At 59.6% G+C, this 48,730-nt stretch carries 52 protein-coding genes and 4 tRNA genes; 34 read left to right on the plus strand and 22 right to left on the minus strand.

What is annotated here, in order from left to right:
* Window positions 1-250 precede the first annotated feature (250 nt).
* Window positions 251-652, plus strand: coding sequence for an ACT domain-containing protein (locus tag ACPYOJ_RS20755; protein ID WP_481417930.1), 402 nt, complete (start codon window positions 251-253; stop codon window positions 650-652).
* 81 nt (window positions 653-733) lie between these two features.
* Window positions 734-1,573, plus strand: a complete 840-nt coding sequence (locus ACPYOJ_RS20760) for an FkbM family methyltransferase (protein WP_481417931.1) — start codon at window positions 734-736, stop codon at window positions 1,571-1,573.
* An 84-nt stretch (window positions 1,574-1,657) separates the two neighbouring features.
* Here the strand turns inward: ACPYOJ_RS20760 and ACPYOJ_RS20765 are convergent, their stop codons facing one another.
* On the minus strand, window positions 1,658-4,525 hold the full coding sequence (locus tag ACPYOJ_RS20765) for an Rne/Rng family ribonuclease (RefSeq protein WP_481417932.1): 2,868 nt from the start codon (window positions 4,523-4,525) through the stop codon (window positions 1,658-1,660).
* Window positions 4,526-5,150: 625 nt separating this feature from the next.
* Between ACPYOJ_RS20765 and ACPYOJ_RS20770 the strand changes: the two genes are divergently transcribed.
* The 6 genes from ACPYOJ_RS20770 (at window position 5,151) to ACPYOJ_RS20795 (ending at window position 13,503) form a co-directional block, all read left to right on the plus strand.
* Complete coding sequence (locus ACPYOJ_RS20770; RefSeq protein WP_481417933.1) at window positions 5,151-6,383, plus strand: N-acetylmuramoyl-L-alanine amidase; 1,233 nt, start codon at window positions 5,151-5,153, stop codon at window positions 6,381-6,383.
* A 254-nt stretch (window positions 6,384-6,637) separates the two neighbouring features.
* The gene (locus ACPYOJ_RS20775; RefSeq protein ID WP_481417934.1) at window positions 6,638-9,100 is read left to right on the plus strand and encodes a penicillin-binding protein 1A; all 2,463 of its coding nucleotides are present in this window, start codon (window positions 6,638-6,640) and stop codon (window positions 9,098-9,100) included.
* Window positions 9,101-9,170: 70 nt separating this feature from the next.
* Window positions 9,171-9,644, plus strand: coding sequence for a DUF1801 domain-containing protein (locus tag ACPYOJ_RS20780; RefSeq protein ID WP_481417935.1), 474 nt, complete (start codon window positions 9,171-9,173; stop codon window positions 9,642-9,644).
* Window positions 9,645-9,776: 132 nt separating this feature from the next.
* Window positions 9,777-10,908, plus strand: a protein-coding gene (gene prfB, locus ACPYOJ_RS20785; RefSeq protein WP_481417936.1) for a peptide chain release factor 2 whose coding sequence is annotated in 2 segments (ribosomal slippage) — window positions 9,777-9,845 and window positions 9,847-10,908 — 1,131 coding nt in all. Because the reading frame shifts where the segments join, the coding sequence is not laid out codon by codon here.
* A gap of 263 nt (window positions 10,909-11,171) precedes the next feature.
* A complete protein-coding gene (locus tag ACPYOJ_RS20790; RefSeq protein ID WP_481417937.1) occupies window positions 11,172-12,485 on the plus strand; it encodes a DUF1254 domain-containing protein in 1,314 nt (437 codons plus the stop codon).
* A gap of 178 nt (window positions 12,486-12,663) precedes the next feature.
* Window positions 12,664-13,503, plus strand: a complete 840-nt coding sequence (locus ACPYOJ_RS20795) for a glycosyl transferase (protein ID WP_481417938.1) — start codon at window positions 12,664-12,666, stop codon at window positions 13,501-13,503.
* Window positions 13,504-13,561: 58 nt separating this feature from the next.
* On the opposite strand, the gene ACPYOJ_RS20800 is transcribed toward ACPYOJ_RS20795, so the two are convergent.
* The 6 genes from ACPYOJ_RS20800 to ACPYOJ_RS20825 form a co-directional block, all read right to left on the minus strand.
* Window positions 13,562-14,071, minus strand: a complete 510-nt coding sequence (locus tag ACPYOJ_RS20800; RefSeq protein ID WP_481417939.1) for a hypothetical protein — start codon at window positions 14,069-14,071, stop codon at window positions 13,562-13,564.
* A 4-nt stretch (window positions 14,072-14,075) separates the two neighbouring features.
* Window positions 14,076-14,849 carry an NAD kinase gene (locus tag ACPYOJ_RS20805; protein ID WP_481417940.1) on the minus strand — a complete coding sequence of 258 codons (774 nt, stop codon included), beginning with the start codon at window positions 14,847-14,849 and terminating at the stop codon, window positions 14,076-14,078.
* Between the two features lie 120 nt (window positions 14,850-14,969).
* On the minus strand, window positions 14,970-15,269 hold the full coding sequence (locus ACPYOJ_RS20810; protein WP_481417941.1) for a hypothetical protein: 300 nt from the start codon (window positions 15,267-15,269) through the stop codon (window positions 14,970-14,972).
* Window positions 15,270-15,347: 78 nt separating this feature from the next.
* On the minus strand, window positions 15,348-15,482 hold the full coding sequence (locus tag ACPYOJ_RS20815; protein ID WP_481417942.1) for a hypothetical protein: 135 nt from the start codon (window positions 15,480-15,482) through the stop codon (window positions 15,348-15,350).
* Between the two features lie 106 nt (window positions 15,483-15,588).
* Complete coding sequence (locus ACPYOJ_RS20820; RefSeq protein ID WP_168829267.1) at window positions 15,589-15,795, minus strand: hypothetical protein; 207 nt, start codon at window positions 15,793-15,795, stop codon at window positions 15,589-15,591.
* An 89-nt stretch (window positions 15,796-15,884) separates the two neighbouring features.
* Window positions 15,885-16,145 carry a hypothetical protein gene (locus tag ACPYOJ_RS20825; protein WP_481417943.1) on the minus strand — a complete coding sequence of 87 codons (261 nt, stop codon included), beginning with the start codon at window positions 16,143-16,145 and terminating at the stop codon, window positions 15,885-15,887.
* Window positions 16,146-16,474: 329 nt separating this feature from the next.
* On the opposite strand from ACPYOJ_RS20825, the gene ACPYOJ_RS20830 reads away from it, so the two are divergent.
* Window positions 16,475-16,699 (plus strand): hypothetical protein, encoded by a 225-nt coding sequence (locus ACPYOJ_RS20830; protein WP_481417944.1) that lies wholly within the window; start codon window positions 16,475-16,477, stop codon window positions 16,697-16,699.
* Between the two features lie 668 nt (window positions 16,700-17,367).
* On the opposite strand, the gene ACPYOJ_RS20835 is transcribed toward ACPYOJ_RS20830, so the two are convergent.
* Complete coding sequence (locus ACPYOJ_RS20835) at window positions 17,368-17,658, minus strand: hypothetical protein (RefSeq protein ID WP_481417945.1); 291 nt, start codon at window positions 17,656-17,658, stop codon at window positions 17,368-17,370.
* 207 nt (window positions 17,659-17,865) lie between these two features.
* On the opposite strand from ACPYOJ_RS20835, the gene ACPYOJ_RS20840 reads away from it, so the two are divergent.
* Window positions 17,866-18,126 carry a DUF982 domain-containing protein gene (locus ACPYOJ_RS20840; protein WP_481417946.1) on the plus strand — a complete coding sequence of 87 codons (261 nt, stop codon included), beginning with the start codon at window positions 17,866-17,868 and terminating at the stop codon, window positions 18,124-18,126.
* A gap of 97 nt (window positions 18,127-18,223) precedes the next feature.
* On the opposite strand, the gene ACPYOJ_RS20845 is transcribed toward ACPYOJ_RS20840, so the two are convergent.
* A complete protein-coding gene (locus ACPYOJ_RS20845; RefSeq protein ID WP_481417947.1) occupies window positions 18,224-18,484 on the minus strand; it encodes a hypothetical protein in 261 nt (86 codons plus the stop codon).
* 250 nt (window positions 18,485-18,734) lie between these two features.
* Window positions 18,735-18,974, minus strand: a complete 240-nt coding sequence (locus ACPYOJ_RS20850; RefSeq protein ID WP_481417948.1) for a DUF6719 family protein — start codon at window positions 18,972-18,974, stop codon at window positions 18,735-18,737.
* Between the two features lie 172 nt (window positions 18,975-19,146).
* Between ACPYOJ_RS20850 and ACPYOJ_RS20855 the strand changes: the two genes are divergently transcribed.
* A complete protein-coding gene (locus ACPYOJ_RS20855) occupies window positions 19,147-19,770 on the plus strand; it encodes a hypothetical protein (RefSeq protein WP_481417949.1) in 624 nt (207 codons plus the stop codon).
* 100 nt (window positions 19,771-19,870) lie between these two features.
* Here ACPYOJ_RS20855 and ACPYOJ_RS20860 read toward each other — a convergent pair whose 3' ends face one another.
* The 5 genes from ACPYOJ_RS20860 to ACPYOJ_RS20880 all read right to left on the minus strand — a co-directional run bounded on the left by ACPYOJ_RS20860 (window position 19,871) and on the right by ACPYOJ_RS20880 (window position 22,129).
* Entirely contained in the window at window positions 19,871-20,107 is a 237-nt protein-coding gene (locus ACPYOJ_RS20860) for a hypothetical protein (RefSeq protein ID WP_481417950.1), read from the minus strand.
* Between the two features lie 104 nt (window positions 20,108-20,211).
* A complete protein-coding gene (locus ACPYOJ_RS20865) occupies window positions 20,212-20,493 on the minus strand; it encodes a hypothetical protein (protein WP_481417951.1) in 282 nt (93 codons plus the stop codon).
* A 102-nt stretch (window positions 20,494-20,595) separates the two neighbouring features.
* Complete coding sequence (locus tag ACPYOJ_RS20870; protein WP_481417952.1) at window positions 20,596-20,754, minus strand: hypothetical protein; 159 nt, start codon at window positions 20,752-20,754, stop codon at window positions 20,596-20,598.
* 53 nt (window positions 20,755-20,807) lie between these two features.
* Window positions 20,808-21,605 (minus strand): DUF1236 domain-containing protein, encoded by a 798-nt coding sequence (locus ACPYOJ_RS20875; RefSeq protein WP_481417953.1) that lies wholly within the window; start codon window positions 21,603-21,605, stop codon window positions 20,808-20,810.
* A gap of 128 nt (window positions 21,606-21,733) precedes the next feature.
* Window positions 21,734-22,129, minus strand: a complete 396-nt coding sequence (locus ACPYOJ_RS20880; protein WP_481417954.1) for a DUF1236 domain-containing protein — start codon at window positions 22,127-22,129, stop codon at window positions 21,734-21,736.
* Between the two features lie 282 nt (window positions 22,130-22,411).
* Here ACPYOJ_RS20880 and ACPYOJ_RS20885 point away from each other — a divergent pair, with 282 nt between their 5' ends.
* The gene (locus ACPYOJ_RS20885; RefSeq protein WP_481417955.1) at window positions 22,412-22,657 is read left to right on the plus strand and encodes a DUF982 domain-containing protein; all 246 of its coding nucleotides are present in this window, start codon (window positions 22,412-22,414) and stop codon (window positions 22,655-22,657) included.
* 62 nt (window positions 22,658-22,719) lie between these two features.
* On the opposite strand, the gene ACPYOJ_RS20890 is transcribed toward ACPYOJ_RS20885, so the two are convergent.
* On the minus strand, window positions 22,720-23,892 hold the full coding sequence (locus ACPYOJ_RS20890; protein ID WP_481417956.1) for an acetate/propionate family kinase: 1,173 nt from the start codon (window positions 23,890-23,892) through the stop codon (window positions 22,720-22,722).
* A 206-nt stretch (window positions 23,893-24,098) separates the two neighbouring features.
* On the opposite strand from ACPYOJ_RS20890, the gene ACPYOJ_RS20895 reads away from it, so the two are divergent.
* A complete protein-coding gene (locus ACPYOJ_RS20895) occupies window positions 24,099-25,082 on the plus strand; it encodes a zinc-dependent alcohol dehydrogenase family protein (protein WP_481417957.1) in 984 nt (327 codons plus the stop codon).
* A 21-nt stretch (window positions 25,083-25,103) separates the two neighbouring features.
* On the opposite strand, the gene ACPYOJ_RS20900 is transcribed toward ACPYOJ_RS20895, so the two are convergent.
* A complete protein-coding gene (locus ACPYOJ_RS20900; RefSeq protein WP_481417958.1) occupies window positions 25,104-25,562 on the minus strand; it encodes a pyridoxamine 5'-phosphate oxidase family protein in 459 nt (152 codons plus the stop codon).
* A gap of 327 nt (window positions 25,563-25,889) precedes the next feature.
* Complete coding sequence (locus ACPYOJ_RS20905) at window positions 25,890-26,816, minus strand: LysR substrate-binding domain-containing protein (protein ID WP_481417959.1); 927 nt, start codon at window positions 26,814-26,816, stop codon at window positions 25,890-25,892.
* 306 nt (window positions 26,817-27,122) lie between these two features.
* Between ACPYOJ_RS20905 and ACPYOJ_RS20910 the strand changes: the two genes are divergently transcribed.
* From ACPYOJ_RS20910 to ACPYOJ_RS20930, 5 genes are all read left to right on the plus strand, one after another.
* Window positions 27,123-27,665 (plus strand): carboxymuconolactone decarboxylase family protein, encoded by a 543-nt coding sequence (locus ACPYOJ_RS20910; RefSeq protein ID WP_481417960.1) that lies wholly within the window; start codon window positions 27,123-27,125, stop codon window positions 27,663-27,665.
* A 454-nt stretch (window positions 27,666-28,119) separates the two neighbouring features.
* Window positions 28,120-28,872, plus strand: a complete 753-nt coding sequence (locus ACPYOJ_RS20915) for a sulfite exporter TauE/SafE family protein (RefSeq protein WP_481417961.1) — start codon at window positions 28,120-28,122, stop codon at window positions 28,870-28,872.
* Window positions 28,873-29,904: 1,032 nt separating this feature from the next.
* Window positions 29,905-30,072 (plus strand): hypothetical protein, encoded by a 168-nt coding sequence (locus ACPYOJ_RS20920; protein ID WP_481417962.1) that lies wholly within the window; start codon window positions 29,905-29,907, stop codon window positions 30,070-30,072.
* A complete protein-coding gene (locus tag ACPYOJ_RS20925; protein ID WP_481417963.1) occupies window positions 30,047-30,226 on the plus strand; it encodes a hypothetical protein in 180 nt (59 codons plus the stop codon). Before ACPYOJ_RS20920 ends, ACPYOJ_RS20925 begins: the two co-directional genes overlap by 26 nt.
* A 106-nt stretch (window positions 30,227-30,332) precedes the next feature.
* On the plus strand, window positions 30,333-30,803 hold the full coding sequence (locus ACPYOJ_RS20930; RefSeq protein WP_481417964.1) for a hypothetical protein: 471 nt from the start codon (window positions 30,333-30,335) through the stop codon (window positions 30,801-30,803).
* A gap of 65 nt (window positions 30,804-30,868) precedes the next feature.
* On the opposite strand, the gene ACPYOJ_RS20935 is transcribed toward ACPYOJ_RS20930, so the two are convergent.
* Window positions 30,869-30,944 (minus strand) — tRNA-Thr (locus ACPYOJ_RS20935).
* A 182-nt stretch (window positions 30,945-31,126) separates the two neighbouring features.
* On the opposite strand from ACPYOJ_RS20935, the gene ACPYOJ_RS20940 reads away from it, so the two are divergent.
* Window positions 31,127-31,429 (plus strand): hypothetical protein, encoded by a 303-nt coding sequence (locus ACPYOJ_RS20940; RefSeq protein WP_481417965.1) that lies wholly within the window; start codon window positions 31,127-31,129, stop codon window positions 31,427-31,429.
* 64 nt (window positions 31,430-31,493) lie between these two features.
* Here the strand turns inward: ACPYOJ_RS20940 and ACPYOJ_RS20945 are convergent, their stop codons facing one another.
* The 3 genes from ACPYOJ_RS20945 to rlmB all read right to left on the minus strand — a co-directional run bounded on the left by ACPYOJ_RS20945 (window position 31,494) and on the right by rlmB (window position 32,807).
* Window positions 31,494-31,631, minus strand: coding sequence for a hypothetical protein (locus ACPYOJ_RS20945; RefSeq protein WP_168829300.1), 138 nt, complete (start codon window positions 31,629-31,631; stop codon window positions 31,494-31,496).
* Between the two features lie 59 nt (window positions 31,632-31,690).
* The gene (locus ACPYOJ_RS20950; protein WP_168829301.1) at window positions 31,691-31,843 is read right to left on the minus strand and encodes a hypothetical protein; all 153 of its coding nucleotides are present in this window, start codon (window positions 31,841-31,843) and stop codon (window positions 31,691-31,693) included.
* 73 nt (window positions 31,844-31,916) lie between these two features.
* A complete protein-coding gene (gene rlmB, locus ACPYOJ_RS20955) occupies window positions 31,917-32,807 on the minus strand; it encodes a 23S rRNA (guanosine(2251)-2'-O)-methyltransferase RlmB (protein ID WP_168829302.1) in 891 nt (296 codons plus the stop codon).
* Window positions 32,808-33,011: 204 nt separating this feature from the next.
* Between rlmB and ACPYOJ_RS20960 the strand changes: the two genes are divergently transcribed.
* The 15 genes from ACPYOJ_RS20960 to rpoC all read left to right on the plus strand — a co-directional run.
* Window positions 33,012-33,096: transfer RNA gene (locus ACPYOJ_RS20960), tRNA-Tyr, on the plus strand.
* Window positions 33,097-33,121: 25 nt separating this feature from the next.
* Window positions 33,122-33,195, plus strand: a tRNA-Gly gene (locus tag ACPYOJ_RS20965).
* Between the two features lie 175 nt (window positions 33,196-33,370).
* On the plus strand, window positions 33,371-33,742 hold the full coding sequence (locus ACPYOJ_RS20970) for a COG4315 family predicted lipoprotein (RefSeq protein ID WP_168829303.1): 372 nt from the start codon (window positions 33,371-33,373) through the stop codon (window positions 33,740-33,742).
* A 345-nt stretch (window positions 33,743-34,087) separates the two neighbouring features.
* Entirely contained in the window at window positions 34,088-34,390 is a 303-nt protein-coding gene (locus ACPYOJ_RS20975; protein WP_168829304.1) for a hypothetical protein, read from the plus strand.
* Between the two features lie 292 nt (window positions 34,391-34,682).
* On the plus strand, window positions 34,683-35,858 hold the full coding sequence (tuf, locus tag ACPYOJ_RS20980) for an elongation factor Tu (RefSeq protein WP_039844630.1): 1,176 nt from the start codon (window positions 34,683-34,685) through the stop codon (window positions 35,856-35,858).
* A gap of 163 nt (window positions 35,859-36,021) precedes the next feature.
* Window positions 36,022-36,915, plus strand: coding sequence for an NAD-dependent epimerase/dehydratase family protein (locus tag ACPYOJ_RS20985; RefSeq protein ID WP_481417966.1), 894 nt, complete (start codon window positions 36,022-36,024; stop codon window positions 36,913-36,915).
* 138 nt (window positions 36,916-37,053) lie between these two features.
* Window positions 37,054-37,129 (plus strand) — tRNA-Trp (locus ACPYOJ_RS20990).
* 187 nt (window positions 37,130-37,316) lie between these two features.
* Window positions 37,317-37,517: a preprotein translocase subunit SecE gene (gene secE / locus ACPYOJ_RS20995; RefSeq protein WP_168829306.1), complete on the plus strand. Its 201-nt coding sequence runs from the start codon at window positions 37,317-37,319 to the stop codon at window positions 37,515-37,517.
* A gap of 17 nt (window positions 37,518-37,534) precedes the next feature.
* Window positions 37,535-38,065, plus strand: coding sequence for a transcription termination/antitermination protein NusG (nusG, locus tag ACPYOJ_RS21000; protein ID WP_168829307.1), 531 nt, complete (start codon window positions 37,535-37,537; stop codon window positions 38,063-38,065).
* Between the two features lie 176 nt (window positions 38,066-38,241).
* Window positions 38,242-38,673: a 50S ribosomal protein L11 gene (gene rplK, locus ACPYOJ_RS21005; protein WP_168829308.1), complete on the plus strand. Its 432-nt coding sequence runs from the start codon at window positions 38,242-38,244 to the stop codon at window positions 38,671-38,673.
* A gap of 1 nt (window position 38,674) precedes the next feature.
* Window positions 38,675-39,373 carry a 50S ribosomal protein L1 gene (rplA, locus tag ACPYOJ_RS21010; RefSeq protein ID WP_481417967.1) on the plus strand — a complete coding sequence of 233 codons (699 nt, stop codon included), beginning with the start codon at window positions 38,675-38,677 and terminating at the stop codon, window positions 39,371-39,373.
* Between the two features lie 331 nt (window positions 39,374-39,704).
* Complete coding sequence (gene rplJ, locus ACPYOJ_RS21015) at window positions 39,705-40,223, plus strand: 50S ribosomal protein L10 (protein ID WP_016553543.1); 519 nt, start codon at window positions 39,705-39,707, stop codon at window positions 40,221-40,223.
* A gap of 58 nt (window positions 40,224-40,281) precedes the next feature.
* Window positions 40,282-40,662 carry a 50S ribosomal protein L7/L12 gene (gene rplL, locus ACPYOJ_RS21020; protein ID WP_168829310.1) on the plus strand — a complete coding sequence of 127 codons (381 nt, stop codon included), beginning with the start codon at window positions 40,282-40,284 and terminating at the stop codon, window positions 40,660-40,662.
* 258 nt (window positions 40,663-40,920) lie between these two features.
* Window positions 40,921-45,063, plus strand: coding sequence for a DNA-directed RNA polymerase subunit beta (rpoB, locus tag ACPYOJ_RS21025; protein WP_481417968.1), 4,143 nt, complete (start codon window positions 40,921-40,923; stop codon window positions 45,061-45,063).
* Between the two features lie 188 nt (window positions 45,064-45,251).
* On the plus strand, window positions 45,252-48,730 hold a 3,479-nt coding region (rpoC, locus tag ACPYOJ_RS21030; RefSeq protein WP_481417969.1), incomplete at its 3' end, for a DNA-directed RNA polymerase subunit beta'.

Below are 48,730 nucleotides of genomic sequence, written 5' to 3' on the forward strand. Positions count from 1 at the left end.
TCCCCCTCACCAACAAAATCTAAGCCTTGGCCGATGGCCAAGGGCAAGATTTTGTATCCTCTCCCCGAGGGGAGAGGGAGGGGGCGGCGAGGATGCCTTCTCCACCCTCATTCCTGTGACAAGCACAGGAATGAGGGAGCTTGGGGTGGGCGGTGGTGGCGGACCGTCCAGCAAACGTTCCGATTCCAAATCCATTTGACGTTACGGAAGAAACTCGCTCAGTCTGGTCGCGCCAACGGAGAACAGGCGAATGTCCGGCGAAACCAGCCTCAACCGGCTTCTGGCGTCGATGCAGCCGAGGCTGCAGGACGCGACCTACGTCTTTGCGACTATGCCGGACGGGGCGGACCTTCCGGCCAGACTTGAGGCGGTGATGACGTTCCGGGAAGCGGAGGGAGTAACCCTGATCCTGGAGGAGAGCGCGGCCCTTCGCGCCGGGCTTGCCGGAACATTCCGCTCGCGGATGATAACGCTGGACATCCATTCTTCGCTGGATGCGGTGGGGTTCCTCGCGGCGATCACGGCCCGCCTGGCGGAAGCCGGAATGGGTGTAAACCCGGTCTCCGCCTTCTATCACGACCATCTCTTCGTGCCCGAGCATCGTGCAGCAGAAGCCATGCAGGTGCTGCAACGGCTATCGCAAGATGGCTGAAAAAGGCGGGAACTGATCCGCTGCGTCAGAGTTTACATAGGTCTTTTCCTATATTCGGTCTTTGAATACGGAGGCTTTGCAATGCCACTGCAAAGGCTAGCCAGATACCGCTTTCTCCGGCGGATTGCACTCTATGTGCTTCGAGTGTTGGGGCCGGGCGATATCGTTGTTCAGCATCATTGGTGGCCTGATGTTTCGCTGAGCCTGCACGCCTATAAGCATCGCGGATATTGGTTCAAAGGAAAGCGGCGCGAGCGGCATGTCATGGAGAGGCTCGCGCAGCTTGTAAAGGCTGGCGATACGGTTATCGAAATCGGTGCCCACATCGGCTATCTTTCGATTCACTTGAGAAAACTCGTCGGTGATGCGGGAAGGGTGGTGGTTTTCGAACCTGGCCCCAACAACCTTCCGTATCTGCAAAAAAATACCGAATCCTTTTCCAATGTAGAGATCATCGAGGCCGCATGCGGCGATCGAGACGGGGTTGTCGACTTTTGGATCGAGTCGCTTTCGGGGCAGAACAACTCCCTGAATAAAGACTACAAGAATTTTCAGCAGAATCGCGCAAATGCTTTCAGTAATGCCATGATGGAACGTGTCCGCGTTGATATGGTTCAGCTCGACACGTTTCTGGCAGCCACGGGCCTTCGTCCGGCTTTGCTTAAGATCGATGTGGAGGGGGCCGAAAGGCTTGTGCTTCAGGGAAGCCTGCGTTGTCTGTCGGAGATACGGCCACTGGTCGTGGTGGAAGTTACAGAAAATGCGGACGAAGTGGTCGAGATTTTCAAGGCGAACGGCTACGCGATCCATGACCGAAGTCATCCCGAATGGATATGTGTCCCGTCCGAGCAATCCGGTTCTGTAAACTCGTCTCCTCGCCGCTCGGAGACGCTTGGCCTGCTGCGAAATACCGGTACATAGGGTCCGCTGAGGACGCCGGCATATAAAAATCCGGCCGCGTCGCCGCGGCCGGATTTTTTGGCATTTGATTGCGGGAAGGGCTTCTTAGAAGAAGCCGCGGCGCTGCCACCAGCCGGCTTTTTTCGGCTTGCCGTCGGTGTCACCCTCGGCCGGTTCCGTGCGGGTGGATTTCACCGTGGGAGCAGCGGACGAGGAGATGTTCGATTCGCGGTTGGCGCGGACCGGCTTCGCTTCTTCCTCTGCCGGTGTCGCGAGATCGGCTGAGGCCTCGACGGTCTCTGCTTCCGCCTCGGCAACGGTCTCTGCTTCTACGATCGGCTCTTCGACGGGAGGGGCGGATGCCTTCCGGCGGCCGCGGCCTCTGGCGGGTTTCACGGCTTCCGCGACGACGGCGTCAGCTTCGATCGCTGCCATTGCGGCATGTGCTTCGCCGGCTTCTTCGGCAACAGCCTCGACAGTTTCGGCCTGCGTTTCAGCTTCGGCGCCATCCTCGATATCGGCGGCGGTTTCATCACCGGCTTCAGCGCCTTCGATGAGCTCGCCACCTTCCTCGCGGCTGCGGCGGCCGCCACGCTTGCCGCGGCGGCGGCGTTTGCGGCGCTGGGACTCTTCGCTATCGGCACGCGCTTCGGTAGCGGCTACTGCCGCCTCATCGCTCTCGCTGCCTTCGTCGTCGCCTTCATCCTCGTCGCCGGTTTCGCCGGAAGCGGTGTCTTGAGCGGAAACCTGCTCGCCGGTGCCGTTGCGGCCACGGCGGCGGCGGCGGCGCTTGCGCTTGCGGCCGTCGCCATCGCTTTCGGCGCGCTGCTGCGGCGCGCGCTCGGCGGCTGCCGGCTTGTCCTCAAGCTCCTCGTCTTCGTCCTCTTCCATCTCGATGACGATATCGTCGTCCTCATCATCAGGGATGGCTGCGAAGTTGAAGAGGCTTTCGATCTTGACCGGGTTTTCGACCGGCTCGCCGCGATCGATCGCGAAATGCTGCGAACCGACGGCGCTGTCGGCATCGATGATGATCGAGACGCCGAAGCGGCTTTCATAATCGACGATCGTCTGGCGCTTGTGGTTGAGCAGATAAAGCGCGATCTCCGGCGTGGTGCGCACGGTGATGTTGTGCGTCGTGTTCTTCAGCAGGTATTCCTCGATACCGCGCAGAACATGCAGCGCGACCGAGGACTGCGAGCGCACGTGGCCGGTGCCGCCGCAATGCGCGCAGACCTGCGTCGTCGATTCGAGCACCGAAGCGCGGATGCGCTGGCGTGACATTTCGAGCAGGCCGAAATGCGAGATGCGGCCGACCTGGATGCGGGCGCGGTCGTTCTTCAGGCACTCCTTCAGCTTCTTCTCGACGGCGCGGTTGTTGCGCTTTTCTTCCATGTCGATGAAGTCGATGACGATGAGGCCTGCAAGGTCGCGCAGGCGAAGCTGGCGGGCGATTTCTTCCGCTGCTTCGAGGTTCGTCTGAAGCGCCGTGTCCTCGATCGAATGCTCGCGGGTCGAACGGCCCGAGTTGACGTCGATCGAAACCAAGGCTTCCGTCTGGTTCATGATCAGGTAGCCGCCGGACTTCAGCGTCACCTGCGGCTGCAGCATGCGGTCGAGCTGCGCCTCGATGCCGGAGCGCGAGAAGATCGGGTGGATGTCGCGATAGGGCTGAACCACTTTGGCATGGCTCGGCATCAGCATCTTCATGAAGTCTTTCGCTTCACGATAGCCTTCCTCGCCGGCAACGATGATCTCGCCGATATCCTTGTTGTAAAGGTCGCGGATCGAGCGCTTGATGAGCGAGCCTTCCTCATAGACGAGGCAGGGGGCGGTCGACGCCAGCGTCAGCGTGCGGACGTTTTCCCACAGGCGCATCAGATATTCGAAGTCGCGCTTGACCTCGACCTTGGTGCGGTTTGCACCGGCCGTGCGCAGGATCACGCCCATGCCCTGCGGCACTTCGAGCATCCGGGCGATTTCCTTCAGGCGCTTGCGGTCCTGCGGATTGGTGATCTTGCGGGAGATGCCGCCGCCGCGCGCCGTGTTCGGCATCAGAACCGAGTAGCGGCCTGCGAGCGAGAGGTAAGTGGTGAGTGCAGCACCCTTGTTGCCGCGCTCTTCCTTGGCGACCTGCACGAGCAGGATCTGGCGGCGCTTGATGACTTCCTGGATGCGGTACTGCTTGCGCGGCTTGCGCTGCACGCGATCGGGAACTTCCTCCATCGCGTCTTCGGCGCCGACGGATTCGATGACTTCCTCTTCCTGGTCGTGATCGTCGTCGTCATCATCGTCGCTGCGGCGGCGGACGTCGACGTCTTCGGAGATCGAGTCCGTCTCGACCATGGCGGCCATGGAACCGCCGGCGGGACCTTCGTCCTCATTGTCGACGACCGAGGCCGAAGGGGCCTCTACGTCGGTGGGGATGGCATCTTCGGTGGGCGTGGCTTCGACGACTGCCTTCTTGCGGCTGCGGCGCGGCTTGGCCTTCTTGGCCGGAGCATCTTCGGCAACAACGGCTGCCTCCGCGGCCGGAGCCTCGACTTCAGCCGTCGCGGCCTCCACGGAGGTATCAGCGCCTTCCGGCTCTTCCGCGGGCACGATGCCGATATCCGGCTGATCCTGCGTCGAGGGGTCGCTCACCGGCGCTGTTTCGACATGTTCGACATCGTCGTCGCGGCGGTGTTCCTCGGCCTCGGCGCGAAGCAGCGCCTGACGGTCGGCAAGCGGGATCTGGTAATAGTCGGGATGGATTTCGGCGAAGGCCAGGAAGCCGTGCCGGTTGCCGCCGTAGTCGACGAAAGCCGCCTGCAGCGAGGGTTCGACCCTCGTCACTTTTGCGAGATAGATATTGCCGCGTATTTGCTTCTTGTGCTGCGACTCGAAGTCAAATTCTTCTATGCGGTTCCCGCGAACGACAACGACGCGCGTCTCTTCCTCGTGAGACGCGTCGATAAGCATTTTGTCTGCCATGTAAGGTGTGCTCCTCGGCGCAGCCGGAGACGCGCATTCTCACCTGGAGGGGTGAGTCGGTCTAGCGTGAGTGCGCCGGATGATGAAAGTCGCGCTTGATTCGGGCCGGACGGCAGCAGCCAGGCGACAGCGGGGAGATTAGCCTTCCCGGGCCTGTAGACTTTGGATGAAACCTGCTGCGAAACCATTATGACCAAGCGAGATCGACAATACTTAAGACCCCTTGGGGTCCGATGAGTTTGCTCCTCAGAGCGTTTAGTGGCTATCCACCGATGAAGTTTCCGCATACGCCGGAAAATTCAGGATCTATGTACCGGGGAGAGAAGCGCGTAAGACGGCGGACGATTGCCGGTTGTGGCGCCAGGTCCTTGGTGGGGTGGCAGCCTTCGCGGCGACTCTATCCCGTCAACACTTCTAACCTGAAAATCGTTGTATGGTTTCTCTGTCACAATAGCAAGGGAAAAGCCAAATGCGCCATAATATTGATGGATTTAAAAACACATAGACAATGGGGACTGAGGGTCTGATTCGGCGGGCGGCCACAGACGCTGAAAAAGCATTGCGCGCATAAACAGAACGATAGATAGGGTGCGGCGGTCGATTGTTTAAGAGAGTACGGCGCGCAATGGCGGAATCCAGCAAGCGGAAGATGAGATTAGTTTACGCGCTCGCGGCTGCGCTTTCGCTCCAGGCCGCCATCGCGGTTGCCGCCGGCCCGAACAAGCCGGAGCCGTTGCTTGCCTATGCCGCGCGCATCGTCGGCGACGACGCCCGAACCCGTGTCGTCATCGATTTCGACCGTCAGCCGAGTTTCTCCGTCCACTACATCGCCAATCCGGAGCGCATCGTCGTCGATCTGCCGGCGACCGCGTTCGGTTTTAAGGCCGACGATCTCGGGGCGAGGGGCCTTTTCAAGGACATCCGCTACGGCACCATGGACGAGAACAGCGCCCGCATCGTGCTGACGGCCATCAAGCCGGTGAAGCTGGCAATCGCCAAGGTGCAGGAGGATGAGGACGGCAAGGGTCATCGCCTCGTCCTCGATGCCGAGAGGGTCAGCAAGGAGGAATTCGCCACGCTCGTCAAGGCGCAGTCCTGGAGCGATCCGGCAACCACGCCGCAGACGGCGAGTGCAAAGCCCGCGCCAGATACCGCAAAGCCCGGCGATTTCATCATCGCCGTCGATGCCGGCCATGGGGGCATCGATACCGGTGCGATCGGCGCCGATACGAAGACGGAAGAAAAGCAGGTCACGCTGGCCTTTGCCAAGGCACTGGCCGACCGGCTGAACCGCGAGGCCGGCATCAAGGCGTTTCTCACCCGCAGCGACGATGAATTCCTGTCGCTTGCCGAGCGCGTGCAGATTGCCAGGGAGAACCATGCGAGCCTTTTCATCTCGCTGCATGCCGATACGCTGAAGCAGAAGGATATTCGCGGCTCGACCGTCTATACGATATCCGACAAGGCCTCGGACAAGCTTGCGGCGGACCTCGCCGACCGCGAAAACCTGTCGGATCAGATCGCCGGCAAGGAGACCGTCGCTGAACCGCCGGCCGTGGCGGATATCCTGCTCGACCTGACGCGGCGTGAGACCCAGGCCTTCTCGATCTCGCTGGCCGAGAGCGTGCTCGGCTCTTTCAAGGACCAGGTCAGCACGATCAACAATCCGCACCGCCATGCCGGTTTCCGCGTCCTGCAGGCGCCCGATGTACCCTCGATCCTGCTCGAACTCGGCTTCCTCTCGAATGTCGAGGACGAAAAGCTGCTGCTCGACGACAAATGGCGCGCGAAGGTGGTGGACCGGCTGACCGATGCGGTAAAGCACTACCGCTCCTCGTTCGTTGCGAACGGCGGCTGAGACCTTGGCTAGCAATGACTAACGTGACTAAGATGTGACACCCGGAGCGAAAGCGGAAGGAAGAATGGGAATAGGGCCTGCAAGCCCTATTTTGCTCACATTCAGGCCCTTACTCACGGCTATGTTTCTGGGACGCGGGGCGGATTTGGCTTGTCGCAATGCTGCTCATGGAGTAAGCCCGCGCAACATGCAGAAATGCTATCCTCCATGCAATGATACCGCCCGCGCCATTTGAAGGTTTGGAATACCGGTAGATGATAAGACTTCTTGGATATTTCTTCGGGATTGCCTGCGTCATGTTTCTTGGCGCCGCGGCTGTCGTTGCCGTCTATCTGGCAAACGTCGCGAAGGATCTTCCCGATTACGAGGTCTTGAGCAGCTATGCGCCGCCGGTCACCACCCGCGTTCATGCCGGAAACGGCGCGCTGATGGCCGAATACGCCAAGGAGAAGCGTCTTTTCCTGCCGATCCAGGCTATCCCGGACCGTGTCAAGGCGGCTTTCCTTTCGGCCGAAGACAAGAACTTCTATAACCATCCGGGCATTGACGTGAGCGGTCTCGGGCGCGCCATCCTTGTCAACCTGCAGAATTTCGGCTCCGGGCGCCGGCCGGTCGGCGCCTCGACGATCACGCAGCAGGTGGCGAAGAACTTCCTCCTGACGTCGGACCAGACCATCGACCGCAAGATCAAGGAGGCGATCCTCTCCTTCCGCATCGAGCAGGCCTACAGCAAGGACAAGATCCTCGAACTCTATCTGAACGAGATCTTTTTCGGCTTGAACTCCTACGGCATCGCCGGTGCAGCGCTCACCTATTTCAACAAGTCGGTCACGGAACTCACTGTTGCGGAAACGGCCTATCTCGCCTCGCTGCCCAAGGGCCCGGCGAACTATCATCCCTTCCGCCATCCCGAGGCCGCGCTGGAGCGCCGCAATTGGGTTATCGACCGCATGGTCGAGAACGGCTATGTCAGCAAGGCTGATGGCGAGGACGCCAAGAAGCAGCCCCTCGGCGTCACGGCCCGCAACAACGGCCCGTCGCTCTTTGCTTCGGATTTCTTCGCGGAAGCCGTTCGCCGTCAGTTGATCGATCAGTATGGCGAGAAGACGCTCTACGAAGGCGGTCTTTCGGTCCGTACCTCATTCGATCCGCAGATGCAGCTTGCGGCGCGCAAGGCGCTGCAGGACGGCCTGACGACTTACGACGAACGTCGCGGCTTCCACGGTGCGCTGAAAAAGATCGACACCACGGCCGACTGGGGCAAGGAGCTCGCGGATATTCCGGCGTTCTCGGACGTGCCGGAATGGCATCTCGCCGTCGTGCTTGCGGTCTCGCCCGAAAGCGTCGATATCGGTCTTCAGCCGGACAAGGACGGCGCCGGCAAGGCTTCCCCCGACCGCGAGCGCGGGACGATCACCGCCAAAGACATGCAGTGGGCCTATCGCTCCTCGACCGGCGAGCGCAAGACGGCCAAGTCGCCGGAAGGCGTGCTTTCTGCTGGCGACGTCGTATATGTCGAGCGGCTGGGCGGCGAAAACTCGACCTCCTACCGTCTGCGCCAGCCGCCGAAGGTTCAGGGCGGTCTCGTCGCCATGGACCCGAAGACCGGCCGCGTTCTCGCCATGGTCGGCGGTTTTTCCTACGGCCAGTCGGAATTCAATCGCGCGACGCAGGCGATGCGCCAGCCCGGCTCCTCGTTCAAGCCGTTCGTCTACGCTGCCGCGATGGACAATGGCTATACGCCGGCTTCGGTCGTCAGCGACGACCCGCTCCAGATCCAGACCGGCAATGGTCAGGTATGGGCGCCGGACAATTATGAAGGCGAGGGCGGTGGCGCCAATACGCTTCGCTTCGCCATCGAGCATTCACGCAACCGCATGACCGTGCGCCTTGCCAACGACCTCGGCATGAACGTCGTTGCCGAATATGCCGATCGCTTCGGTGTCTACGACAAGATGCCGCCGCTGCTCGCCATGTCGCTCGGCTCCGGTGAAACCACCGTGATGCGCATGGTTTCCGCCTATTCCGTCATCGCCAACGGCGGCAAGCAGATCAAACCGACGCTGATCGACCGGATCCAGGACCGCTACGGCAAGACGATCTTCCGGCACGAGGAGCGCGTCTGCGAGGGCTGCAATGCCGGCGAATGGCAGAGCCAGGAAGAGCCTGTCGTCGCCGACAACCGCGAGCAGGTGCTCGATCCGATGACCGCCTATCAGATCACCTCCATGATGCAGGGCGTGATCCAGCGCGGCACCGCCGCCGGCAAGATCGACCTCGGCGGCCGCGACGTCGCGGGCAAGACGGGCACGACCAACGACGAGAAGGACGCCTGGTTCGTCGGCTTCACGCCGGACCTTGTCGCCGGTCTCTACATTGGCTTCGATTCGCCGAGCACGCTCGGCCGGGGCGGTACCGGCGGTGCTCTTGCCGCACCCGTCTTCAACGAATTCATGCAGGTCGCCGTCAAGGATATGCCTGAATCGAAGTTCGTCATCCCGCAGGGCATGAACCTCATCCCGATCGACCGGAAGACCGGCATGGCGGCCATGGAGGGTGACCCGAACACCATCATCGAGGCCTTCAAGCCCGGTACCGGGCCGGCCGACAACCTGTCGGTCATCGGCATGGACAGCACCATGGCGCCGGAGGAAATCCTGAAGACCTCGCCGCAGGCCAATCAGGCCGTGCAATCGGGCGCCGGCGGCCTGTACTAGGGGTTTGCTGAGCAGATCGGCTTCGGGTCCTCTGGATAAGGAGCATCCGGATGAGCGGAGCGAACGCGCAATGACTGACCAGGCGGCCATCAAGTCGAGGAAGCTCGAAGGGAAGGCGGACGCCGAGCGCGCGGCCGCCGCGCCGCCCCTCCGTTCAGGCGGCAACCCTCAGATCGCGAAGGGCTACGGCGATGCACCGGTACAGGCCTATATCGCGGCCATGCCGGGCTGGAAGAGCGACGTCGGACGCCGCCTCGACGCGCTGATCGTGCGCACCGTTCCCAGCGTGCGCAAGGCGGTCAAATGGAACTCGCCTCTCTACGGCGTGGAGGACGATGGCCAAGGCTGGTTTCTCGCCTTTCATTGCTTCACCAAGTACGTCAAGGTGACGTTCTTCCGTGGCGGGTCGCTTCGTCCTCTGCCTGCTGGCCAATCCAAGCACAAGGACGTGCGCTACCTCGACATCTACGAGGGTCAGCTCGACGAAGCTCAGTTTGTCGATTGGGTGAAGCAGGCCAGCCGGCTTCCCGGCGAACGAATGTGAGCGGGAAGTTGCGAAGTACGAAAAGGACGGCGACTAATTGAACCGATCGATTGGCGGGCTGCGGGCTTTACATCCGCGGCTGCCGCAACTATTTGACGGACCAGCTCAAGACCAACGCAAAGAAGCAGGACAATGCGAGCGGAAATCCAGAACGTAGTCGATGAAACCAAGCAGGCTATCACCCTGCTGAGGAGGCATCTTTGACTGGGACCAGGCGATAAGACGGCTGGACTGGTTGAACAACAAGGCAGAGGACCCGAACCTCTGGAACGATGCCCAGGAAGCACAGAAGCTGATGCGCGAGCGCCAGCAGCTCGATGACGGCATCAGCGGCGTGAAGCAGCTGGAGCAGCAGCTGAACGACAATGTCGAGCTCATCGAGATGGGCGAGGAAGAGGGCGACGAGGATGTCGTCAAGGAAGCAGAAGACACTCTGAAGGTCCTGAAGGCCGAAGCCGCGCGCCGCCAGGTAGAAGCCATGCTTTCTGGCGAGGCCGACAGCAACGACACCTATCTCGAAGTGCATTCCGGCGCCGGCGGCACCGAAAGCCAGGACTGGGCGAACATGCTGCTGCGCATGTATACCCGCTGGGCCGAGCGTTCGAAGTTTAAGGTCGAGCTTCTCGAAGTGCACGACGGCGAAGAGGCGGGCATCAAGTCCGCGACGCTGCTCGTCAAGGGCCACAATGCCTATGGCTGGCTAAAGACGGAATCGGGCGTGCACCGGCTCGTGCGCATCTCGCCCTATGACAGCAATGCGCGTCGTCACACGTCCTTCTCCTCGATCTGGGTCTATCCGGTCGTGGACGACTCGATCAACATTGACATCAACGAAAGCGATTGCCGCATCGATACCTACCGCTCGTCGGGTGCGGGCGGCCAGCACGTCAATACGACGGACTCGGCGGTGCGCATCACGCACATTCCGACCGGCATCGTAGTGGCCTGCCAGCAGGAGCGCTCGCAGCACAAGAACCGCGCCAAGGCCTGGGACATGCTGCGCGCTCGTATGTATGAGGCCGAGCTCGAGAAGCGCGAAGCGGCTGCCAACGCCGAAGCTGCCTCCAAGAGCGATATCGGCTGGGGGCATCAGATCCGCTCCTACGTGCTGCAGCCCTACCAGCTCGTCAAGGACCTGCGCACCGGTGTTGCGAGCACCGCGCCGGGCGACGTGCTCGACGGTGAACTCAACGAGTTCATGGAAGCAGCACTCGCGCACCGCATCAGCGGCAAGCCGGACGCTGTCGTCGACGACATCGACTGAGTTTTGCTCGCAGGTTGACCTAACGAAAGCCGCTTGCAGCAGGCCGTTGCAGGCGGCTTTTGCATGCCGCCAGAAGCGGCCGTTTACGCGTCAATTTACCGTTGCGTACTTCCATTTTACGTCGCTGGCATGGCAGCCTCAGATATCAATCTGGAGGGCGCCGAATGCGCAGGTTGGCTTTTCTCACGGCATGGATAGCGCTGGCATTCGCGAGTCATTCGAACGCCGCGGGTCCGTCGCCTCTCAGGCTGAATGAGCGTTTGATGGAACGGCGAGCCGTCGAGGCGGTGGTCTGGGGCATGCCCGCCGTCAACTACGACCTGATGCGCCAGGAGATGCTGACAAAAACCGGGGCGAAGGTCGGAGAGGTCATCTATTGGGGGCGGCCGCTCGATTGGCGAAACCAGACGCTGACGCCCAATCCAGATGCGCTGTACTTCATGGTGTTCTTCAGCACCAAGGACGGGCCTGTTGTTCTCGATCTTCCGGCGGCGGAGGCTAAATCCTCCTTTAACGCCAACATCGTGACAGTGTGGCAGATGCCGCTCGAAGACGCTGGCTTGCTGGGATACGACAAGGGCAAGGGCGGGAAGTTCGTCATTCTGCCGCCCGGCTATAAAGGCAAGGTTCCTGATGGCTTTATCCCTTTGCAGTCGGACACGTACGGCGGATACATGCTATTTCGCTCGAACCTCGTCAGTCACGGTGACGCGGATGTCCAAGCATCGATCGATTACGGTCGAAAACTGAAGGTCTATCCGCTCTCTCAGTCGGCCAATCCTCCCGAAACGACGTTCATCGACGTCAAGGACATCCTGTTCGACTCCACCATCCGATGGGACACCACGTTCTTCGACAACCTCGATCGGATCGTCCAGGAAGAACCCTGGCTGGTTCGCGACAGGATCATGATCGATCAGCTCAAGACACTCGGCATTGAAAGAGGAGAGCCGTTCAGGCCGAGCAATGTGGACAAGACATTGCTGGCGTCAGGCGTAGAAGAGGCGCGAAGCCTTCTTGAGATGCAATATGATGCGGGGTTGCCGCCGTTCTTCTCGGAGAGGAGCCGGTGGACGTTTCCGGCCTTCCCGGACCTCATACAGGCGGGATCGGTGGGTTTTGACGAACCCGATTCCTACCCGGTCGACCATCGTGGCGTGGGCTACAGTTACGCATATATCGGCATCAAACATCTCGGTGCCGGGCAGTTCTACGCAATCTCCATTCGCGACAAGGACGGGGATGCGTTCGAAGGCGGCAAGACCTACAGGCTCCATGTGCCGCCGAATGTTCCGGTGAAGCAATACTGGTCCGTGACCGCTTACGACCGCGAAACGCACGCGTTGATCCGGAACGTCGATCGCGCCAGCCGGTCCTCCCAGATTCCCGAATTGATCAAGAACGCCGATGGCTCCGTCGATCTCTTCCTCGGCCCCAAGCCGCCCGAGGGAAAGGATGACAACTGGATACCGACCGACCCGTCGCGCAAATTCGAGCTGATGTTTCGCGCTTATGGACCCACCGAGGAATTCTTCCAGAAGAAATGGGTTCTGTCCGATGTCGAAAAGATGCAGTGAGGATGGCTCGACCGGCGTCCGCCAGTGCCACCCGCGGGGACGCAAACCGGGGTCCCGCGTTGCCAGCGCCGGTTCCCGCATTCTTTCAGCAGTCAGTTCGTCCCGGCGCAATCCCTGGCTGACTTGATCATTTTGGCAATACCGGATTTAAGGAGGGCGATTTAACGGGCTGGATTCGATGACAAACGTTCTTGCCGCAAGCGGCGGCGTCAAGCAGATCATCTGTATCAACTGGGGCACGAAATATGGCGCCCCATTCATCAATCGCTTGTATGCCATGGTCGCGCGCAACATCACGCCGCCTTTCACGTTCACCTGCTTCACCGACAATCGCGACAATCTCCATCCCGGCATACTCTGCGAGGACCTGCCGCCGCTGGAGGTGGAGAACATGCCGGTCAACACCAAGGGGATCTGGCCGAAGGCGCGCCTTTGGGGGCCAAGGCTCGGCAACCTCAACGGACCGGTGCTGTTTCTCGATCTGGACCTCGTCATTGTCGGCTCGCTCGATTTCTTCTTCGAGATCGGCGACACCGACGACGTGGTCATGGCGCGCAACCAATCGACACCTTTGGAGCGTCTGGGACAGACATCGATCTTCCGCTTTCCCATCGGCAAGCTTATCAGCCTGCAGGAGAAGTTCCGTGCAGATCCTCAGGCGGTCGCCGACCTCTACAGGTTCGAACAGCGCTTTGTCACCCGTAATGCGCCCGGGGGCGTGAAGTTCTTTCCGCGCAAGACGGTCCTGCATTTCCGGCGCGACTGCCGCTGGCCGTTTCCGCTGAACTACTTCCTGGTATCGCGGCTGCCGAAGGGGGCCAGGGTGGTTCTCTTTCCCGGCGGGTTTCATCCCCAGCAAGCGATCGACGGCCGCGCCAAGGCGAACCAGCCGCGCGTCAGCGCCATGGAGTATCTGAGGGGCGCGCTTTCTCTTATACGCAAAGGCCGAAGCCCCTTCAAATATCTGCGGCGCTACATTCTGCCGACACCCTGGGTGGCCGAGCACTGGCGCGAGTGACGCGAGGCGCTTCCGTCGGCCGTTTCAGGCCCAGGAAACGATGAGCTTTACGGTGCGGTCAGTTCGTCGGCTTCTCGATCTTGATCTCGCCGAACTCATCGATGAGCACTGTCCATGTCTCGGAGTAACCGTCCGGATCGGTCTTCAGATAGACCGTAGCGAAGAGCCCCGGCTGCTCGATGATGCCCGTTGAGGTTTCCGGGCGGATGTCGGTGATATAGGGCTTGAGTTGCGTGAACTCGTCCAGCTCGACGCTGGAGACGATCTCCGGGCCACTGCCGGTCTGGGCGATCTGCTGCAGATAGACTTTCGACGTCCTGTCCGGCTGGCGGACGGCAAAGAGCTTGTAATAGCCATGGCGCGGTTCCGGGGCCGCCTTTGCCGGTTCGGTGGCTGCACCGGGCGCATGTTCGATGAGGATATCGGCGGGGCTTTCCTTCCAATAGCCGGTGCTGGTTGCGCAGATCACAGCCGCCGGAAGGGCCACCTCGGCCGGGCTGACCGCCTTTGCGAGATCCGCCGAAGCGCTGACCAGGGTTGCTGTGAGAAGAGCCGCTCCAAGCCTCATTGCTTCAGTCCGCGAATTGTTCGGCAAGGATGCGATCCGACCACGAGCGGTCGGGATCAGACAGGATTCGCGCAGTCATGTGCTCCGACTGTGCGATGCGGATATGCAGCACGGACTTGACCTCCGTATTGTCGGCCACCGCATTCACGGGCCGCTTTGCGGCTTCGAGAATATGGATGTCGACCGTAACCTTGTTCGGCAGCAACGCACCGCGCCAGCGCCGCGGCCGGAAGGCGCTGACCGGGGTCATGGCGAGCAGGGGCGCTTCGAGCGGCAGGATCGGCCCGTGGGCAGAAAGATTATAGGCCGTGGAGCCCGCGGGCGTTGCCACCATCAGCCCGTCGCAGATCAATTCCTCGAGCCGCACATGTCCGTCGACTTCGACGCGCAGCTTGGCGGCCTGATAGGACTGGCGGAACAGCGACACCTCGTTGATGGCAAGCGCCGTGGAGTTGCTGCCGTCGGCATTGGCCGTCGTCATCTGGAGGGGATGGAAGGCATTTTCGACGGCCGCACAAATGCGGTCAGGCAGTTTCTTCGTGTGATAGTCGTTCATCAGGAAGCCGACGGAGCCACGGTTCATGCCGTAGACGAGCTTTCCGGAATTCATCGTGTGATGCAGCGTCTGCAGCATGAATCCATCGCCCCCGAGGGCGACGATGACGTCGGCCTCCTCGGCGGGTACATCACCGTAGAGGCGAATCAGTTCTTCCCGTGCGGCAAGCGCCTCCGTGGCCGGCGAGGCGAGGAAACAAAGCGTCTGAAATGAGCGTCCCATGCAATGCCCTTTATGATCCTTCCTTAGCTAAAGGATAAAGGGCTTGTGCGACAAGGCATTTCGCGCCAGTTGCGGTACGCCTCGACGATACCATTCGGTGTAGCGGCGGGAATGGCGCTGCTACTGCTGTTCCCTCGTGCCCGGCGCTGCCTCGCGCTCATCCTGGTCTTCGAGGTCGGTCTCCACCAGGTAGGCGTCGCCGTGGAGGCGCGGCACTTCCTTTACGGCGGCCGGGTTTGTCGTCCCATCGGGGCTGATGTCTCCGGACGGATCCGCGGCATCTGCCGGGTGGCCCATGCTCGAGGCCACTCCGCGTGCGCCCTGCAATCGGGCTTCCTCGCGACGCGTTGCAGCGGCTGCCGTATCCGAGCAGCGTGCATCATCCGTGCCGGAATCGAATCTGCGGTCCTGACTTTGCATAACGCTCTCCCTTATTGTGACTGGTCAATTGCGTATGGCGGCGCCCGGGTGCTTCGGACTGGCTGGAGTTGTAGACACTCACAATCGCAATCCTGCATTTTCCCGTTCATCGCGCGAGAGTTTGGGGTTCGTCAGCATCCCGTAGGCAATCGCGCAAACAAGAAGCAAGGTGCAGCCAACAATGGCAAAGGCCGAAAAATGCTCGGCAACCATGGTTCGATCTTCTTTGACGACTCGAACCCGACGGAGGCGGATTTGTTCCGTCCAATGCATGGTTGGGGTCGGACCGCCGATCAGTTTTGCAGTCGTGAGGCTGCCCTCAGGCCAGCCGCCGGAGCGAACCGGCGTAACGATCCGAGGCCCGTTCGATGTTATCAAGGTTGTTCATGAGGTCCACCATGTCACAGGCTTCCGCCCACTGCATGCCGCTGATGGGCACGCCATCCAATTCCGCCGGCTCCATCGTCAGTCCGTCAACGACAAGCCAACGGTCGTCGGCCTCATGCCGCAGATTGTACCGTCGCATCACTTACTCCCGCGCTACGACTGTACCATATTTTTACATTTTGGCGTGAATGAGAACACGCTAAAGCAAGCAACGGAAGGGATTACGCGTCAATGAACGGAGGGGTCGGTATCGTCCAGAAACGACCGTATGCCGTCGCGTGCGACTGTCGCCAGAAATTCGTCGAAGGCTTCGCGGTCGGTCGCAAACGGCTCGTCCCAGCGGATCAAGTCCTCGCCTTGCGTGACGACTTCCATCGTCCAGTCTTCATTGGAGCCTGCAGTGCGGAAGATATCGACGAGGACGGTTATCCCGTCTTCGGAGAATTCACCCGCCAGCTCTGAATGTTCGAGTTTGGAATCCTTGGACATTCGCGTTCAATCCATAAATGCTGTCGGGTCACCGTGGGCGACTACCTTCAGGTGCATACCGCATGTTGTCAAGGAATGAACGGTTCGGGAGCAGTGAGGCTGCACGCCTGAATACACCGCGCGGCTCGGCGAGTTGTGATGCCGGCAGAGCTACCGTTTGCTCCGGCAATACTGGCGGTGGATCGGACTAAACCAAAGGAAGGCGTGGGCATCCCGAAAACTCAGAAAGGCGTCCTGAAGCATGATGGATTGAGATGGCTCTTGGGACTAGCTTCAAAGGTGCCAACTGGAGGGCAAGTGCCCGCAACTGAAACCTGAAGGCAGCACCGATGAACGACACGCTAGAGCACAACGATCCCGCCATCGAAGAACTGATGAAGGATGCAATAACCACCTACATGTTGGATAGTTTGAACATCGAGGATCGGCTGAGGACAGCCGTCCAGAAGATCGCGGAGGAACTGCTCGCGGAGGAACTAGCTGCACTGAGGGGGAGGGCTGCGAGGGCAAAGACGTCCGATCTTCAGGACGGAGAAATGTTGGTAGCGGCTTAGGTGCACGATGGGATGCCTGCGCGACCACCCGTAACCAGTGATCTCCTCTAGGTCGGCGCATTGCCGCCGATCGATCCGGACCTTCCGTACGCCCTGCCGTTGCGCGGGGTTTTTTGTCGCAAGCAAAATGAATCTGAAAGTCACCAGGGAGTGACTGGGCGGCGGTTGGCTGATCACGACATCTAGAAACCAATCATGAACACTGCGGCCCAGAACAAGGCGGACAATTCTGCAGCCACCATAAAACCAATCGCGGTGTCGCTCATGATCTCCTCCTTAGGACAACCTCCATTGCCTAGGGAAAACTATAGAGCACGGATGAAGGTTCCGCTACCCACTATATGTAGACGGTTATTCGAGCGGTCAAAGCCACTGGATTGCAAGGCGTAGATCGCGTTTTGAATGGCGCGTCCCACCTCTGTTCACGTAAGCAGCGAATACACGAAAGCTCCGACAGAACCCCAAAAGACAACCAGCACAAGCGACATCGACAAGACGAAGATCTTCGTCACAGCAAAAACTCCGCAACATTTACTCAGCAGAAACCGAAACTAATGCAGGGGCCGACGGTTGGTATCGGCACAAGGTCCTGAACGGACCGGACTTTGGTCTGATGTTCTCTTGCTGACCGGTGGCTCAGCGCCGCGGCGCCGCTCTTCACGCCGGGATCAAGGGCGGCCGCCCATGCCTGATCCACCCATAGCCTCGGGCTTTTCACCGATTTGCCGTCTCACCAGCTTCAACGTCCCATCCGGCTGGACGATATAGGTTTCCCGGACCCATCGCCCGAGATTATCCGTAAACTCATGCGGCAGAACGCTGCCGGCAGGCGATTTGGCGAGGCGCGCCACGTGGCCACCATAGGTGATGCTGCCTGGTATCGGCTCGATTTCGACGGAACCGCTGGAGCAGGACGAGAGCGCGATCACTGCCGCGAATGCAATGATGGAGGGCTTCATGGATGTCCTATTTAGAAGACGCGCGGCTCCCCGACCGCGATGGATGACGACGTCCCGCCTGATACCATAAATGGCGAATTTTCTGAAGAGATGGTGCGGTAGCGAACCCTCGGTTCTTTCCTATCAATATAACCCGTTCGGGTGATTGCCGGTGTTGTGTTTGCCCCTTAATTTTGAAGGTACAGGCCTATTTCAGGGGAGGGGAAGATGGCACTCACCGGTCAATTCGACAGCGTCATTTACGTTCAGCGCAAGCATTTCATCGACGAAGTGACGAGCCTCGAAGAGGTGCTCGACTACCTCAAGAATTGGCCGGAAGAGCGGCGAGGTCTGTCATACGACACGCTGCTCAAGGCGTGCCGTGAAGCGGTTGCCGGAAGATTTCCCGTGAGCGCGAATTTTCGACGCTTCGTCAAGAGGTTCGGTATGCTGGCCGAGAGACAGGACGTTCCCAGTTTCGCTAACTAACGGCTCTAACGAGGCGCCAGGCGTCAAAGCCTGGCCGTGTTGGAGGCGGGCTTTCTACGCTCATCCTGTCGCCGTGAAAAAACTGCAATTCGCAAATTTACCGGTCCGGCTTCTGGCCCACTTTACGCCTCACCAGCTTCAGGGTTCGATCCGGCTGGACGATATAGACTTCCTGCACGAAGTTTCCGAACTCGTCGTCAAACTCATGCGGCATGGCGCTACCGACAGGCGATTTGGTGAGGCGTGCCACGTGGCCGCCATAGGTGATGCTGCCTGGAATTGGCTGGATTTCGGCTGAACCGCTGGAGCAGGACGAGAGGGCAATCACTGCCGCCGATGCAATGACAGCGGGCTTCATGGGGGACCTTTTCAGAAGACGGGCGACCGTCGAGCTTTGGCGCATTTCCCAATTCCGCCCGATATCCATCAATGAACAATTCTCAACGGAACAGAATACGCCGACTTGTCCCCGGCGACAACGTAACGACGCGCTCGCGGGCGAAGAGTCCGCGCCCTTTCAGGGTCGGTGGAGCGATCAACGGCGCAAGTCCGCAGAGAACCAATTCGAGTGGTCTCGAACCTCTAGGATCTCGTAATATCAAGCGGACTTATTGGTGCACGCATTGGCCCCGTCTGACTTCATTCCGATTTTTGGGCTTGGCGTATTTCGCGATCATGCCAGCAGGGCACCTCTTGTCGTCATAGAGAACCGTCTCGCCGGGCGCTAGTGATGCGGCGGTCGGCTTTTGCTTCACGACCTTGATGGCGGCATCTGCCGGCGCGAAGAACGAAAGGAATATTGCCGCCGACGCCAAAGTAATTGTCGAGCGTGTCACGTTCCGCTCCATCTATTGATAACCTCCGATAGATGTAGAGCAAACGAGACCGCAAGGAAACTTTGAAAATTGGATTAGCCCGTCATCTCAAGCGCCTGGCGGTTTCCATCACGGGATTTCGATTTTACTCCGCCAAAAGCTCTCGGTAGGCTTCGTGATGTCTTTTCAACTGGGAGTGAGACCAATGAAACGCCGGTTTGCCGTTGTCGCAGTCGCTTTGGCGTGGTCCGGGGCGGTCTATGCGCAAGACACCAGCATGAGCTTCTTTGTCACGAGCGTTAATCCCGGGAAGGGAGGGGATCTCGGCGGCCTACAGGGAGCGGACTCATATTGCGACACTCTGGCGAAAGCTGCCGGGTCGACGGGCAAGACGTGGAAGGCTTACCTGTCTACGGATGCGGAAAATGCCAAGGATCGCATCGGCAGCGGCCCGTGGTACAACGCCAAGGGCGAAAAGGTCGCTGACGACATCGCATCCCTCCATAGCGACAAGAACAACCTGACCAAACAGACAGCCCTTAACGAGAAGGGGGAAGTCGTCAACGGCAGGGGCGACACGCCCAATCGCCACGACATTCTGACAGGCTCGAAACCTGATGGAACTGCCGCGGCGGAAACCTGCGGCAACTGGACGATGGGCGGTGCGGAAGGCGTTGCGATCGTCGGCCATAGTGACCGCACGGGTTTGAACGATTCAGCCGAGGCGAAGTCCTGGAATGCGTCGCATCCGACGCGCGGCGGCTGCACGGTTGAAGCCTTCAAGGGCACCGGCGGTGAAGGCCTGTTCTATTGCTTCGCCGCCAACTGACCCAAGGTCGACTGTCTGAAATGGAGGGCCGCGCCGGCGACCGAGTGAAGAACCCGGACCGGCGCTCCGGGGTTAGCTGCCCTTCATTTACGGCATGAAGCTAAAGCATAGAGCTGTCGATTGTCGGGATTTCGTCTTCCATTGCCTTCATCTTCGCTTGGGCAAGGGCGAACTCTCTGGCGTCTTGGTCTCTGTGGAGGATCATCGCTAAGGCGGTTCCCGTGATCCGAAATCGGCCGCAGGTGGGACAGATGAATTCGACAACGTCTTCTATCCCCGATACGTCCTCTTGGGCTGGTTCAATGGATATGGGGCAGGTGTCATTGGTCCAGTTCATTCAATCCTCCCAAGGTTAAACCATGCCATCCCTGAAAAACGCCCGGCATGAGAGGTTCGCGCAGCGGCTCGCCAAAGGCAAGACGGGCGAAAGTTGAATGCTGGTTACCGGAATGGAGGATTTTCTTCGATCCAGTCGTCCGTGCCTCTGAGGCTTCGCTTCTGCTTATGGTTGCTCGTCAACTCGGATACCATCAGCTTGTCCGTCTCGTCGAGAAATCGACAGTAATGGTCGTGAACTTCCGCCGCTGTGTTGGCCAGGTTTACCAGCCAACATGACAACTGGTATTTGTGGGCGCCACGACTCATGAGATCACGAATGAGCGGCCGATAAGCGGGTGAACTCTCCTTCTTGACGAGATCGAATGTCAGTACGAACGGGGGCATGCTCCCATCCTCTCTCGGTTGCATGGGCAGACAACGCATAGCTACCATGAGTGTCAAGTCACTAGATTGAGCTATGCGCCCGCCCAACGCGCACTGTACCACTTACGGTGCCAGCGCAGCTTGCTGCACATACACATGGGTCGTCTCTCTGTGCGCCGGATCGCCGAGCACGACCAGCCCCACGATGATACCCGCGATCGCTGTTGCGATGACGGTGAGCGGGAAGGCGGTGCCGCTGTTCTTTTCGTTGCCGTATATCATGGCGCTTCTCCCTGAAGCCCCGGCGGACCTGCCGCCGGGGGATACCGTACAACTCAGGCGATGACGTAGACGATCTTAAAGCTCGAGGGCTCGACGATCACGATCCGGCCGTCGGCCAGAATGAAGAAGCGATAGCCCTCATATTGCGGGACGAGCTTGACGATCCGTGTCGGCACTGGCTCAAGGTGAACCTTCTTCGGGATCACCGTGCCAACTGACACCGTGAAATCGACATCGCGAACCGGCTCGACGTTGACCTCCTTCACAACCTGGCGGATTTCGGTCTTCTGTTCGACAGAGATGTTGACATTGGAGGTGTTGGTCTCAGTCGAGGTGCTTCCCGTCGTTTGGGTATCGGTCGATCCCGATGCGCCGGACTTGGTATTTCCTTCAGTAGAGGAAGTATCACCGGAGCTCTTCGTCGAGCTCTTGCCGCTCTCGGTCGAGCTCTTGCCACTCTCGCTGCCGGACGAGGACTTGCTCTGTGAAGACGATCCGTCATCGGGCTTCGTCGTGTCCTGCTGCTGAGTGTTGGTCGTGCCTTGCTGTTGAGTGAAAGGCTGATCGGTTCCCTTCTGCGAGGACGAGCCGGACTTATCCGTTTTTCCACTATCGGGCTGCGTTGCACCACCTTCCGTGCCACCGGACGGCGCTTGCTGATTGGAACCGCTGCCTTGCGACTCTCCGCCTGACGGCTGTTGCGACGTGCCGGATTGCCGTTGCTCGCCTTGTGTCGCGCTTCCCTTGGGCAGGATCGGGGCGGCATCCTGGGCGGATGCTGAAAGCAGGCCGAGCGGCGAGGCGCTGAGGGCAAGCGAGGCGATCAGAACAGGTAAAATCTTGCGTTTCATTGCTGAGGCTCCTGGCTAGGACGCGGTCTGCCGGCGGGCGCGGCATGGCGTCCTTGAGTATTGATTTTGATTGAGGGCCGTGCTGGGACGGACGGACGCGGCTTGCCGCATCCATCCATCGATCGTCGTCAGTTGACGATCTGGATGACCTTCCGTGAGGAGGGCTCCACAATGACACGCTGGTCGTTCACGACTGCGTAGGCATATGTCGGGTCGTCGGGTACGGGGGTTACCACAACCGTCTGCGAAAGCGGCTGGCCGACAACGACCTTCTCCTTGATGACGACGGTATCCGACGGAGGAGGCGCTTCGCGGACATAGGTCACGACCTTCTGCGGCGGCGGATCGAGCAACGTGCCGACGACCGCACCCGCTGCGCCACCGACTGCGGCGCCCACCGGACCGCCGACGATCGCGCCGGTGGCCGCACCGCCAACCGCGCCGTTGACCGTCGAGGAGCCCGCAAAGGCGGCGCCCGACATGAGCGCCATCGCAGCGCCAGAGACGAGGATTTTCTTGAACATTTTCTTCTCCATTTCCGCGGCTGTTCTCGCAACCGCATAGGCGACAAACGACCGTTCATCGCAGGAGTTCCGGTCATCAGACCATTGGCTGGCGGCGCATAAGACCCTGGTCTGAGTGGGGCGGAGGGCGTGGCGGCATGCAGGGAAAGGCCGGCAATGACCGGCACCAAGGATGGCGCGTGGGCAGGCAAAACGTTCTGTTTACCAAGGCCGCAGGAAATGAAACGGCGGTCGGGAACGGACGCTAGGATAAACCGTTCACGCTGCGGGAGGTACAGCGCCATGAAGCGGGTAAATTGGGAAGCTCCGATCACCCTTGAGGATCCGGAGACCGGCATGATGCGGACGGTTACGTCAGCGAGACAGGCCAAGCTCATGCTGAGCCGGTTCTGGCCTGCCTATCATGGCAGCCAATACCATCGGGCCGAGCAGGTGTGCGACGCCGCCTTGCAGCGTGGCCGCGACCCCAGCGAGGTTCGCCGGGCATTCATCGCCGCAGCGGTCGAGGCGCATTTCCATTTGAGCTGAAAGAGGGATGCAGGCCTTGGTTCTGAATCGGCAAGCGTAGTACCGCTAGCAATGGCCGCTCCTCAAAGCCTGTGTTGCCGGATGACGGCGAGTGCCTCGTCGGCGATCACCTGCTCCTCGTCCGTTGGAATGACGAACGCCGATATCTTGCTGCCGCGCGAACTGACGACCGTCGCATTCACCTTGTTGGCAGCCTCGCTTAGCGAAAGCCCCATCCAGCCGAGATGGCGCTCGACGCCCTTGCGGATTTCCGGCTGGTTCTCTCCAATGCCGGCCGTGAAGACCAGCGCATCGATGCCGCCTATCGAAACCGCGAGGCGGCCGATCTCGCCGGCGATCCGGAAGCAGAAAAGAGCAAGCGCCTCTTTGGCCTCTGGATGAGAGTCTTCCGCGAGCACTCTCGTGTCGCCGCTAATGCCCGAGACACCGAGAAGACCGCATTGGTGATACAGAAAGTCCTCCAAGCGATCGGCGTCGTGGAGTTGCGTCCGGAGCAGGTGGACCAATGCGCCGGCGTCAATCGATCCCGGCCTCGTCGCCATCGGAACCCCGTCGAGAGCGGAAAACCCCATGCTGGTATCCATGCTGACGCCGTCGATCATGCCGCAAAGACTGGCCCCGCTGCCGAGATGTGCGCAGATCAGTCTGCCGCCGATATCAGGCGCGATTTTCTTGAGCTGCCCAGACACGAACTTGTAGGAAAGACCGTGAAACCCGTAACGCCGTATTCCTGCATCATGCATTGCCCGCGGTATCGCCAAGCGCGCCGAAAGGCTGCCCTGTGAGGAATGGAACGCCGTATCGAAGGATGCGGTTTGAATAACGGATGGATGCAGCGCTCGGACCGCATGAATGACTTCCAACGCCTTCGGTTGATGCAGGGGCGCCAATGGAACCAGGTCTTCGATTTGCGAGAGGGAGGCGTCGTCCACAACTGCAGGGCCGCGGAAAGTCGATCCGCCATGTACGACCCGATGACCGACAAACCCGATGGCAGAGCCGGCCCGAAGGAGACGATCGAAAATCTCCGACACCAGGCGTTCGTCAAGGCGATCGACTCCGGGCAGCTCGACCTCTTTCCTTTCGTCCCCGATCGAGTACCGCAGCCGCGACCGTTCGCCCAGAAGCACGGTGCCTCGGCCGGCCTGCTTGGCATTTCCGCTGCCGATGTCGAAGATGCCAATCTTGAGACTGGATGATCCTGCATTGAAGGTAAGACCAACTTTCTCGATCATTTGAACCTCACATCAGGCGGCTGAATTGTTCACGAGTTCAGATAGGTCGGGCGCGCAACTTTCAAACTCCCTTGTGTGCCAGTTCGGCTGGCGAACTCCTCGGGCGGTGCAGCGGTATCGTGATAAAATGAGTTCGTTAGAGCCGACGGCGATGAGCGCGGGCTGCAGACGTTCCGGCGGGCGGCCGCCTGCAGATGGAGGCTGACATGAAGGCGATGGTGCTTGATAGAATTCGAACGCCCCTGCGCCCGGTGGAGCTGCCGGATCCCCGTCCCGCAGCCGGGCAACTCGTCATCAGGGTCGAGGCCTGCGGCGTCTGCCGGACAGACCTGCACGTATTCGACGGCGACCTCCCGAACCCAAAGCTTCCCTTGATTCTGGGCCACGAGATCGTGGGAACCGTCGAGGCGGTGGGTGTGGGCGCGCCCCAAGACCTGCGTGGACGAAAAGTCGGCGTTCCGTGGTTGGGGCACACCTGCGGGTGCTGTCCGTATTGCCGCAGCGGACGGGAAAATCTGTGCGACGCACCCGGATTTACCGGCTACACGCTGGACGGCGGTTTTGCGACGCATGTGGTTGCCGACGCGCGCTATGCCTTCGTGCTGCCGGAAGGATCGGCTCCCGTCGCCACGGCCCCGCTGCTTTGCGCCGGTCTGATCGGATGGCGCAGTCTCAAGATGGCCGGAGACGGGAAGGCCATCGGTCTCTACGGCTTTGGGGCTGCAGCCCACATCCTCGTGCAGGTCTGTCGCTGGCGGGGGCAGGAGGTCTATGCCTTCACTCGGCCGGACGACGAAACGGGAAGACGCTTCGCCATGGATCTCGGCGCTGTCTGGGCCGGATCGTCCACCGAAATGCCTCCCGTTCCGCTCGACGCGGCCATCCTTTTCGCCCCCGCAGGCGAACTCGTTCCGCGGGCGCTCGCCGCAGTCCGCAAGGGCGGCACCGTCGTTTGCGGAGGCATCCATATGAGCGACATACCCGCCATGCCCTATCGTCTCCTGTGGGGCGAGCGGCGTCTTGTCTCGGTCGCCAATCTCACCCGGAGCGATGCGCAGGAATTCTTCGAGATCGCGAAGGCAGCGAAGGTGCAGACGGTCACGAGCACCTATCCGCTCGAGCGGGCGAACGACGCGCTCGAGGACCTGCGGGCAGGCAGGCTCAACGGAGCGGCCGTCATCGTGCCGTAAGCTCAAAGTCTCGACTACGTCCTATTCAACGGCTGCCGCAGTTCTGCCGGTGATCTCTCGCACCGAAATCCCATAGAAGACATGCGGCGATTTCGCCGCGACTGGGAGCTCATGCGGCTTAAGGGCGCCGACTTCCCACCAGTCCGAGTGCTTTTGAAGCAAAGACCATGCATGGAGCCGCTCGCCGCGCCAGACTTCAGTGTCCGGAAACTCCTGGTATCGGCCGTCAACGACAACGCTTGCCCAGCTCTTACCGGCTTGCCATCGCTGGACCTGCAGGCAGACCTTGTCGTTTTCCCGCATCCAGTCAATCTTTCGTCCTGGCATGGAGAAGGCATAGGCTATGCCATTCTGGTAGGCGAAATAGATTGGCACGACATAAGGCCGCCCATCCTTGCTGCAGGCCAAATGGCCAAAACGGGATTCTTCGAGAACCGAGAAGCATTCAGCCTGGGTCATATCTCTAAGGCTCATTGTCATTGCTCTGTTCCTTTTCCACGCGGCGGTGAATCAAGCCTACAACGCTGCCGAAACGCCTCATTGACCTTGCGCAATGCAAGGTCAGACCGCTTTCCCAAGAAGCTCTCGAGGGCGGGGTAATCGCCAACTCTCACGGAGGCAAATATGCGCTATTCTGTAGGAAATGTGCCAGGGACTGCTCGCGGTCAAACACGGAATTGCGCGGTGCCAAGCGACCGGTTCGATCAAGTCAACAGCCGGCTCCAGCAGCGCGTTATCGGCCTCGCCGATGCAAGAGGAGATCGGACGCCGAAAGGTTCAGCCGGAAAAAGCACAAATCGTTGACAATTAGGGGATAGCGACCTTTGGCTCCATAAGCTGTTGCGCGAGCAAGCCGGCGTGCGGCGGGAGCGCAGAGAAATCACGCGCGCAAAGATAAAGCTGCCTAAGCGCCCAGGGGTCTCGCAGCGGCACAATAGCCAAGCCGAGGTGCGCCAAGTCTTTAGCTGACGCCTCCGATAAAATGGCGATCCCTACACCTGATTCAACCATCATCGCGATGTTCTCGATCCGCCTGAGTTGAATGCGATAGTGAATCTGACGACCTAGGCGGGCTGCGCGTTCTCCCAAATGAGCTTCCAGCGCCGCATCGGACAAGCCGACGAACGGCTCACCCACGATTTCCGCAAAGGCTATCGATCGTTGATCGCTGATGCGATGCGTTTCGCTCGCCACAACGACGAGTTGGTCTTGCGCGATAAAACGAGTTTGCAACGCTGCCAGGTCGGTGGTGTCAGCCACAACTCCCAAATCAGCACGACCTTCCGCGATGGCCAGTGCAATCTCAGTGCTTGGACGTTCATGGAGGTCGATAGAAAGATCGGGATAGGCTATCAAGAACCGGCCGAGTTGATGCGGCAGAAACGAAACCAACCCAGCCGTGTTGGACAAGAGCCTGATGCGCCCTTTCAGGCCAGCGCCGTAGGTGCGCAGTTCTCCACGCATCTGCTCCACCTGGTCCAGGATCAAACGGGCATGGCGGATCAGGGCATCACCGGCCGCAGTCGTAGTGACCCCCCGCCTGTTTCGTTCCAGTAGTCGCGCGCCAAGCGAAAATTCCATTCCGGAAATGCGCTCGCTCACGGATGCGAGAGCTAGATTCATGATCTCGGCGCCCTTGGTGAGGCTGCCTTGCTCCACCACGGTCAGGAACAACCGCATATCCGTCAAATCGAAGCGCAATGCCTTTCCTTCGCTTTTGCCGAACTTTCCCATCGGAAACTACCAATTGTGACGTTTGGCTCGCTCGCTTACTCTACTACATGCGGCGCCATATTCCCTGATTTTCGATGGCAACACAAGGGATTGTCGCCTTGATGACAGCTGGTCCGCTCGCCGGCCCGCCACACCATGAGCGCGTGGGTGCCATCGGTTCACGCGAAATCTTCGAATGCAACACTTTCCAGGCCGGGTCAGCCAAAATGAACAATTACCTTTCGCCGCACGTATCCTGCTGGCTGCCGATGCCGCCTGTTCTTGTAGTGCCCCTATTAGTGAAACCAGAAACTTAAGGTGACGACCATGCCCAGAACCGCAGTCCCAAACCCCGAACAGGTGCCGGCCGATTCGAAACCGACCCTCGATGCATTCACCAAGAACATCGGGTTCACCCCAAATATGTTGGCGACCTTCGCACTGAGCCCAATCGCGTTCAACGCATGGGCCACCCTGCGCGGCTCTTTGAGCAAGGCGCTCGACCTGAAGACGCGCGAGAGCATCAGCCTCGCCGTCTCCGAAGTGAATGGCTGCAACTACTGCCTGGCGGTTCACAGCTTTGGGGCCAAGCATGCGAAGATGTCGCCCGATGAAATCATTCTCGCTCGGAAGGGCCATGCCAGCGACCCGAAGCGGGACGCGGCCGTCCAGTTCGCACGCAAAGTCATCGAGACTCGAGGGCAGGTCAGCGATGCCGATCTGAAAGCCGTCCGCGATGCCGGCTACACGGATGCGAACGTCATGGAGATCGTCTCACTAGTGGCCATGTACTCCCTGACGAACTTTTTCAATAACGTGTTCGATCCTGAGAAGGACTATCCCGCCGTTGAGCCGGCTGGCTCGATCTGAACTCTATCCGGGAGGGAGGACGAGTGGTTCTGCCCTCCCACATGGACTGTCGCCACCTTTCCGCCGGCCGGGCTCGTGTTCGAAACCGGCCGGCATTGAAGTCTTGCGCCGTGCAAGACTTGTGGGCGTCGGGAGAACGTGTCAGCGCCACGACTGCCTTGCTCCACCACGGTCAGAACAACCGCATATCCGTCAAATCGAAGCGCAATGCCTTTCCTTCGTTTCTGCCGAACTTTCCCATCGGAAACTACCAATTGTGACGGTTGGTTCGCTCGCTTACTCTACGACGTGCGACTCCCTGATTTTCGATGGTAACGCAAGGGATTGATGAGATTAGCACCGCGATGAGAGCTGGTTCGCCCGCCGGCTCGTCGTACCATGAGCTGCGCGGGTGCCATCGGCCTACGCGAAGCGAAGTCATCAAATGAAACATTTTCGGGCCGGGTAAGCTAAAATGAACGATTACTTTTCGCCGAACGTCCTGATTATCGCGTTGACGTTCCTCCTCGCCGGGATCGTCAAGGGCGTGTCGGGGATGGGGTTGCCAACCGTCGCTGTGGGTATTCTCGGTGCGATCATGTCGCCCGTCAGCGCAGCTTCGCTACTGGTTATCCCATCCTTTGTCACCAATTTTTGGCAACTGTTTACGGGGCCGAATTTCCTTGTCGTGATGAAAAGGCTTTGGTTGATGATGCTCGGCATCGTGATTGGTACACTCGCCGGTTCATGGCTTCTGACGCGCGCCAATACCGAATGGGCAAGTGTTGGATTGGGCTCCGCCTTAATTCTCTATGCAGTGCATAGCCTCTGGGCGAAGCCGTTGTCGGTTCCCGCTCGCCTTGAGCGTTTACTATCGCCTGTTATAGGGTTGATGACCGGGATAATCACCGGAGGAACCGGCGTTTTTACGATCCCAGCCGTTCCCTATCTCCAGGCCCTCGGCCTTTCCAAAGATGATCTTATCCAGGCGCTCGGGCTGTCGTTCACGGTCTCGACAATCGCGCTTGCGGCAGGCCTGGCACGTGGCGGAGCTTTTCATCTTGATAATATTACTTTGTCCACACTTGCCATCATCCCGTCGTTACTGGGCATGTGGGTCGGAACAGCGATCCGTGAGCGCATAAGCGCCACAACTTTTCGGCGCTGGTTCCTGATCTTCCTTGCCATTCTTGGTCTCGAACTCGTCGTTCGGCCATTCTTTTTCTGAGTCAGATGACGATGCCAGAACGTAAGCCCCTCCGTTCCATCGGACCCCGCCACCATCACCGAGCGCTATGACACCAGCGCCAAGTGCGACTTCGTCAAGGAGAGCGGGCAATGATCAGGCTCGAAGACATTCAGCGCGGCTATGACGCAGGGGCCGCAAAGCCTCACGACGCCGAGCGGGTTCGCAAGATCGATGGCACGCCCCCGGGCGCCCCGGCAACCATGTGATCGGTCCAACCGACGTCGGATACGCGCCTGAACAGGCTGGGCAGGAGTTGATAGCGGAAGGCATCCGCGCTTACCTGCATTATCCAAACTAGATCAAGACCGTGGCGCCGGACACCGCAGCGCGCATTCGGGCCTACGTCAACTCTCATCCGAAACTGAAGGATAGCCCACGGAACCAGTTTAGCTGTAGAAGCGTTTGCTAGCTGCCATAATCCAGGAGATTTCAATGCGTCGTTGCATCAGCGTCTTTTTCATCATTTTAGCGGTTGCCACTTCGTTCGCTGCCGTTCCGTCAATCGGTGCCGCTCAAGAGTTGCGCATTGGCCCAGACGGGGTGCGGATCTACGACAGAGATCGCTACGATGACCGTCGAGCCAGCCGCCGTTGTGATCCCGACCTTGCTATAGACAAGGCGCGTGACCGTGGTATCCGCCGCGGGCGCATTGTAAACTACTCGTCAAACTCTGTCGCAGTTGACGGAATGACTCGCAGAGGGCCCATGCGTGCGGAGTTTTATAACAAGCGAGGTTGCCCGATTATCCGGACCTTTTACCTCGATTAATAAGTAAAGCGCACACAAACCGTGCTGAATCGGCGGCGTCTTCTATAACGGGAGGCGCCGCTTTTTTCTGTTGCCTTCTAGTCGTAGCTGATCGACACCTCGGGCTCAGATCAAACGACTGTAGCAGTTCGATCAGGGTGGCTTTTCGTCTCGTCGTAGCGGTTCATTATGCATCGCTAAATCACTATCCGGTCGCTGGGGCCGGCTTTTCGCAGGGCATTGAAGGGCAGGGGCGGCGCATAAATGGCAGGGAACACCGATATGGCAACCGGCAATTCGTTTGATCCGATCGCGCAATATGGCCGACTCTGCGAGCGCGTAGAAAACCAAGGCACGGAGATCATCGACCTGCGTTCGAACATCAACACAGGGTTTCAGACGGTCAATGCGAACCTCAGCACTGTCCAATGATTTCCGGGCGAACAGCAAAACCCAATGGCCGGTGATCTGGTCCGCGGCCGGCGTCTGCTCGGTCATCATCATCGCCGCCGGGACTTTCGTCTACGGCACGCTGTCGAACAGCCAGACTGATATCAAGAGCGATATCCGAACGCAGGGCTATTGAGGTCCGCGATTCGCTGTCAGCCATCACGGCATCCATGGTGACACAAAAGGAAATCGAGTCGCGGACAGCTCGGTCTAGCGAAGATCGCGCCAGGACGGACGCCAACGTGAAAGAACTTCGTGATGCCCAGGTGCCGCGGGAGGAGCTCGATCGCGTCTTCGCCAGCTATGACCAGCGGTTCACCGATCAGCAGCGGCAGCTCGACGACGTCAAGCAGGCGCAGGGCAACGTCTACGGTGCAAGGGATGTCTTGCTTGATCTCAGGAGCGGATCGACCGCATCGAGCGTCGGCAGCTCTCTGGGGGGCAGGCAGGGCCGCAATAAAAGAGCCCCGCCGCTGAATGCTGCTGTTACTCTGAGAGGTTGCGGGAATAGGCTTCCAGAGCTTCTGACACCGGCAGCATGGTCTATCCGTGCCTGCTGTCGAGCCAGCGCGCGGACGAAGTTTAGAAGAGCCTTTGTCGCTTCGTCTGTCATCGATCTCTTCTCCAACCATGTTGCATTCCATGTCGCATGGATTCGCCGTGGTCTCGTTGAAATGCCCGGAAATCAAGGTGAACAGCTTGCAACACGCTGAGACATGAAAAGTCTCGAACGGAAACCGTTTCGTGTCTCAATGGTTTGATTTTATTGAAGAAAATCTGGTGCCCCCGGCAGGGTTCGAACCCGCGACCCCCTGATTACAAATCAGGTGCTCTACCAACTGAGCTACAAGGGCAATGCGTGCCAAGTACCAGATTCTGCCCGGGAGTAAAGGGGAAATCCGGCATCGGCGCGATTTCGTGATCGATCATAGCGCCGATCCCTCTTCATGTCATGAATGGAAGCTGAAGGGCCGCTTCAGGCGGAGTTCAGGGCCTGGGAGGCACGCTTTGCTCACCATCATCTAGGAGGTGAGTCATGAGAATTGCCCATTTTGCCCTTGCCGCGCTGCTCTCGTTCGGTTCGGCCGTCGCTGCCGTCGAGCCCGTAGTTGCCGCTCCCGTATATGCCCCTGTTGCCTCCGTCGAGAAGAGCGATGTGGTACAGGTGCGCCATCGCGAGCATCGCCGTGACTGGCGCCATTCACGGTGGGATGAACGCCGTCATTGGCGCCGCGGCTGGGGTTATGAACGCCGCCATTGGCGGCCCTGGCGCGCCGAGCGCCGGTGGAGAGAGCGCCATTACTGGCGTTATCAGTACCTGCCGCCATATTGGATGTAATCTTTGTGAGAGCAAAAAGCCCCGGAGTTTTCTCCGGGGCTTTTTCGATGGATGCGTGATGCCGCTATCGGGCCGCCGGCGTGTTGATGCTCGACTCGATCTTGTCACCGGCTCCCGGCTGACCGGCGCCCGAAGGCTGCAGGATGGCGATGCTGAGAACGGAGGCCACCATTATGGCAACAACGGCGATCATGATTCGCATGCGTCTCATCCTCGTTGATATACCAGGCAACGCGCAGCGGTGCTTTGCGGTTCCCGGGGCTATTGCACCGGCGCCGTCGTCCCCGGAGCAGCCGGCGCAAGCGAATCCGGCTGATGCGTCGGCCGCGAGCGGTCGACCCACGCCATGCTGAGAATGATGGCGACGAAGATTGCGATGAACAGAATGCCAAATACAAGGGGCCGGATTGCCATGCCGGGTATCGTCCTTCTCTCTTGCCGTATCTGACCGATTAAACTCGTCATTGGTTCATTTTAAGACGGGACGTTACTTCTTTAGGTGAAGTTGCGCGGCATACATCGCAATTGCCGCGGCATTCGAGACGTTGAGCGACTTGATGGCGCCCGGCATGTCAAGCCGCGCCAGGGCGTTGACGGTCTCGCGCGTCTTCTGGCGCAGCCCCTTGCCTTCGGAACCGAGGACCAGCGCGATCTTTTCTCCTGAAAAGGTGCCTTCGATGGGCGCCGGTCCTTCGGAATCGAGGCCGATCGAGAAGAAGCCGAGCCTGTGCAATTCACCGAGCGCATCGGCGAGATTGGTGATCTGTATATAAGGAATGAGTTCGAGGGCGCCGGAGGCGGATTTCGCGAGCACGCCCGATTCGGTCGGGCTATGTCGCTGCGTGGTGATAACGGCACCCGCATTGAAGGCGACGGCCGAACGCATGATGGCGCCAACATTGTGCGGGTCGGTGACCTGATCCAGCACCAGAAGCAACGGACTGTTCTTCAGCGCCTCGAGCCGGCGGACGGGCAGGGGACGGGTCTCGAGCATGACGCCCTGATGGATCGCCTCGGGACCGAGGACCTTGTCGATGTCCTGCGGCGACACGATCTCGACCGGAATGCCAAGCTGCCCGGCATCGATTTCGAGGCGGGCGAGCGCATTCGGGGTGACGCTAAGCTTGACGTTTTTCCGCTCGGGATTCTCCAGCGCGGCGCGTACGGTATGCAGGCCATAGAGATGGACCTGATCGGCTGCGAGCGCCGGCGGCTTCCAGTCGTCGCCACCGCGTTTGCGCTTCTGCGGATGCGGTGTCGGGATTTCGCCGCGCTCGCGCTTGGCATCGCGATGCGCGCGCCTCAGGTTGGCGTAATGCGTGTCCTTGGCGGACGTTTCGGTTGCGGGCTTGCCGCCGGATTTATGGTCTTTGCTCATGCGGCTTTATAGCGGCGGCGTTTCACCGCGCATAGGGTTTCTTTCTTCGGCTGCCGCTTTCAAGAGGAGATGAAATTTTTCGTGTTTTTTCTATTGTCTTCATGTTGACATGGGGAAATGCTCCGGTCATATACGCGGCGCAGATCGAGGGGCGGCAACGCTTCTGGATCTTCGAGCTTGGTCTTACGATCCAGACGAAAAACTGGAGAGATGCCCGAGTGGTTAAAGGGGACGGACTGTAAATCCGTTGGCTCAGCCTACGTTGGTTCAAATCCAACTCTCTCCACCATTCGTCACTTGGATCGGACCACCCCGCGGGTATAGCTCAATGGTAGAGCAGCAGCCTTCCAAGCTGAATACGCGGGTTCGATTCCCGCTACCCGCTCCAAGCTTTTCAGTAGAGACATCCTAAGAGCGCTGGTGTTGCGTCACTCGCGGTTTCGGCGCGAGCCGCCGCTACCTTTCCGCTTGCCTCCAAGGAACTGCTTTCCTAACAGGGCGTTTCTCTCAGTTAGATCGGGCACGACCGGCATTCCGTCGGCACCCCGAACTGGAGAAATCCCATGAGAACGATGTTCATCGCGATAGGTGTGTTATCGGCCCTAACAGGATCGGCTCTCGCAGCCGATCCCGCGAAGATGGTCGACACGAAAATGGGCAAGGCCTTGGCCGACGAAAAGGGTATGGTCCTTTACACCTTCGACAAGGATACCAAAGGCAAATCGAACTGCGACAAGGATTGCCTGAAGAAATGGCCGGCATTCCACGCCGGAGCCAAGGCCAAGGCAGAAGGGGAATGGTCTCTTGTGAAGGCCGCCGACGGCAAGGAAATGTGGGCCTACGAGGGTAAGCCGCTCTACACATATGCCGACGACAAGAAAGCCGGTGAAACGAATGGCGATGGCGTAGGGGGAGTTTGGCACCTGGCCAAATAGCAGGACCGGCGACCATATGGGCGATCTTCGGATCGCCCATATCGCGTGACAGATCTCGAAAACAACAATGGAAAACGCCCGCCTTATTGGCACGGGGCGCTGGTGCAACATGCGACCCCTTCTAACGCGGTCGAAGCTGCCGTTCGATAACGGCGCGTGCAAGCTGTAGGCCCGCCGTCATCGATCTTCAGCACTGTCCCGCGACCTCCGAGACTTCACGCTCCCTGATCAGCGAAGTGTATGCCACGGAGGTCCTTCTCGCGCCGAATTTTAACACCTCTCCAAAATTTGCTTTGAATGCCGTGGGCGCCGCTGCTTAACTAACTCCCATTTGGGGGACCCTCTATGAAAAGCATGATTCTAGCCGGTGCGCTTTTGCTCCCCTCGTCAGCTCTTGCCGTCGAGGCCGTGGAAGTCAATGCTCGCGCTTATAGCTGCAACCAGCTTGCGCAGATCATCCGGCAACAGAAGGCGGTTTTTGTCCGCGTCGGCTTCGGCGGCCGCAGCTTCCGCTATCCACCGGCCCGCTGCAGCCTCGGTGACAAATGGGACACCACCAGTTTGCGTGATGCCGACGGACGCCTGTGCGTCCTCGACTACGCCTGCGTTTACGATCCGGATTCGTTTTACAACAAGATCCCGAAGTAACCGCGCGCGGGCCAGCCGCATCGCGGGTGGCCGTCCTGCAGAATGCAGACTTGCCGATTGACACGGCATATGGAAACGATTCCCGCCGCGCTCCAATTTCCCTTCGCTTTTCAATGATTTTCGGTGTTCCGGAAGCCGGCTCTCTTGCGAGGTGCCGGTCGTCGCCCATATGCGGTTGTAAGCCGGGAAAGGCCTTCGCAATTAGGTCTTGCGGAATTTCGCCGAAAGCCTTAAACGGCGGCACTAAACCGGTTCGCCGGGGTCACCCTTTTCGTTCACAGGAAGCATTCAAATGGCAAAGAGTAAGTTTGAGCGCAACAAGCCGCACGTTAACATCGGCACGATCGGCCACGTTGACCACGGCAAGACGTCTCTGACGGCAGCGATCACCAAGTACTTCGGCGAGTTCAAGGCGTACGACCAGATCGACGCGGCTCCGGAAGAAAAGGCCCGCGGCATCACCATTTCGACGGCGCACGTCGAATACGAGACGGCCAACCGCCATTATGCTCACGTCGACTGCCCCGGCCACGCCGACTACGTCAAGAACATGATCACCGGTGCCGCACAGATGGACGGCGCGATCCTGGTTTGCTCGGCCGCCGACGGCCCGATGCCGCAGACCCGCGAGCACATCCTGCTCGCCCGCCAGGTTGGCGTTCCGGCCATCGTCGTGTTCCTCAACAAGGTCGACCAGGTTGACGACGCCGAGCTTCTCGAACTCGTCGAGCTCGAAGTGCGCGAACTGCTGTCGTCCTACGACTTCCCGGGCGACGACATCCCGGTTGTCAAGGGTTCGGCTCTGGCTGCTCTTGAAGACAGCGACAAGAAGATCGGCGAAGACGCGATCCGCGAGCTGATGGCCCAGGTCGACGCCTACATCCCGACGCCTGAGCGTCCGATCGACCAGCCGTTCCTGATGCCGATCGAAGACGTGTTCTCGATCTCCGGCCGCGGTACGGTCGTCACCGGCCGCGTCGAGCGTGGCATCGTCAAGGTTGGCGAAGAAGTCGAGATCGTCGGCATCCGCCCGACCTCGAAGACGACGGTGACCGGCGTTGAAATGTTCCGCAAGCTGCTCGACCAGGGCCAGGCCGGCGACAACATCGGCGCGCTGATCCGCGGTGTGAACCGTGACGGCGTCGAGCGTGGCCAGATCCTGTGCAAGCCGGGTTCGGTGAAGCCGCACAAGAAGTTCAAGGCCGAAGCCTACATCCTGACGAAGGAAGAAGGCGGCCGTCATACGCCGTTCTTCACCAACTACCGTCCGCAGTTCTACTTCCGCACGACTGATGTGACCGGCATCGTCACGCTGCCGGAAGGCACGGAAATGGTCATGCCGGGCGACAACGTCACGGTTGACGTCGAACTGATCGTTCCGATCGCCATGGAAGAAAAGCTGCGCTTCGCCATCCGCGAAGGCGGCCGCACCGTCGGCGCCGGCATCGTCGCAAGCATCGTCGAGTAATCTTCGACTTATCGTGAATTCAAGAAGCCCCGCTGGAAACAGCGGGGCTTCTCTCGTTCTGGGGCAGGGGCCGCCGGGATTGCGCGGGGGTCTCCTCCATGACCTTGCGCTGCCCCTCAAAGACATTATTTTTGCTCCGAACTCATGCAGCGGAGGAGATTTCATGAAGAAGCGTATTCTTTTTACCGGCGGCTCTGGCAAGGCCGGCCGGCATGTCGTGCCGTGGCTCATCAACGCCGGCTATGACGTGCACAATGTCGATCTTGTTCCGCTCGACAGCCCCGGTGTCACCAACCTGATCGCCGATATCACCGATAGCGGTCAGGTCTTCAACGTATTGTCGATGCATCGCGATTTTCCCGATCTCGACACGGGAGAGGGCGTCAAGGGCTTCGACGCCGTCGTGCATTTTGCCGCCATCCCGCGCATTCTCATCAAGCCGGACAACGAGACCTTCCGCATCAACACGATGGGCACCTACAATGTCATCGAGGCTGCGGTGAAACTCGGCGTGCGGAAAATCATCCTTGCGTCGAGCGAGACGACCTACGGCGTCTGCTTCGCGGAGGGACAGAAGGATTTTCATCAGTTTCCGCTGGAAGAGGACTACGACGTCGATCCTATGGACAGCTATGGCCTGTCGAAGGTGCTGAACGAGAAGACGGCACGCGCCTTTGCCGAGCGTTCCGGTGCCGATATCTATGCGCTGCGCATAGGTAATGTCATCGAACCGCATGAATATGAGAAATTTCGCGGCTTTGTTGCCAATCCCGAGACGCGCAGGCGCAACGCCTGGAACTATGTCGATGCCCGCGATCTGGCGCAGATTGTCCATCTGTGCATCGGGAAGGACGGACTGGGCTTCCAGGTATTCAATGCCGTGAATGACACCGTGACGGCCAACATGCCGTCGAAGGAACTCGCCAGGCGCTTTTTCCCGAATGTGCCCTTTACCCGCGAGATCGGGGAATACGAGGGCTTGCTCTCGAACCGCAAGATCCGCGAAGTCCTCGGCTTCAAGGAAGAGCATGACTGGCGCAAGTACGTGAAGATCTGATCGCAGGGCCATCCGGTGACGCGGGATTGGAAAAATAGAAAAACGCACTTGCCAATCCCGCACTCCCGCCTTAAAGGAGCGCCATGCTTGCACGAAGCGCTTCGGCCGCAAGGTCAAAGGGCTGAATGTAAAGCGTAAAGGGGTATAGCTCAGCTGGTAGAGCGGCGGTCTCCAAAACCGCAGGTCGGGGGTTCGAGCCCCTCTGCCCCTGCCATCTTCTTCGAACGGAAAAGCGCGGACGTTCTCGCAGCGTTCCGGCGGAGAGGGCATATGGCAAATTTCGCTAAACTTCGCATTCCCTCTTGTGAAATTGGGAATTGATGTTTATGTAGGTTCAACAGACACGCGGTGCGTGGGGCTGAGACGTTCAGCTTTACGCGCCGTAATTGCGTGGGCAGTCGATGGCATCCAAATCCAATCCGTTTGCGTTCCTGCAGCAGGTTCGCGCCGAAACGTCCAAAGTTACCTGGCCGTCTCGCCGTGAAACCATGATCTCGACGATCATGGTGCTGGTCATGGTGGTTTTCGCCGCGCTGTTTTTCTTTGCTGCTGACCAGCTGATTGGCTGGGCCCTGAGCTTCGTGCTCAACACCAGCAACTGATCGGGTGGAGATATTAGATGGCGGCACGTTGGTACATCGTCCACGCGTATTCGAATTTTGAAAAGAAGGTCGCAGAAGACATCGAGAACAAGGCTCGTCAGAAGGGTCTCGAGCATCTTTTCGAGAAGATCCTTGTGCCGACCGAAAAGGTGGTTGAAGTGCGCCGTGGCCGCAAGGTCGACAGCGAGCGCAAGTTCTTCCCGGGTTACGTCATGGTTCGTGCGAACCTGACGGACGAAGCCTACCACCTGATCAAGAACACGCCGAAGGTCACAGGCTTCCTCGGCTCCGACAACAAGCCGGTTCCGATTCCGGACTCCGAGGCCGAGCGCATTCTCGGCCAGGTCCAGGAAGGTGTCGAGCGGCCGAAGGCTTCCGTTACCTTCGAGATCGGTGAGCAGGTCCGCGTTTCCGACGGTCCGTTCGCATCGTTCAACGGCACGGTTCAGGACGTGGATGAGGAGCGTTCGCGCCTGAAGGTGGAAGTCTCGATCTTCGGCCGCGCGACCCCGGTCGAACTGGAATACGGTCAGGTCGAAAAGGTCTGATTTTAGCAATCGGACGTCGGTCATTCCTGATTGACGTCTGCGGTGAAAGCCGCAAGCCGCGTGGAAGGTGAGGGGTCTTAGCCGGGCTCTTAAAATCCGCACCACGCAACCGCAGCCGCCGGAGCAGTCCGGCATCCCTGGCCGGGCAACCGGTCATCAATGAAAGGCAGAGAGTTATGGCTAAGAAAGTTGCAGGCCAGCTCAAGCTTCAGGTCAAGGCAGGATCGGCAAACCCGTCCCCGCCGATCGGCCCGGCGCTTGGTCAGCGTGGCATTAACATCATGGAATTCTGCAAGGCGTTCAATGCCGCCACGCAGGAAATGGAAAAGGGTATGCCGATTCCGGTCGTCATCACCTATTACCAGGACAAGTCCTTTACCTTCGCGATGAAGCAGCCGCCTGTCAGCTACTTCCTCAAGAAGGAAGCGAAGATTCAGTCCGGTTCCAAGACGCCCGGCAAGGGCGCTACCGCCGGCAAGCTGACCAAGGCTCAGATCAAGTCGATCGCCGAAGCCAAGATGAAGGACCTGAACGCCGCGGATATCGAAGGCGCAATGGCCATGATCGAGGGCTCTGCCCGCGCCATGGGCCTGGAAGTGGTGGCGTAACATGGCAAAGCTCGCAAAGCGTATTCAGAAGATCCGCGAAGGCGTCGATCCGACCAAGCTGGTCGCGCTGACGGACGCCATCTCGATGGTCAAGGCCCGAGCGATCGCCAAGTTCGACGAGACCGTCGAAATCGCGATGAACCTCGGCGTCGATCCGCGTCATGCTGACCAGATGGTCCGTGGCGTCGTCAATCTGCCGAACGGCACGGGCCGCGACGTTCGCGTCGCCGTTTTCGCCCGTGGCGCCAAGGCCGACGAAGCCAAGGCAGCCGGTGCCGACATTGTCGGCGCGGAAGACCTGGTTGAAATCGTTCAGGGTGGCAAGATCGATTTCGATCGCGTCATCGCGACCCCGGACATGATGCCGCTCGTCGGCCGTCTCGGTAAGGTGCTCGGCCCGCGCGGCATGATGCCGAACCCGAAGGTCGGAACGGTCACCATGGACGTTACTGGCGCGATCAAGGCCTCCAAGGGCGGCGCCGTCGAGTTTCGCGTCGAGAAGGCTGGTATCGTTCATGCCGGTATCGGCAAGGCGTCCTTCGATGCAAAGGCTCTGGAAGAAAACATCCGTGCCTTCGCCGATGCCGTCATCAAGGCAAAGCCGGCTGGTGCAAAGGGCAACTACGTCAAGCGCGTGGCAATCTCTTCGACCATGGGCCCGGGCGTCAAGATCGACCCGTCGTCGGTCACGGCCGCTTAACAAGTTTCATCGGGCGTTTGCCCGGTAGCAAGAATTCCGGCCTCGCAAGGGGCCGGAATATTCCGGAGAAATCCGGAATCCTGTCCGAGATTGCAGGTGGTTTTCCCTTAATCACTTGGCCTGCATGAGACGGGTAAGACCCGAATTGCATGAAGTTCTGCTTCTAGGAATTTGGTTCGAGCCTTGGATGCCTTGTGCCTTCGGCCTTTCTTTGGCGCGAAGCGCGAGGGGACAGGATCCTCAAGCGCCGCTTGGGATCGCTTCTGATCCCGGGAGGCAAAAGGCAACCCGGTGGGGCCCGTCAAAAGGTCCTGCCAACTGGAGATAGGCAGTGGAAAGAGCGGAAAAACGCGAATTCGTCACGGAACTGAACGAAGTCTTCAAGGCTTCGGGCTCGGTTGTCGTGGCCCACTATGCTGGTGCTACAGTCGCGCAGATGAACGACTTCCGTTCGAAGATGCGCGCTGCTGGCGGCACCGTCAAAGTCGCGAAGAACCGCCTGGCCAAAATCGCCCTTCAGGGTACGGAAGCGGAAGGGATCTCTGGTCTCTTCACCGGTCAGACGCTCATTGCATACAGCAATGACCCGATCACCGCTCCGAAAGTCGTCGTGGATTTCGCCAAGACCAACGATAAGATCGTTGTCCTCGGTGGCGCCATGGGAACAACCACGCTCAACGCCGATGCAGTCAAGTCGCTTGCGACCCTGCCGTCGTTGGACGAACTGCGCGCGAAGCTGCTGGGCATGATCCAGACTCCGGCTACCCGTATCGCAGGCGTTGTTGCAGCACCGGCAAGCCAGCTTGCTCGCGTGTTTTCGGCTTACGCCAAGAAGGACGAAGCCGCATAAGGCGGTTTTTTGCTGTTTATAAACAACCGGTTCGAACCGAACAAAAGGAACTGATAAAATGGCTGATCTCGCAAAGATCGTAGACGACCTCTCCTCGCTGACCGTTCTGGAAGCTGCAGAACTGTCCAAGCTTCTCGAAGAAAAGTGGGGCGTTTCCGCTGCTGCTCCGGTCGCTGTTGCTGCCGTTGCTGGCGGTGCAGGCGCTGCTGCTGCTGCTGAAGAAGAAAAGACCGAGTTCGACGTCATCCTCACGGATGCCGGCGCCAACAAGATCAACGTCATCAAGGAAGTCCGCGCCATCACCGGCCTCGGCCTCAAGGAAGCCAAGGACCTCGTCGAAGGCGCTCCGAAGGCTGTCAAGGAAGCCGTTTCCAAGGCTGAAGCCGCTGACATCAAGAAGAAGCTTGAAGACGCAGGCGCAAAGGCCGACGTCAAGTAATCTTGAACTGCATCTGGGAGGCGGTATTTGCCGTCTCCCGTTTGCCGTTTTTATGAACGAATTACCCAAAAGCCGCGTGAAACCGGCTTTTGGGTAATGGGTTCTTCAAGAGCATGGTCTCGAACCGAAGCGCAAGGCAATCCGGCCGTGTGGCTTCGGGATGTGAGACGAGATTGAGATATCCATTGATTGACGGGATCGCCTGGCCAGCGGTTCCCGTCCGTTGCAGGCCCGGATGCAATTTTTGAAGGAGCGACGATGGCTCAGACCCTTTCGTTCAATGGTCGTAGGCGCGTACGCAAGTTTTTTGGTAAGATCCCCGAAGTCGCAGAAATGCCGAACCTCATCGAGGTTCAAAAGGCATCCTACGACCAATTCCTGATGGTAGAAGAGCCGAAGGGCGGCCGCCCTGACGAAGGCCTTCAGGCCGTCTTCAAGTCAGTTTTCCCGATCACGGACTTCTCTGGCGCTTCGATGCTGGAATTCGTGTCCTATGAATTCGAGCCGCCGAAGTTCGACGTCGACGAGTGCCGCCAGCGCGACCTGACCTACGCAGCGCCGCTGAAGGTTACCCTCCGTCTCATCGTGTTCGATATCGATGAGGATACCGGCGCGAAGTCGATCAAGGACATCAAGGAACAGTCGGTCTACATGGGCGACATGCCGCTCATGACGAACAACGGTACGTTCATCGTGAACGGCACCGAACGCGTTATCGTGTCCCAGATGCACCGTTCGCCGGGCGTCTTCTTCGACCACGACAAGGGCAAGAGCCATTCTTCCGGCAAGCTGCTCTTCGCTGCCCGCGTGATCCCGTACCGCGGTTCCTGGCTCGACATCGAGTTCGACGCCAAGGACATCGTCTATGCCCGTATCGACCGCCGCCGCAAGATTCCGGTGAGCTCGCTGCTGATGGCCCTCGGCATGGACGGCGAGGAAATCCTCGACACGTTCTATACGAAGTCGCTCTACAAGCGCGACGGCCAGGGCTGGCGTATTCCCTTCAAGCCGGAAACGCTGAAGGGTGCCAAGGCGATCACCGAGATGGTCGACGCCGACACCGGCGAAGTCGTTGTCGAAGCCGGCAAGAAGCTGACGCCGCGTCTGCTCCGCCAGCTCTCCGACAAGGGCCTCAAGGCTCTGAAGGCGACGGACGACGATCTGTATGGCAACTATCTTGCCGAAGACATCGTCAACTACTCGACGGGTGAGATCTATCTGGAAGCCGGCGACGAGATCGACGAGAAGACCCTACCGGTCATTCTCTCCAACGGTTTCGACGAGATCCCGGTTCTCGGCATCGACCACATCAATGTCGGCGCCTACATCCGCAACACGCTCACGGCAGACAAGAACGAGAACCGTCAGGACGCTCTGTTCGACATCTACCGCGTCATGCGTCCGGGTGAACCGCCGACAATCGACTCGGCGGAAGCCATGTTCAACTCGCTGTTCTTCGATGCGGAGCGGTACGACCTCTCTGCCGTTGGCCGCGTGAAGATGAACATGCGTCTCGACCTCGACGTTGAAGACACCGTTCGCGTTCTGCGCAAGGACGACATCCTGGCCGTGGTCAAGATGCTCGTCGAGCTGCGCGACGGCAAGGGCGAAATCGACGACATCGACAACCTCGGCAACCGTCGTGTTCGCTCTGTCGGCGAATTGATGGAAAACCAGTACCGTCTCGGCCTGCTCCGCATGGAGCGTGCGATCAAGGAACGTATGTCCTCGATCGAAATCGACACGGTCATGCCGCAGGACCTGATCAACGCGAAGCCGGCAGCTGCCGCCGTCCGTGAATTCTTCGGCTCCTCGCAGCTGTCGCAGTTCATGGACCAGGTGAATCCGCTTTCGGAAATCACCCACAAGCGTCGTCTATCGGCTCTTGGCCCGGGTGGTCTGACCCGCGAGCGCGCAGGCTTCGAAGTCCGCGACGTTCACCCGACCCACTACGGCCGCATTTGCCCGATCGAAACGCCTGAGGGACCGAACATCGGTCTGATCAACTCGCTTGCGACCTTCGCCCGCGTCAACAAGTACGGTTTCATCGAAAGCCCGTACCGCCGCATCGTTGATGGCAAGGTGACGAACGACGTGCTTTACCTCTCCGCCATGGAAGAGGCGAAGTACTACGTCGCGCAGGCGAACGCCGAGCTTGGCGCCGACGGTTCCTTCACCGACGAATTCGTCGTTTGCCGTCATGCGGGCGAAGTTATGCTCGCTCCGCGCGACAGCATGAACCTGATGGACGTTTCGCCGAAGCAGGTTGTTTCGGTTGCTGCCGCTCTCATCCCGTTCCTGGAAAACGACGACGCCAACCGCGCTCTCATGGGCTCGAACATGCAGCGTCAGGCCGTTCCGCTGCTGCGTGCTGAAGCTCCGTTCGTCGGCACCGGTATGGAGCCGGTCGTTGCCCGCGACTCCGGCGCTGCTATCGGCGCCCGCCGTGGCGGCGTGGTCGACCAGGTCGACGCGACGCGTATCGTTATCCGCGCGACTGAGGACCTCGAAGCCGGCAAGTCCGGCGTCGATATCTACCGCCTGCAGAAGTTCCAGCGTTCGAACCAGAACACCTGCGTCAACCAGCGCCCGCTGGTCACCGTCGGTGACGTTGTCAACCGCGGCGACATCCTCGCCGACGGTCCGTCGACGGACCTGGGCGATCTCGCTCTCGGCCGCAACGCGCTCGTCGCGTTCATGCCGTGGAACGGTTACAACTACGAAGACTCGATCCTGCTCTCCGAGCGTATCGTTGCCGACGACGTGTTCACCTCTATCCACATCGAAGAATTCGAAGTGATGGCGCGTGATACCAAGCTTGGTCCGGAAGAAATCACGCGCGACATTCCGAACGTTTCGGAAGAAGCGCTGAAGAACCTCGACGAAGCCGGCATCGTTTACATCGGCGCCGAAGTTCAGCCGGGCGATATCCTCGTCGGCAAGATCACGCCGAAGGGCGAAAGCCCGATGACGCCGGAAGAAAAGCTTCTGCGCGCCATCTTTGGTGAAAAGGCTTCCGACGTCCGCGATACGTCCATGCGTATGCCGCCCGGCACCTACGGCACGATCGTCGAAGTGCGCGTCTTCAACCGCCACGGCGTTGAAAAGGACGAGCGTGCGATGGCGATCGAGCGCGAAGAAATCGAGCGTCTCGCAAAGGACCGCGACGACGAGCAGGCGATCCTCGACCGTAACGTCTACGGCCGTCTGGTCGACATGCTGCGCGGCCAGGTCGCGATCGCCGGTCCGAAGGGCTTCAAGAAGGGCACCGAACTTTCGAACGCCGTCGTTTCCGAATATCCCCGCTCGCAGTGGTGGATGTTCGCGGTCGAGGACGAGAAGGTCCAGAGCGAGCTCGAAGCTCTCCGTGGCCAGTACGACGAATCCAAGTCGCGCCTTGAACAGCGCTTCATGGACAAGGTCGAGAAGGTCCAGCGCGGCGACGAAATGCCTCCGGGCGTCATGAAGATGGTGAAGGTCTTCGTTGCTGTTAAGCGCAAGATCCAGCCAGGCGACAAGATGGCCGGCCGTCATGGTAACAAGGGTGTCGTGTCGCGCATCGTTCCGGTCGAAGACATGCCGTTCCTCGAAGACGGTACGCATGTCGACGTCGTTCTGAACCCGCTCGGCGTGCCTTCGCGCATGAACGTCGGCCAGATCCTCGAAACGCACCTCGGTTGGGCTTGCGCCGGCATGGGCAGGCAGATCGGCGAGATGATCGAAGCCTACAAGGCAAGCGGCAACATTGAACCGCTCCGCAAGACGATCGGCGACGTTGTCGGCGACGGTCCGAAGGCCGAACAGGTCCAGGACTTCGACGATGACTCGGTCCTGCGTCTTGCCGACCAGTGGAAGCGCGGCGTTTCGATCGCAACGCCGGTCTTCGACGGTGCGCATGAAGGCGACGTCAACGAGATGCTGCGTCTTGCAGGTCTCAAGGACTCCGGCCAGTCGACGCTTTACGATGGCCGTACGGGCGAGCAGTTCGACCGTCAGGTGACCGTGGGCTACATCTACATGCTGAAGCTCAACCACCTGGTCGACGACAAGATCCACGCCCGTTCGATCGGTCCGTACTCGCTAGTTACCCAGCAGCCGCTGGGCGGCAAGGCGCAGTTCGGCGGTCAGCGCTTCGGCGAAATGGAAGTCTGGGCTCTGGAAGCATACGGCGCAGCCTATACGCTACAGGAAATGCTGACGGTGAAGTCGGACGACGTTGCCGGCCGCACCAAGGTCTACGAAGCCATCGTTCGTGGCGACGATACGTTCGAAGCGGGTATTCCCGAAAGCTTCAATGTTCTCGTCAAGGAAATGCGCTCGCTCGGCCTCAGCGTCGAGCTGGAAAACTCGAAGGTCGAGGATTCCCAGCAGGCGAGCGCGCTGCCGGACGCAGCCGAGTAACCACTTGATAGGGTGTGCGCTGTAAGGCGGCGCACACCGTTCCCGCCGAGGCCCCGTAGTGTGTCGGCCGGGCAGGGACGTTTCTGCCGCATTTTGCGGTTATTGTCGTTTTACGCGTTGGCGCGGTTCCCGGGATTTGCCGCTGACCATCGCAAGCTAAGGGCGCTTCGCCCACAAAGGAGACAGGCATGAACCAAGAGGTCATGAATCTTTTCAATCCGCAGGTGCCTGCACAGAATTTCGACTCCATCCGGATTTCGATCGCCTCTCCGGAGAAGATTCTCTCCTGGTCTTACGGTGAGATCAAGAAGCCGGAAACCATCAACTACCGCACGTTCAAGCCGGAACGCGACGGCCTCTTCTGCGCGCGCATCTTCGGGCCAATCAAGGACTACGAGTGCCTGTGCGGCAAGTACAAGCGCATGAAGTACAAGGGCATCATCTGCGAAAAGTGCGGCGTCGAAGTCACGCTGTCGCGCGTTCGCCGCGAGCGCATGGGCCATATCGAGCTCGCCGCCCCGGTTGCCCACATCTGGTTCCTGAAGTCGCTGCCGAGCCGCATTTCCACTCTGCTCGACATGACGCTGAAGGATGTCGAGCGCGTTCTCTACTTCGAAAATTACATCGTCACGGAGCCCGGCCTCACCGCGCTCAAGGAGCATCAGCTCCTGAGCGAAGAAGAGTACATGATCGCCGTCGACGAATACGGCGAAGACCAGTTCACGGCCATGATCGGCGCTGAAGCCATCTACGAGATGCTGGCCTCGATGAACCTCGAGAAGATCGCTGGCGATCTGCGCTCCGAGCTTGCCGACACCACGTCGGACCTCAAGCAGAAGAAGCTGATGAAGCGCCTGAAGATCGTCGAGAACTTCATGGAGTCAGGCAACCGTCCGGAATGGATGATCATGAAGGTCGTTCCGGTGATCCCGCCGGATCTGCGTCCGCTGGTCCCGCTCGACGGCGGCCGCTTCGCGACGTCCGACCTCAACGATCTCTATCGCCGCGTCATCAACCGCAACAACCGTCTGAAGCGCCTGATCGAGCTTCGTGCGCCGGGCATCATCATCCGCAACGAAAAGCGCATGCTGCAGGAATCTGTAGACGCGCTGTTCGACAACGGCCGCCGCGGCCGCGTCATCACCGGCGCCAACAAGCGTCCGCTGAAGTCGCTGTCCGACATGCTGAAGGGCAAGCAGGGCCGCTTCCGCCAGAACCTGCTCGGCAAGCGCGTCGACTATTCCGGCCGTTCGGTCATCGTGACCGGTCCGGAGCTGAAGCTGCACCAGTGCGGCCTGCCGAAGAAGATGGCGCTCGAACTCTTCAAGCCGTTCATCTACGCCCGTCTCGACGCCAAGGGTTACTCCTCGACCGTCAAGCAGGCGAAGAAGCTCGTCGAGAAGGAAAAGCCGGAAGTCTGGGATATCCTCGACGAGGTCATCCGCGAGCATCCGGTTCTGCTCAACCGCGCACCGACGCTGCACCGCCTGGGCATCCAGGCCTTCGAACCGACCCTGGTCGAAGGCAAGGCGATCCAGCTGCACCCGCTCGTCTGCACGGCCTTCAACGCCGACTTCGACGGTGACCAGATGGCCGTTCACGTGCCGCTGTCGCTCGAAGCCCAGCTCGAAGCCCGCGTGCTGATGATGTCGACGAACAACATCCTGCACCCGGCAAACGGCGCACCGATCATCGTTCCGTCGCAGGACATGGTTCTCGGCCTGTACTACCTCTCGATCATGAATCAGAACGAGCCGGGCGAAGGCATGGCCTTCTCCGACCTCGGCGAACTGCATCATGCTCTCGAAAGCAAGGTCGTCACGCTGCACACCAAGATCCGCGGCCGCTTCAAGACGGTCGACGAGGATGGCAAGCCCGTCTCCAAGATCTACGAGACGACTCCTGGCCGCCTGCTGATCGGCGAACTGCTGCCGAAGAACCACAAGGTGCCGTTCGACATCTGCAACCAGGAAATGACCAAGAAGAACATCTCCAAGATGATCGACACGGTCTACCGTCATTGCGGTCAGAAGGACACGGTCATTTTCTGCGACCGCATCATGCAGCTCGGCTTTGCTCACGCGTGCCGCGCCGGCATTTCGTTCGGCAAGGACGACATGGTCATTCCGGAAACCAAGGCAAAGATCGTTGGCGACACCGAAAACCTGGTCAAGGAATACGAGCAGCAGTACAACGACGGTCTGATTACCCAGGGCGAAAAGTACAACAAGGTTGTCGACGCCTGGGGCAAGGCTACCGAGAAGGTCGCCGAAGACATGATGGCCCGCATTAAGGCCGTCGAGTTCGACCCGAACACCGGTCGCCAGAAGCCGATGAACGCCATCTACATGATGTCGCACTCGGGTGCCCGTGGTTCGCCGAACCAGATGCGCCAGCTGGGCGGCATGCGCGGCCTCATGGCCAAGCCGTCGGGCGAAATCATCGAAACGCCGATCACCTCGAACTTCAAGGAAGGCCTGACCGTCAACGAGTACTTCAACTCGACGCACGGCGCCCGTAAGGGGCTGGCAGACACCGCCTTGAAGACGGCAAACTCGGGCTACCTGACCCGCCGTCTTGTCGACGTCGCGCAGGACTGCATCGTCAACTCCGTTGATTGCGGCACCGACAAGGGCCTCACCATGACCGCCATCGTCGATGCCGGTCAGGTCGTTGCTTCGCTCGGCGCACGTATCCTCGGCCGTACGGCTCTCGATGATATCGATCATCCGGTCACCGGCGAGCGTATCGTCGATGCCGGCAAGATGATCCTCGAGCCCGATGTCGCCGAAATCGAAAAGGCCGGCATCCAGTCGATCCGTATCCGTTCGGCACTGACCTGCGAAATCCAGACGGGTGTCTGCGCCGTTTGCTACGGTCGCGACCTCGCGCGCGGTACGCCGGTCAACATGGGCGAAGCGGTCGGCGTCATCGCCGCTCAGTCGATCGGCGAGCCGGGCACGCAGCTTACCATGCGTACGTTCCACCTTGGTGGCACGGCAACCGTGGTCGACCAGTCGTTCCTGGAAGCCTCGTATGAGGGTACGGTTCAGCTCAAGAACCGCAACCTGCTGCGCAACTCGGAAGGCAGCCTCGTTGCGATGGGCCGCAACATGACCGTCCAGATCCTGGACGAGCGTGGTGTCGAGCGCTCCTCGCAGCGCATTGCCTATGGTTCGAAGTTGCACGTCGACGAAGGCGACAAGGTCAAGCGCGGTCAGCGTCTGGCAGAGTGGGACCCCTACACCCGTCCGATGATGACGGAAGTAGCCGGTACCGTTCAGTTCGAAGACGTTGTCGACGGCCTCTCTGTCCTCGAAGCGACCGACGAATCGACCGGTATCACCAAGCGTCAGGTTATCGACTGGCGTTCGACCCCGCGTGGTTCGGACCTCAAGCCGGCAATCGTCATCAAGGACGCCAGCGGCAATGTCATGAAGCTGTCACGCGGTGGTGACGCGCGCTTCCTGCTCTCGGTCGATGCGATCCTGTCGGTCGAGCCGGGCACGAAGGTGTCGCAGGGTGACGTGCTTGCACGTTCGCCGCTCGAAAGCGCCAAGACCAAGGACATCACCGGTGGTCTGCCGCGCGTTGCCGAACTGTTCGAAGCTCGTCGTCCGAAGGACCACGCCATCATCGCTGAGATCGATGGTACGATCCGCCTCGG

Source organism: Rhizobium sp. SVR5-9E (assembly GCF_056755095.1).

Coding starts and splice junctions, on each gene's coding strand:
- ACPYOJ_RS20855 (WP_481417949.1), top strand. CDS start 19,147: ATGAAACGCCGGTTTGCCGTTGTCGCAGTCGCTTTGGCGTGGTCCGGG.
- rlmB (WP_168829302.1), bottom strand. CDS start 32,807: ATGAGCAAAGACCATAAATCCGGCGGCAAGCCCGCAACCGAAACGTCC.
- rplA (WP_481417967.1), top strand. CDS start 38,675: ATGGCAAAGCTCGCAAAGCGTATTCAGAAGATCCGCGAAGGCGTCGAT.
- ACPYOJ_RS20970 (WP_168829303.1), top strand. CDS start 33,371: ATGAGAACGATGTTCATCGCGATAGGTGTGTTATCGGCCCTAACAGGA.
- secE (WP_168829306.1), top strand. CDS start 37,317: ATGGCATCCAAATCCAATCCGTTTGCGTTCCTGCAGCAGGTTCGCGCC.
- ACPYOJ_RS20820 (WP_168829267.1), bottom strand. CDS start 15,795: ATGCGACGGTACAATCTGCGGCATGAGGCCGACGACCGTTGGCTTGTC.
- ACPYOJ_RS20775 (WP_481417934.1), top strand. CDS start 6,638: ATGATAAGACTTCTTGGATATTTCTTCGGGATTGCCTGCGTCATGTTT.
- ACPYOJ_RS20865 (WP_481417951.1), bottom strand. CDS start 20,493: ATGCCCCCGTTCGTACTGACATTCGATCTCGTCAAGAAGGAGAGTTCA.
- ACPYOJ_RS20760 (WP_481417931.1), top strand. CDS start 734: ATGCCACTGCAAAGGCTAGCCAGATACCGCTTTCTCCGGCGGATTGCA.
- ACPYOJ_RS20870 (WP_481417952.1), bottom strand. CDS start 20,754: ATGATATACGGCAACGAAAAGAACAGCGGCACCGCCTTCCCGCTCACC.
- nusG (WP_168829307.1), top strand. CDS start 37,535: ATGGCGGCACGTTGGTACATCGTCCACGCGTATTCGAATTTTGAAAAG.
- ACPYOJ_RS20790 (WP_481417937.1), top strand. CDS start 11,172: ATGGAACGGCGAGCCGTCGAGGCGGTGGTCTGGGGCATGCCCGCCGTC.
- ACPYOJ_RS20795 (WP_481417938.1), top strand. CDS start 12,664: ATGACAAACGTTCTTGCCGCAAGCGGCGGCGTCAAGCAGATCATCTGT.
- ACPYOJ_RS20825 (WP_481417943.1), bottom strand. CDS start 16,145: ATGTCCAAGGATTCCAAACTCGAACATTCAGAGCTGGCGGGTGAATTC.
- ACPYOJ_RS20975 (WP_168829304.1), top strand. CDS start 34,088: ATGAAAAGCATGATTCTAGCCGGTGCGCTTTTGCTCCCCTCGTCAGCT.
- ACPYOJ_RS20755 (WP_481417930.1), top strand. CDS start 251: ATGTCCGGCGAAACCAGCCTCAACCGGCTTCTGGCGTCGATGCAGCCG.
- ACPYOJ_RS20770 (WP_481417933.1), top strand. CDS start 5,151: ATGGCGGAATCCAGCAAGCGGAAGATGAGATTAGTTTACGCGCTCGCG.
- ACPYOJ_RS20815 (WP_481417942.1), bottom strand. CDS start 15,482: ATGGTTGCCGAGCATTTTTCGGCCTTTGCCATTGTTGGCTGCACCTTG.
- ACPYOJ_RS20850 (WP_481417948.1), bottom strand. CDS start 18,974: ATGGAGCGGAACGTGACACGCTCGACAATTACTTTGGCGTCGGCGGCA.
- ACPYOJ_RS20895 (WP_481417957.1), top strand. CDS start 24,099: ATGAAGGCGATGGTGCTTGATAGAATTCGAACGCCCCTGCGCCCGGTG.
- ACPYOJ_RS20830 (WP_481417944.1), top strand. CDS start 16,475: ATGAACGACACGCTAGAGCACAACGATCCCGCCATCGAAGAACTGATG.
- ACPYOJ_RS20860 (WP_481417950.1), bottom strand. CDS start 20,107: ATGAACTGGACCAATGACACCTGCCCCATATCCATTGAACCAGCCCAA.
- ACPYOJ_RS20945 (WP_168829300.1), bottom strand. CDS start 31,631: ATGCGAATCATGATCGCCGTTGTTGCCATAATGGTGGCCTCCGTTCTC.
- ACPYOJ_RS20885 (WP_481417955.1), top strand. CDS start 22,412: ATGAAGCGGGTAAATTGGGAAGCTCCGATCACCCTTGAGGATCCGGAG.
- ACPYOJ_RS20835 (WP_481417945.1), bottom strand. CDS start 17,658: ATGAAGCCCTCCATCATTGCATTCGCGGCAGTGATCGCGCTCTCGTCC.
- ACPYOJ_RS20890 (WP_481417956.1), bottom strand. CDS start 23,892: ATGATCGAGAAAGTTGGTCTTACCTTCAATGCAGGATCATCCAGTCTC.
- ACPYOJ_RS20950 (WP_168829301.1), bottom strand. CDS start 31,843: ATGGCAATCCGGCCCCTTGTATTTGGCATTCTGTTCATCGCAATCTTC.
- ACPYOJ_RS20900 (WP_481417958.1), bottom strand. CDS start 25,562: ATGACAATGAGCCTTAGAGATATGACCCAGGCTGAATGCTTCTCGGTT.
- rpoB (WP_481417968.1), top strand. CDS start 40,921: ATGGCTCAGACCCTTTCGTTCAATGGTCGTAGGCGCGTACGCAAGTTT.
- ACPYOJ_RS20985 (WP_481417966.1), top strand. CDS start 36,022: ATGAAGAAGCGTATTCTTTTTACCGGCGGCTCTGGCAAGGCCGGCCGG.
- ACPYOJ_RS20875 (WP_481417953.1), bottom strand. CDS start 21,605: ATGAAACGCAAGATTTTACCTGTTCTGATCGCCTCGCTTGCCCTCAGC.
- ACPYOJ_RS20805 (WP_481417940.1), bottom strand. CDS start 14,849: ATGGGACGCTCATTTCAGACGCTTTGTTTCCTCGCCTCGCCGGCCACG.
- ACPYOJ_RS20840 (WP_481417946.1), top strand. CDS start 17,866: ATGGCACTCACCGGTCAATTCGACAGCGTCATTTACGTTCAGCGCAAG.
- ACPYOJ_RS20800 (WP_481417939.1), bottom strand. CDS start 14,071: ATGAGGCTTGGAGCGGCTCTTCTCACAGCAACCCTGGTCAGCGCTTCG.
- ACPYOJ_RS20910 (WP_481417960.1), top strand. CDS start 27,123: ATGCCCAGAACCGCAGTCCCAAACCCCGAACAGGTGCCGGCCGATTCG.
- rplK (WP_168829308.1), top strand. CDS start 38,242: ATGGCTAAGAAAGTTGCAGGCCAGCTCAAGCTTCAGGTCAAGGCAGGA.
- ACPYOJ_RS20925 (WP_481417963.1), top strand. CDS start 30,047: ATGCGAACCTCAGCACTGTCCAATGATTTCCGGGCGAACAGCAAAACC.
- ACPYOJ_RS20915 (WP_481417961.1), top strand. CDS start 28,120: ATGAACGATTACTTTTCGCCGAACGTCCTGATTATCGCGTTGACGTTC.
- ACPYOJ_RS20780 (WP_481417935.1), top strand. CDS start 9,171: ATGACTGACCAGGCGGCCATCAAGTCGAGGAAGCTCGAAGGGAAGGCG.
- tuf (WP_039844630.1), top strand. CDS start 34,683: ATGGCAAAGAGTAAGTTTGAGCGCAACAAGCCGCACGTTAACATCGGC.
- ACPYOJ_RS20940 (WP_481417965.1), top strand. CDS start 31,127: ATGAGAATTGCCCATTTTGCCCTTGCCGCGCTGCTCTCGTTCGGTTCG.
- rplL (WP_168829310.1), top strand. CDS start 40,282: ATGGCTGATCTCGCAAAGATCGTAGACGACCTCTCCTCGCTGACCGTT.
- ACPYOJ_RS20810 (WP_481417941.1), bottom strand. CDS start 15,269: ATGCAAAGTCAGGACCGCAGATTCGATTCCGGCACGGATGATGCACGC.
- ACPYOJ_RS20905 (WP_481417959.1), bottom strand. CDS start 26,816: ATGGGAAAGTTCGGCAAAAGCGAAGGAAAGGCATTGCGCTTCGATTTG.
- ACPYOJ_RS20845 (WP_481417947.1), bottom strand. CDS start 18,484: ATGAAGCCCGCTGTCATTGCATCGGCGGCAGTGATTGCCCTCTCGTCC.
- ACPYOJ_RS20880 (WP_481417954.1), bottom strand. CDS start 22,129: ATGTTCAAGAAAATCCTCGTCTCTGGCGCTGCGATGGCGCTCATGTCG.
- ACPYOJ_RS20765 (WP_481417932.1), bottom strand. CDS start 4,525: ATGGCAGACAAAATGCTTATCGACGCGTCTCACGAGGAAGAGACGCGC.
- ACPYOJ_RS20920 (WP_481417962.1), top strand. CDS start 29,905: ATGGCAGGGAACACCGATATGGCAACCGGCAATTCGTTTGATCCGATC.